At 51.7% G+C, this 57,671-nt stretch carries 42 protein-coding genes and 1 tRNA gene (1 of these 43 running past the window's edge); 24 read left to right on the top strand and 19 right to left on the bottom strand.

From position 1 onward, the window contains the following. Nucleotides 1–1,132, top strand: partial view of a TonB-dependent receptor gene (locus tag Q1K76_RS08245; protein WP_087408450.1) — the 3' portion only. 1,283 nt of this gene lie to the left of the window's left edge; 1,132 of the gene's 2,415 nt are visible here — the last part of the coding sequence; its start codon lies beyond the left edge, outside the window; its stop codon occupies nt 1,130–1,132. A 9-nt stretch (nt 1,133–1,141) separates the two neighbouring features. Here the strand turns inward: Q1K76_RS08245 and Q1K76_RS08240 are convergent, their stop codons facing one another. After that, complete coding sequence (locus Q1K76_RS08240; protein ID WP_298663482.1) at nt 1,142–1,657, bottom strand: DUF308 domain-containing protein; 516 nt, start codon at nt 1,655–1,657, stop codon at nt 1,142–1,144. Between the two features lie 276 nt (nt 1,658–1,933). Between Q1K76_RS08240 and Q1K76_RS08235 the strand changes: the two genes are divergently transcribed. After that, a complete protein-coding gene (locus Q1K76_RS08235; RefSeq protein WP_258327661.1) occupies nt 1,934–2,902 on the top strand; it encodes a diacylglycerol kinase family protein in 969 nt (322 codons plus the stop codon). Between the two features lie 53 nt (nt 2,903–2,955). Here the strand turns inward: Q1K76_RS08235 and Q1K76_RS08230 are convergent, their stop codons facing one another. Next, complete coding sequence (locus Q1K76_RS08230; RefSeq protein WP_300132466.1) at nt 2,956–3,462, bottom strand: metallophosphoesterase family protein; 507 nt, start codon at nt 3,460–3,462, stop codon at nt 2,956–2,958. 88 nt (nt 3,463–3,550) lie between these two features. Here Q1K76_RS08230 and Q1K76_RS08225 point away from each other — a divergent pair. Continuing rightward, nucleotides 3,551–3,623: transfer RNA gene (locus Q1K76_RS08225), tRNA-Gly, on the top strand. A gap of 294 nt (nt 3,624–3,917) precedes the next feature. On the opposite strand, the gene Q1K76_RS08220 is transcribed toward Q1K76_RS08225, so the two are convergent. Further along, entirely contained in the window at nt 3,918–4,868 is a 951-nt protein-coding gene (locus Q1K76_RS08220) for an IS1595 family transposase (RefSeq protein ID WP_300132463.1), read from the bottom strand. 209 nt (nt 4,869–5,077) lie between these two features. On the opposite strand from Q1K76_RS08220, the gene Q1K76_RS08215 reads away from it, so the two are divergent. The 10 genes from Q1K76_RS08215 to Q1K76_RS08170 all read left to right on the top strand — a co-directional run bounded on the left by Q1K76_RS08215 (nt 5,078) and on the right by Q1K76_RS08170 (nt 24,509). Next, a complete protein-coding gene (locus Q1K76_RS08215; protein WP_087424730.1) occupies nt 5,078–5,650 on the top strand; it encodes an RNA polymerase sigma-70 factor in 573 nt (190 codons plus the stop codon). Nucleotides 5,651–5,711: 61 nt separating this feature from the next. After that, a complete protein-coding gene (locus tag Q1K76_RS08210) occupies nt 5,712–6,647 on the top strand; it encodes a FecR family protein (protein WP_300132460.1) in 936 nt (311 codons plus the stop codon). A gap of 134 nt (nt 6,648–6,781) precedes the next feature. Next, nucleotides 6,782–10,228: a TonB-dependent receptor gene (locus Q1K76_RS08205; RefSeq protein WP_300132457.1), complete on the top strand. Its 3,447-nt coding sequence runs from the start codon at nt 6,782–6,784 to the stop codon at nt 10,226–10,228. A 12-nt stretch (nt 10,229–10,240) separates the two neighbouring features. Beyond that, the gene (locus Q1K76_RS08200; protein WP_300132455.1) at nt 10,241–12,016 is read left to right on the top strand and encodes a RagB/SusD family nutrient uptake outer membrane protein; all 1,776 of its coding nucleotides are present in this window, start codon (nt 10,241–10,243) and stop codon (nt 12,014–12,016) included. Between the two features lie 133 nt (nt 12,017–12,149). Continuing rightward, nucleotides 12,150–13,658, top strand: coding sequence for a LamG-like jellyroll fold domain-containing protein (locus Q1K76_RS08195; RefSeq protein WP_300132453.1), 1,509 nt, complete (start codon nt 12,150–12,152; stop codon nt 13,656–13,658). 11 nt (nt 13,659–13,669) lie between these two features. Next, nucleotides 13,670–15,262, top strand: coding sequence for a beta-N-acetylhexosaminidase (locus Q1K76_RS08190; RefSeq protein WP_300132451.1), 1,593 nt, complete (start codon nt 13,670–13,672; stop codon nt 15,260–15,262). A gap of 37 nt (nt 15,263–15,299) precedes the next feature. Then, the gene (locus Q1K76_RS08185) at nt 15,300–16,169 is read left to right on the top strand and encodes a T9SS type A sorting domain-containing protein (protein WP_300132448.1); all 870 of its coding nucleotides are present in this window, start codon (nt 15,300–15,302) and stop codon (nt 16,167–16,169) included. Between the two features lie 53 nt (nt 16,170–16,222). After that, on the top strand, nt 16,223–18,856 hold the full coding sequence (locus Q1K76_RS08180) for a glycoside hydrolase family 2 TIM barrel-domain containing protein (protein WP_300132445.1): 2,634 nt from the start codon (nt 16,223–16,225) through the stop codon (nt 18,854–18,856). A 32-nt stretch (nt 18,857–18,888) separates the two neighbouring features. Then, entirely contained in the window at nt 18,889–22,098 is a 3,210-nt protein-coding gene (locus Q1K76_RS08175; protein WP_300132443.1) for a phosphodiester glycosidase family protein, read from the top strand. Nucleotides 22,099–22,205: 107 nt separating this feature from the next. Beyond that, nucleotides 22,206–24,509 carry an alpha-L-rhamnosidase C-terminal domain-containing protein gene (locus tag Q1K76_RS08170; protein ID WP_300132440.1) on the top strand — a complete coding sequence of 768 codons (2,304 nt, stop codon included), beginning with the start codon at nt 22,206–22,208 and terminating at the stop codon, nt 24,507–24,509. A 100-nt stretch (nt 24,510–24,609) separates the two neighbouring features. On the opposite strand, the gene Q1K76_RS08165 is transcribed toward Q1K76_RS08170, so the two are convergent. Beyond that, complete coding sequence (locus Q1K76_RS08165; RefSeq protein WP_300132437.1) at nt 24,610–26,154, bottom strand: bifunctional GNAT family N-acetyltransferase/carbon-nitrogen hydrolase family protein; 1,545 nt, start codon at nt 26,152–26,154, stop codon at nt 24,610–24,612. A 252-nt stretch (nt 26,155–26,406) separates the two neighbouring features. Between Q1K76_RS08165 and Q1K76_RS08160 the strand changes: the two genes are divergently transcribed. From Q1K76_RS08160 to Q1K76_RS08150, 3 genes are read left to right on the top strand one after another with little or no spacing between them, the layout of a single operon-like run. Next, the gene (locus Q1K76_RS08160) at nt 26,407–27,075 is read left to right on the top strand and encodes a DUF6249 domain-containing protein (protein ID WP_300132434.1); all 669 of its coding nucleotides are present in this window, start codon (nt 26,407–26,409) and stop codon (nt 27,073–27,075) included. 14 nt (nt 27,076–27,089) lie between these two features. Then, nucleotides 27,090–27,635 (top strand): sigma-70 family RNA polymerase sigma factor, encoded by a 546-nt coding sequence (locus Q1K76_RS08155; protein WP_300132431.1) that lies wholly within the window; start codon nt 27,090–27,092, stop codon nt 27,633–27,635. After that, on the top strand, nt 27,619–27,945 hold the full coding sequence (locus Q1K76_RS08150; RefSeq protein ID WP_087408456.1) for a hypothetical protein: 327 nt from the start codon (nt 27,619–27,621) through the stop codon (nt 27,943–27,945). Before Q1K76_RS08155 ends, Q1K76_RS08150 begins: the two co-directional genes overlap by 17 nt. Before the next feature lie 89 nt (nt 27,946–28,034). On the opposite strand, the gene Q1K76_RS08145 is transcribed toward Q1K76_RS08150, so the two are convergent. The 8 genes from Q1K76_RS08145 to Q1K76_RS08110 all read right to left on the bottom strand — a co-directional run bounded on the left by Q1K76_RS08145 (nt 28,035) and on the right by Q1K76_RS08110 (nt 37,401). Beyond that, the gene (locus tag Q1K76_RS08145) at nt 28,035–28,787 is read right to left on the bottom strand and encodes a LytTR family DNA-binding domain-containing protein (RefSeq protein WP_300132428.1); all 753 of its coding nucleotides are present in this window, start codon (nt 28,785–28,787) and stop codon (nt 28,035–28,037) included. Nucleotides 28,788–28,805: 18 nt separating this feature from the next. Beyond that, on the bottom strand, nt 28,806–29,873 hold the full coding sequence (locus Q1K76_RS08140; RefSeq protein ID WP_300132425.1) for a histidine kinase: 1,068 nt from the start codon (nt 29,871–29,873) through the stop codon (nt 28,806–28,808). A gap of 37 nt (nt 29,874–29,910) precedes the next feature. Beyond that, complete coding sequence (locus Q1K76_RS08135) at nt 29,911–31,131, bottom strand: ABC transporter permease (protein ID WP_298663491.1); 1,221 nt, start codon at nt 31,129–31,131, stop codon at nt 29,911–29,913. A gap of 13 nt (nt 31,132–31,144) precedes the next feature. Then, the gene (locus tag Q1K76_RS08130) at nt 31,145–31,891 is read right to left on the bottom strand and encodes an ABC transporter ATP-binding protein (RefSeq protein ID WP_087408460.1); all 747 of its coding nucleotides are present in this window, start codon (nt 31,889–31,891) and stop codon (nt 31,145–31,147) included. A gap of 18 nt (nt 31,892–31,909) precedes the next feature. Next, the gene (locus Q1K76_RS08125) at nt 31,910–33,109 is read right to left on the bottom strand and encodes an efflux RND transporter periplasmic adaptor subunit (RefSeq protein WP_300132421.1); all 1,200 of its coding nucleotides are present in this window, start codon (nt 33,107–33,109) and stop codon (nt 31,910–31,912) included. A 36-nt stretch (nt 33,110–33,145) separates the two neighbouring features. Continuing rightward, complete coding sequence (locus Q1K76_RS08120) at nt 33,146–34,489, bottom strand: TolC family protein (RefSeq protein WP_087408462.1); 1,344 nt, start codon at nt 34,487–34,489, stop codon at nt 33,146–33,148. 221 nt (nt 34,490–34,710) lie between these two features. Continuing rightward, entirely contained in the window at nt 34,711–36,387 is a 1,677-nt protein-coding gene (locus tag Q1K76_RS08115) for a putative transporter (RefSeq protein WP_300132418.1), read from the bottom strand. Nucleotides 36,388–36,672: 285 nt separating this feature from the next. Then, nucleotides 36,673–37,401: an HAD family hydrolase gene (locus Q1K76_RS08110; protein ID WP_087408464.1), complete on the bottom strand. Its 729-nt coding sequence runs from the start codon at nt 37,399–37,401 to the stop codon at nt 36,673–36,675. A gap of 270 nt (nt 37,402–37,671) precedes the next feature. Here Q1K76_RS08110 and Q1K76_RS08105 point away from each other — a divergent pair, with 270 nt between their 5' ends. Further along, nucleotides 37,672–38,331, top strand: coding sequence for an HAD family hydrolase (locus tag Q1K76_RS08105; protein WP_300132415.1), 660 nt, complete (start codon nt 37,672–37,674; stop codon nt 38,329–38,331). Nucleotides 38,332–38,573: 242 nt separating this feature from the next. On the opposite strand, the gene Q1K76_RS08100 is transcribed toward Q1K76_RS08105, so the two are convergent. From Q1K76_RS08100 to Q1K76_RS08070, 7 genes are all read right to left on the bottom strand, one after another. Further along, entirely contained in the window at nt 38,574–39,332 is a 759-nt protein-coding gene (locus Q1K76_RS08100) for a nitroreductase family protein (RefSeq protein WP_087408466.1), read from the bottom strand. Between the two features lie 12 nt (nt 39,333–39,344). Then, nucleotides 39,345–39,755 carry a 2-amino-4-hydroxy-6-hydroxymethyldihydropteridine diphosphokinase gene (gene folK / locus Q1K76_RS08095; RefSeq protein WP_087408467.1) on the bottom strand — a complete coding sequence of 137 codons (411 nt, stop codon included), beginning with the start codon at nt 39,753–39,755 and terminating at the stop codon, nt 39,345–39,347. Continuing rightward, on the bottom strand, nt 39,752–41,881 hold the full coding sequence (locus tag Q1K76_RS08090) for a Tex family protein (RefSeq protein ID WP_300132412.1): 2,130 nt from the start codon (nt 41,879–41,881) through the stop codon (nt 39,752–39,754). The genes folK and Q1K76_RS08090 overlap by 4 nt, the downstream gene beginning before the upstream one ends. Continuing rightward, nucleotides 41,878–43,068 carry a metallophosphoesterase gene (locus Q1K76_RS08085; RefSeq protein ID WP_300132410.1) on the bottom strand — a complete coding sequence of 397 codons (1,191 nt, stop codon included), beginning with the start codon at nt 43,066–43,068 and terminating at the stop codon, nt 41,878–41,880. Before Q1K76_RS08085 ends, Q1K76_RS08090 begins: the two co-directional genes overlap by 4 nt. An 84-nt stretch (nt 43,069–43,152) precedes the next feature. Continuing rightward, the gene (locus tag Q1K76_RS08080; protein WP_300132407.1) at nt 43,153–44,319 is read right to left on the bottom strand and encodes an acyltransferase; all 1,167 of its coding nucleotides are present in this window, start codon (nt 44,317–44,319) and stop codon (nt 43,153–43,155) included. Between the two features lie 73 nt (nt 44,320–44,392). Beyond that, the gene (locus Q1K76_RS08075; protein WP_087408471.1) at nt 44,393–45,454 is read right to left on the bottom strand and encodes an RluA family pseudouridine synthase; all 1,062 of its coding nucleotides are present in this window, start codon (nt 45,452–45,454) and stop codon (nt 44,393–44,395) included. An 18-nt stretch (nt 45,455–45,472) separates the two neighbouring features. Continuing rightward, on the bottom strand, nt 45,473–46,051 hold the full coding sequence (locus Q1K76_RS08070) for a PASTA domain-containing protein (RefSeq protein WP_158096849.1): 579 nt from the start codon (nt 46,049–46,051) through the stop codon (nt 45,473–45,475). A 328-nt stretch (nt 46,052–46,379) separates the two neighbouring features. Between Q1K76_RS08070 and Q1K76_RS08065 the strand changes: the two genes are divergently transcribed. The 7 genes from Q1K76_RS08065 (at nt 46,380) to Q1K76_RS08035 (ending at nt 57,574) form a co-directional block, all read left to right on the top strand. After that, nucleotides 46,380–47,273, top strand: coding sequence for a hypothetical protein (locus Q1K76_RS08065; RefSeq protein ID WP_087408473.1), 894 nt, complete (start codon nt 46,380–46,382; stop codon nt 47,271–47,273). A 218-nt stretch (nt 47,274–47,491) separates the two neighbouring features. Next, nucleotides 47,492–48,946: a TolC family protein gene (locus Q1K76_RS08060; RefSeq protein ID WP_087408474.1), complete on the top strand. Its 1,455-nt coding sequence runs from the start codon at nt 47,492–47,494 to the stop codon at nt 48,944–48,946. Nucleotides 48,947–48,982: 36 nt separating this feature from the next. Continuing rightward, a complete protein-coding gene (locus Q1K76_RS08055; protein WP_300132403.1) occupies nt 48,983–49,984 on the top strand; it encodes an HlyD family secretion protein in 1,002 nt (333 codons plus the stop codon). A gap of 40 nt (nt 49,985–50,024) precedes the next feature. Continuing rightward, nucleotides 50,025–51,206, top strand: a complete 1,182-nt coding sequence (locus Q1K76_RS08050) for an ABC transporter permease (protein ID WP_300132401.1) — start codon at nt 50,025–50,027, stop codon at nt 51,204–51,206. Nucleotides 51,207–51,224: 18 nt separating this feature from the next. After that, nucleotides 51,225–52,445, top strand: coding sequence for an ABC transporter permease (locus Q1K76_RS08045; RefSeq protein WP_289542039.1), 1,221 nt, complete (start codon nt 51,225–51,227; stop codon nt 52,443–52,445). A gap of 165 nt (nt 52,446–52,610) precedes the next feature. After that, nucleotides 52,611–54,662: an endonuclease gene (locus Q1K76_RS08040; protein ID WP_300132399.1), complete on the top strand. Its 2,052-nt coding sequence runs from the start codon at nt 52,611–52,613 to the stop codon at nt 54,660–54,662. Nucleotides 54,663–54,766: 104 nt separating this feature from the next. Then, the gene (locus Q1K76_RS08035) at nt 54,767–57,574 is read left to right on the top strand and encodes an endonuclease (protein ID WP_300132397.1); all 2,808 of its coding nucleotides are present in this window, start codon (nt 54,767–54,769) and stop codon (nt 57,572–57,574) included. The last annotated feature ends 97 nt before the right edge of the window (nt 57,575–57,671 follow it).

The following is a 57,671-nucleotide window of genomic DNA, read 5'->3' as shown; positions in this document are numbered from 1 at the left end:
TACCAAGTTGGGCCAGAACGAGCTGAAGTGGGGATTCACCCACCAGTACGAACAGATTTACGACCGCGTGCGCGAGTGGGAGATGCGCGACTCGGCCGGCTATTCGCTGCCGCATACCGGGCAGTCGGTCGAGATGATTTACAACCTCTTTTCGAAGCAGGACATGGAGAGCCACCGCCTCTCGGCCTATCTGCAGGATACCTATCGGATGCGCACCTTGTGGGGGCGGCTCATCTTCACCGGTGGTGTGCGGGCCTCGTACTGGGGCTTCAACAAGGAGACGCTGGTGAGTCCGCGGGCCTCGATTACCTTCATCCCGGCCGCCAACGAGCAGATTACGGCCCGCCTGGCCGGCGGTCTCTATTACCAGGCCCCCTTCTACAAGGAGTTGCGCGACACGGTGTGCGATGCCTCCAACAATTACGTGGTGCAGTTGAACCGCAACATCAAGTCGCAACGCTCGATACACGTGGTGCTCGGCGGCGACTATTCGTTCCGGGCGTTGGACCGTCCGTTCAAATTCACGGCCGAACTCTACTACAAGAAACTCGATAACCTCATTCCCTACGAAATCGACAACCTGCGGGTGTGGTACAGCGGGCAGAACGAGGCCAAGGGCTACGCCGCCGGTATCGACCTGAAGCTCTTCGGGCAGTTTGTGCCCGGGGTCGACTCGTGGCTCACCTTCTCGCTGATGAAGACGCAGGAGGAAATCGGCGGCATCAAGTTGCCCCGACCTACCGACCAGCGGTACAGCGTGGGGCTCTACTTCCAGGACTATGTGCCCCGCTTCCCCAAATACAAATTCAGCCTGCGGGCTATCCTGGCCGACGGTCTGCCGGTGGGTTCGCCCCGCAAGGGACGTCAGGCGGGCTACTTCAGGGCCCCGGCCTACAAGCGTATCGACATCGGAGCTTCGCGTCTGCTGGTGGGGGGCGAAGACAAACTCCTGCAACGGGGTATCTTCCGCAACCTGAAAAGCGTGTGGATTGGTATCGACGTGTTCAACCTCTTCGACATCAGCAACGTGAACTCCTACTATTGGGTCACCGACATCACCAATGCCCAGTATGCCGTGCCCAACTACCTTACCCGCAGGCAGATAAACCTGCGTCTCTCCATCGACTTTTAATCGACCCGATTACCGCAGGCGAATGTAGTACATCAGGTCGGTGATGCCGTAGAGCAGTGTGGCCGCACCGAAGGTGGCGACAATGATGCGCTCGGTCGCCGAGAAGGGATTGACCAGAATCTCGATGCCGATAAGCAGAACAATCACCGGCAGCAGATAGGAGAGCCACCCCGCCTTGCGCTTGATGGTCTTCTTCAGTGTGAGCAGATAGAGCAACTGGTAAACTCCGATTAAGATGAGTGCACCCCCCAGCACGTAGATGGTCACCCCGATGTACCAACTGGGCACCAGGATGAGCGAACACCCGAACAGCAGCAGGATGGCCGACATCACCGGGAACGGCAGATCCTTCTTGTGGTCGCCGCTCAGCAGATAGAACAGAATGGTGTAGAGACTGGGCACCCCCAAAAGAATACCGATAATGAACAGTATGGTGGGCAGGGCGGCGTTGGGATAGAATATCAACAGCAACCCCACGGCAATAGAGGCGATGATGCGGACGAGCGGATTTTGAAAAGCATTCATAAGACAGGGCTCTGGATTAGTTGTTCTTCATATAATATATAACAACAGCAAAGGTAGCAAGATGTTTGTGAAATGTCGTGATGGTGAAACGCTATTTAACAGCCTTGTATGCAGAAGCCGCGGCCGGAGTGTGTGAATTTGGGAATATTTATTACCTTTGTCCCCGCTGCGGTAAATCGCGGTCGAGCCGGGTCGCTTGGATGCGGCTGTGTCGACATCGATGCAAGAGGCTCCACACGAGAGGTTTACCTCTATTTTCGAAACAAAAAAGATGCTATGTCTGCACCGAAAAAAATCTTAGCCATCATAAATCCCATTTCGGGAACCAAAGATAAAGAGGAATTGCCTGCCTTGATCGACGAGGTGATAGACCCGTCGAAATACAGCGTGGAGTGCCGCTTCACCCAATATGCCGGCCATGCGGCCGAGATGACCCGTCAGGCTGTTGCCGACGGGGTAGATGTGGTGCTCTCGGTCGGGGGCGACGGTACCTGCAACGAGATTGCCCGCGAACTGATAAACACCCCCACGGCGCTGGCCATCGTGCCGGTTGGTTCGGGCAACGGGTTGGCCCGCCACCTGGGCATCTCGATGGATGCCCGCAAGGCGCTCGAGATTGTCAACGACGGCGTGATTGCCGACCTCGACTACTGTACGGCCAACGGCCGCCCCTTCTTCTGCACCTGCGGGGTGGGGTTCGATGCGCTGGTGAGCCTCAAGTTTGCGCAGGGAAAACGCCGGGGTAAGCTGGCCTATGTGGCCAAGGCGCTCACCGAGTACCTCAAGTACAAGTCGGAGACCTACCAGATTGAGATGCCCGACGGTACTGTCACCGAGAAGGCCTTCCTCATTGCCTGCGGCAACGCCTCGCAATATGGCAACAATGCCTATATCGCCCCCCATGCCAGCATGCAGGACGGCAAAATAGACGTCACGGTGCTCATGCCCTTTACCCCCTTCGACACGGCGGGGTTGGCCCTGTTGCTCTTCACCAAGCATATCGATCAGGATGCCAACATCAAGAGCTTTACCACCGAGTCGCTCGTCATCAAGCGCGAGAAACCGGGGGCCATGCACCTCGACGGCGAGCCTGTCGAGATGGGTACCCGCATCGACATCCGCTGCTTCAAAGGAGGTCTGCGCGCCCTCATTCCGGCCGAGGACCCCAAGCGCTCCATCATCGAGCCCTTCGCCTCGGTATTCTGGGAGTTTATCGAGACCGTGCGTCAGGAGTTGAATATCTGATAGGTCGGGTGTTATTCCATTGAAAAGTGATTGTCGAGCGGCCGCAGACCGTGTTAGCCTCCCTGTCGGCGGTCGGCCAGTTCGATGACCTCGAGGTCCTTGATTTCGGCCCCGTCGATGACGAAGCGCACGAGGGTGCGTTTCTTGTGGAATCCGTACAGGCCGGCGGCTCCGGGGTTGATGTGGAGGCATTTCAAGGTTTTGTCGTAGAGTACCTTCAGGATGTGCGAGTGGCCCGAGATGAAGAGTTTGGGCGGATGAATGTAAATCTGGGGTATCACCTCGCGGGCATATTTGCCGGGGTATCCGCCGATGTGGGTCATCCACACGTCCACCCCCTCGATGGTAAACCGCTGGTGTTGCGGGTAGCGCAGGCGCAATTCGTGGCCGTCGATGTTGCCATAGACGGCCCGGAAGGGTTTCATGGCCTCGAAGCGGTCGGCCAGCTCGACCGAGCCGATGTCGCCCGCGTGCCAAATCTCGTCGCACTCGGCAAAATATTTCGCGTAACGGTCGTCCCACCAGGCGTGGGTATCGGATAACAGACCAATCTTTACCATGACTCTTTTCTCAATTTAAGGGTAAAAGTACGGCAATAATTTGTAAAGTCGAAAAAAAACAGCTACATTTGTCCCCACAGAAACAGATGCGGTAGTAGCTCAGTTGGTAGAGCATCAGCTTCCCAAGCTGAGGGTCGCGAGTTCGAGCCTCGTTTGCCGCTCTTTGAGAAGCCGGTTTGCATGCAGCAAGCCGGCTTTTTTTTGTGCTGGTTCATATTGGAGAAGAGGGCCTTCGAGCTTTGAAGAAGGGGTGTAGCACAACGGATAGAACAGATGCTATCTCTCTCGCATTTAATCCTCCGTGGAATTGATATGGGCTTGTGTAATAGTCTGCTACCTGTTATAAATCGGAGACATTACATTTTTATTATATTCTTTATTATACCTTGCAGAGGAAAGATTTTCTTGATAACTTGCACTACATTTTTTTTAAATGAATGTCCGCAAGTTGCCAATCAATAAATTCGATGTTTAAAGTTCGCCCTATACGTACATGCGCAAAGTTCGAGCCTGTCAAAGAGTCTGAAGCCCAAATACCTTCTGTTGAACTTATAACAGAACTCGTTAAGGTAGAGTTGCAGGAACTCTGCTTTTATGTCATGGTACATGTCCAGTATGCTCCTTTTGGCATTGCTGATGGCAATGTGCACCCAAGGCAGAACTTTCCCGACACTCTTTTTGTCATCCGCAACTACGGCATGGTGGGAGGTTGTCACTCCGTCCTTTTCAAGAGCGGCATAACTGCTGAACCCGTCCGTGGTCACATCGGCGTTTCCGTCCGTCCCCGTCTTTATCTTGCCCGTGATGGTGGAAGCCTTAAAATCGCCGATGACCAGCATCTTTATATGCCCGACAGTTTTGGGCGTACTGTACTTTCTGGCAGGAGGCGTAGCGGACCGGCTGCTTTCGGCCATGACAAGGACGGAAGTCTTGCGCTGGCTTCCACGCCCTCGCTTCAGCGGACAGTCCTTCTGGTCTTCAGGAGTTTCGGTGGAAAAGAAGCCCTCGTCCACTTCCATATCCCCATGAAGGGCGTAAAGGCTGTCGCGCCTGCCCATCACATCGCGCAGCTTATGCACCATTTCCCATACGGGCTGGTAACGCTTGCGGCCGAGCTGGCGCTGTATCTCCTTTGCCGATATGGCACGCCTGGTAGCCGTCAGCAGGAACATGGCCGCAAACCAATCACGCACAGGAAGATGGCTGCCTTGCATGACCGTGCCCGAACGAAGCTGCATCTCATGTTTGCAATCCATGCAAGTCCAGGACTTATGGCTCGGATTCCAGCTCAGGCGCAAACCGCCGCACTGGCTGCAGAACAGACCGTGGTGTTCACGGAAACTACGCAATGCAGCCTCGCAGGAGGCCTCGTCTGGGTATTGACGGTAAAAATCAAGCAGGGTCATATCATATACGTTTTTATTGTCCATACATCTCGCATCAAGCATAAAGTGTTCCAATACACGCCTATCGGACATCTTGGCGGTTTAAACTTTGCTAATTTGGGAACATGCGGACATTCATTTTTTTTATTATAGGAATAAAAGACTATTTTAGCACGCTTGAAATATAGAGGCACAGCTTATTTAAAGACATAAATAGTTTGGCGATATCGATGGAATATATAGATAAATCAGAAGCATTGGCATCCTTTAGCGAAGTTTATCAGAAGTATAGAGGACCGTTCACAAGAATGGCTATTTCTTATGTGGGAGATAAGAGTATAGCCGAGGATTTTGTGACCGATTCATTCGTTGCTTATTGGGAGAACAGAAGCCGATTGCCTCAAGGCACCAATATACCGGCCTATATATTGGTATCGCTTAAGAATAAATGTTTGACCTATTTGACCCACCTCCGTAAAGAGCAGGAGATAATCGATTCGATGAAAAGTCAATACCAGTGGGAACTTGATTTTCAAATAGCCTCTTTGGAGGCATGTAATCCCCAGGAGATATTTTCAGAGGAGGTATGGCGGTTGGTAAACGAGGCTATTCGGTCGCTTCCCGATAAGACGAAAGAAATATTTTTGTTGAGTCGTATGGAAAATCTTACCAATCGTGAAATTGCCGAGCAGTTGGATATTTCGATTAAAACCGTAGAGTTTCATATAGGTCGGGCTTTGAAGGTGATGAGAGTTGCCCTGAAAGATTATTTGCCTCTTTTTTTTCTTCTTTTTGTAAAATAATTGGATTTTTCGTTAGGGTACATTTATACTCGTTAGTTATATATGCGTAAAGGGTAAATTTATGGATAGAGATTTGCTATATCGTTTTTTCAATGGGACCGCTTCAGAATCGGAACGGAAGGATATTAGGCAGTGGGCCGATGCAGCTCCCGAGAATATGAAAGAACTGTTGAAAGAACGTAAATTATACACGGCTATCTTATTGACTGGTGAGCGGGAGTCTTTTGCCCTGTCTAAGGAGAAAGAGCCGGTATGGTATAAGCGTTCTTATTTTGTTCGATGGGGGCAGTATGCTGCGGTTTTTCTCTGTGCCGTGTTATTGACCTGGTTGGTTTCGAATCGGGTAGATCGTGCTTCGTCGATGATGCAAGTGGATGTCCCCCTTGGACAATATATCAATCTGACTCTGTCGGATGGAACAAACGTATATTTGAACTCTGGAACAACATTCAAATATCCGACAGCCTTTACCGGGAAAAATCGTGAGGTGGAAATTGATGGAGAGGGATTCTTTCGGGTAACGCATCAAAAGAACGATGTCCCTTTTATAGTTAAGACTTCGAAAGGACAGGTGAAGGTATTGGGTACCCAGTTCAATGTAGAGGCATACAACGATAAAGATCTGTTTGAGACTTCATTACTTGAAGGGAAAGTTGAGGTGACTACGGCATCTGATAAACTTGTATTGAACCCCAATGAAAAAGCCGTTCTTGTTGGTGGAAAATTAAAGAGAGAGACTCTTGATGACGAGAGTAGCTATAGTTGGACAAGCGGGATAATTGACTTTAACAATATTCGCTTTGATGACCTTATGAAAGAGTTTGAGAAGATTTATGGAGTTCATATTATCATTCGTAATCCGCAAATCAAGGACAATCGCTGTTTAGGAAAATTCCGGCGTATAGATGGGCTGGACTATGCATTACAAGTATTGCAGGTAGATATAGATTTTGAATATAGTCACGATTTTGAAACACAAACCTTTTATATTAACTAAAAACACAACACAATACCATGAGAAAGACATAGCCCAGATAAAAAGTAGGGAATATCGAACCGTCGCCAAACAATCGATATTCCCCTTTGGAAAATTAACACAAGAATTGTATTAATCTTAAAACACACAAATGTATGAAAAAGAAATTGATGTTGAGGAATGAACGTTCCTCTAATTCAATATTATTAAGAATTATGAAAATCACATGTACCTTATTTTTTGTGGGCATATTGCAGATTTTTGCTTTCAACGCTTATTCTCAAAATGCTCGTGTTACCATGAATCATGTCAATACACCCCTTCGGGTTATTCTTAACGATATTGAGAAGCAGACCAATTATTTGTTTGTAATTATTAACTCACAAGTCGATACACAGAAGAAATATACGGTACAAGTTAAGTCGGAACCCGTTTCTACTGTATTGAACGCCTTGTTTCAAGGTGAAAATGTGGTTTATCAATTGCAGGGAAATCACATTGTACTTTCGCGTGAGGATAAAAAGCGAGAGCAGAAATCCAAACGTACAGTGACAGGGTATATAAAGGATCATTCGGGCGAACCATTGGTGGGTGCCAGTATTCTGGTAAAAGGGACTCAACAAGGTACAGTGACCGACTTGAATGGCTATTTCAGTCTCGAAGGCGAATATGACGAAAGTACCGTATTGAGTATTCGCTATGTGGGTATGGAGAGTAAGGATGTGGCAATTGCCGATAAAAACAGTCTCGATATCACTCTCGACGATGGTGCACAACAACTGGACGATGTGGTTGTCGTGGGATATGGAACCCAAAAGAAGATAAATTTGAGTGGAGCCGTCGAGGCCGTATCGGGAGCTGTCCTTGAAAACCGCTCGGTCAATAACGTGGGAACCATGTTGCAAGGATTGGTGCCCAACCTGAATATTAGTGTGGATGGCGGTCAGATAAATCAGACTCCGAGTTTCAATATTCGAGGCGTCACAACTATAACCAATGGTGGAGCTCCATTGATTCTTGTCGATGGAATCCCTACCGAAGAGGCCGATTTCTCGCGTATGAACAGTGCCGATATTGAGAGTATATCGGTACTTAAGGATGCCTCTTCAGCTGCTATTTATGGAGCAAGGGCCGCATTCGGTGTAATTCTGGTTACGACGAAAAAAGGAGGAAAAGACGGTAAGGTAAGGTTTACGTTCAACAACACGGTCAACGTGCGTACTCTGGGGCGTATGCCACAGGTTGTAAAAGACCCCTATATACAGGCTTCGTATAAAGATATTATGGGAGCTCCGTGGTACGACCTTTACAGCGAAGAGGAGTTGGAGTATGCCAAGCAACGTTCGCTCGATCCTTCGTTGTCGCCGGTAATGATCGACCCGACTGATCCAAACCGATATACCTATTTGGGCGCTACCGACTGGTTTCACGAACTCTATAATAATACCGGGCTATCTCATTCACACTCCATCGGTATGTCGGGAGCTACCGAGAAAACCTCGTATTATCTGGGTGGAGAGTATTTTGGCGAAAGCGGTATGCTTAAGTATAATACCGATCAGTACAATCGTTATAACTTGAGGAGTAATGTCAGCTATCAGGTGACCGATTGGCTTTCGATTTCAAATAATACATCGATGACTTATTATACCTATAAAGCACCCTCTTCGCTCGATTGCGGTTGGTTGTACAAAGAGATACACAATGCCAATGCCTTGACTATTCCCAAGAATCCCGACGGAAGTTGGACCGAGAGTGGAGCCAAGTATATTGCCGGTACCGAAATGGGCGGCGAAAGCGAATATGAAGAGCTATTGGCTCAGACTCAGATTTCGTTTGATATCCAGCTTATTAAGAACATTTGGTCGGTAAAAGGAGATCTTGCTGTTAAATTTTGGAACAAGCATAAGAACTATTGGGAGTCTGATAAAGATATCGTGTATAGAGATGGGCCCGAGAGTGCACCCAAGGAATTGGGATGGAGCGATTTCGCTCGTACCGAGCATGATAATTCCCGATTTACCCTTTTTAATGTATATACCAACTTCAACAAGAAATTTGGTAAACACGAGTTAGGCGCAACTCTTGGCTTTGAGCAGCAACTCGAAACCGCACAATACTTTACCGGTGAGCGAGATGGCCTTATCAGTAACTCGGCTCCCAGTATTGGTGTGGCATCGGGCGATAATAAAACTTTGACCGATACCCGTTACAGCTGGGCTACGCGGAGTGGCTTTTATCGGTTGAACTATATATTTGACGATAAATATATTTTTGAAGCAAACGGCCGTTACGATGGAACTTCGCGATTCCAAAAGGACCATCGCTTTGGATTTTTCCCTTCATTCTCGGCCGCGTGGGTAATCTCAAACGAGAATTTCTATCAAGGAATAAAAGAGGTGATGAATATGACCAAACTCAGGGCCTCTTATGGTTGGCTGGGTAATCAAAATGTGGGCTATTATGAGTATATTTCAAATATGACCTTCTATGAGTGTAACTACTTGCTCAATGGGAAAAAGCCTATTGGAGTGGGGTCGCCCGATTTGATATCCGATGACTTGACGTGGGAGAAAGTAAATACGATTGATTTCGGTTTGGATCTGGCTTTCTTGAGAAACAGACTTACATTCAGTGGCGATGTATATCGTCGAAATACCAAGGATATGCTCACTCCAGGGAAAACGCTTCCCGGTGTATTGGGTGTTGCGTCGCCTCGTCAGAATGCGGCCGACCTGAAAACCGAGGGATGGGAAATCTCGATTGGTTGGCAAGACCATTTTATGTTGGCATCCAAACCGTTCAAATATTCGGTTAAATTCAATATCTCCGATTCGTATGCCGTGATAACCAAGTTTAACAATGAGACCGGAACGCTTGACGATTATTATCCCGGATGGCGTATCGGTGATATATGGGGATTGACGACCGAAGGTTTCTTCCAAAGTGAGGAGGATATTAAGAATCATGCCGACCAATGGGAGGTTACGGCCTATCCGGGTGACCGGCCTCTTGCTCCCGGCGATTTGAAATACAAGGATTTGAATGGCGATGGATATGTCAATAAAGGCAAATGGACAATCGATGACCATGGTGATTTTTCGATTATCGGGAACACAAGCGATCGCTATTGCTATGGTGCCGATATAAACGCCGAATGGAATGGCTTTGACCTTAGAATCTTGTTGCAAGGTGTAGGGAAAAAGGACTGGTATCCCAATGTGTTTACGTTCTTTGGAATTTATCGAGCTCCGTGGTCAGATGTATATACCAACAATCTTGACCACTGGACTCCCGAGAATCCCGACGGATATTTCCCCCGGTTGAAATCCTATACGGCCGAGGTCGCAGGTGATATGAGTATTGCCCAAACCCGATATTTACAGGATGCCTCTTATATGAGAATCAAGAATATCACCTTTGGATATACTTTGCCACAGTCGCTTACCCGTAAGATTAAAATCGATCAGGTGCGGTTCTATTTTAGTGGAGATAATATAGCTGAGATTACCAAACTTTGCAAGAATGTCGATCCCGAGGGGCTTGGATTGGTACATCCCATGCAACGGGTATTCTCTTTTGGCCTCAATCTTAATTTCTAAAACGTATGAATTATGAAAACGAGAGTATTATATATTGTAATTATAATGATGGGGTTATGTGGTTGTAACGATTCTTTTTTGAATCGTTTGCCCGAAACGTCGTTGGTTACTGAAAATTTCTTCAACTCACCCTCCGATCTGGAGCTTTTTGTCAATAAATTGTACTTAAGTGAATCTCCTAAGTATTGGGATCCGGGAACCGACAATGTTGTCGCTTCGGAAAAGGATGAAATGTTGGATTTGATACATGGCAATATTACACCTGCCACGGTTGGTGGCTGGGATTGGGGCCAGATACGTGAGTTGAACTATTTCCTCGATAATGCCGGTAAAGCGCAGGGTGACCAGGAATTGATAAACCATTATATTGGCATTGTGCGTATGTTGCGTGGTCGCGAATATTATGAAATGGTAAAGCGATATAGTGATGTACCTTGGTATGACCATGCTTTGAAAGATACCGAGGTCGATGAGCTATACAAGCCTCAAGATTCCCGCACCTTTGTCGTTGAGAAAATTATGGAAGATTTGGATTTCGGGTGTAAAAATATTATGACCGACCTTGAGAATAGAACCGTTTACAACCGGTGGTATGCCTATGGCTTGCTGGCCCGTATAGCCTTGCATGAAGGTACGTTCAGAAAGTATCACACCGAACTGGGTTTGGAAAGTACTGCCGATGAGTTCCTTCGCAAAGCGGTTACGGCTTGTGAAGCTATCATGGCAAATACTACCGACTTTGAAATTTATGATGTCGACGGTCCTGATAATTCGTATCGCAACCTGTTTATCAGCAATGATTTGAGCAAGTGTAAGGAGATTATTCTGTTCAAAGATTATGATTATGATGCACAAATCAAGCATTATGCTTCGAATCATGTATTCTCCTATACTACCAATTTGAGTCGGGCTTTGATGGAGAGTTATCTGGTAAAGAAAGAGAATAAGGCTGTTCCGTTCTCTTCGGTAGAAAACTACCAGACTAAGACATTTATCGAAACCTTTGCCGATAGAGACCCCCGATATGCACAGACGTTTATGTATCCCGGTTACATACGACCGGGCGATGTACAACCGTTTGTCCCCAATATGAATTTGGGGGGGTATCCTCAAATCAAGTTTGTATCGAAAGATGCTCAGCAGATTATGCCGGGTACCTCATATAACGATCTTCCCTTGATGCGGCTGGGTGAGATATTGCTTATCTATGCCGAGGCCAAAGCCGAGTTGGGAACACTCAATCAAGAGGATCTCGATAAATCGATTAATAAGTTGAGAGATCGGGTGGGAATGCCTCACATGATCTTGTCGGAGTTGGTGACCGATCCTACTTTGGAACAACAGTATCCCAATGTTTCGGGTGCCATGAAAAACGCAATTCTCGAAGTCCGTCGCGAACGTCGGGTCGAGTTGGCTTGTGAGGGATTTCGTAAAGATGATATTCTGCGGTGGCGTGTAGGGACCCTTCTCGAGATGCCACAAGGGGCCTATATTGCGGCTATTAACGAGGTATTCGATGTGACTGGTGACGGAGTTTCCGATGTGGGCATTTTCTTGAACAGTGCTTCGGTCAAGCCCATTTATAAAAAGAAGATATGCTACTATCTTGAGGATGAAAATGGCGAAAAGACCGGTATTTCTCTCTCGGAAGGTGATCATGGTTATATTATTCTGACAAATGATTTGACCAGTCCCAAGAAATTTATCGAGCCTAAGTATTATTATTTCCCGATACCTCAGGGCGAACGTGTTACCAATCCTAATTTACACGAAACAAATTTCTGGTAATTATCTAATTTCCAATTAAATATAGTCTCCTTCTCATCTTGTGCATGACATAAGATGGAGCCCAGGTTATACCCTGTGTTAGAATAACTTTCGGGTTGTTCAGAGGGAGATTATTGTCTAACAAAGAAAGATTATGAGATATTCTTATTCTATATTAATTCCGTTACTGGTGCTTGTAGCTTGGCCGCTTCAAGCCAAGGAGGTGGTTGTAACATTTGACAATCCGGCTGAGTTTTATGAGAAATATCGGTTTGTCGATGGAATCGAGGGTAAAGCCCTGGATTTGAGTTCCGATGCCTATCATCGCAATCCGGTTACGGTGGGGCAGATTGATTCGCTCGATATGGCAGGCTCTTTTTCTTTGGGAATTTGGGTCAACACAACGAGTCGGGAAACAGGTCTGAAAGCATTGGTAAGTAATAAGCGTTCATGTGAGATGAAAGATGCCGGCATTATGTTGTCGGCTCAGGAAAATGGGTCGTGGTGCGTCTATTTTACCGATGGGACCAATTGGCAATGGGATTATCGTCCTACTGTAGAGCGTCAGCCCATTAATGATGGAAAGTGGCATTTCCTTGCTGTGACTCATAATGCCGATAAAGATGAGATGAAGATGTATTACGACGGGCTAAATGTAGCTACTTATTGCACCAATGGGAATAAGTGCTTGGCGACGGGAAATCCTTTATATATAGGAAATCACATCGACGATCAATGGCACAGTTTCGAGGGCCTTTTAGACCGTTTCTCTTTTATCAATCGGGTGAAGAGCGAAGCTGAAATTGCCGATGAATATGAGCAGTTTACAGGAATCAGGCGAGAGGCTCGGCTACCGTATTTTACTCCTGAGATAAATTTGATGGAGTTTAATATTTTCCATGGAGGTCATGAGTTGGGTGAGCAGGTGGGCGTAAATCGCGTCGTAGAGGTGATTAAAAAGTCTCATGCCGATATCATAGGTATGATTGAAACTTACGGAGCCGGGGCCGAAATAGCCGATGCCCTGGGGTATTATTTCTATTTGCGCAGTTCAAATCTCTCGATTATGAGCAAGTATCCCATAGAACAGACCTGGGATATGTTTCAGCCCTTCAACACGTGTGCTGCAACAATCCGTATCAGCGAGACTCAGGTCATCAATTATGTAAATCTGTGGCTCGATTACCGACCCATCACCGACGAGCAAGTGAGGGCGCGATTGTCGGTCGAGGAGATAGAACAGCAAGAGTTGCCCACGCGTTATCGCGAGTTGACTGCCATATTGGGTGATATGCAACCCTTCTTTGACCAGAAAGGGGTGCCTCTCTTTGTCTCGGGTGACTTTAACAGTGGTTCTCATCTGGATTGGACCGAGGAGGCGAAACATCTGTTCGGTGGCTATGTATTGAAATGGCCTACCAGTGTACTGATGGAGAAGAGAGGTTTTAAGGATTCGTATCGAGAACTCCATCCCAATCCTGTGAAAGATCCTTGCCTTACCTGGTCCACCATGTCGAAACTCGACTTGCAATATCGCATCGACTTTATCTATTATATGGGTGATAAAGTGAAAGCCGTTCGTTCTGAAATGCTTGACAAGCATCCGATACGTTTCCCATCGGATCACGCGGCTATGATAACAACTTTCTCTTTTAAGAAATGAATATGATAGGTATGACAAAATATAAGATTTGGGTGATAATAGCTCTCATTGTTTTTCTGGGAAAATCCCATTCTTTTGCCGGTATATTGCCCTATCCCAATCATATAGAGTGGAAGTCGGGCGAATATCGTATGGGGAGGAAAGCTCATCTGTATTGCGATGCGTGTTTCAAGGAAGAGGTACGGCGAGCAATGGATGGCTTGGACAAGGCGGGTTTGTTGTCATACGACTTTTGTGACAAGTCGGGAGCTGATTTTCGTATCTGTTATACCAGTGAGATAAAGCCCGAAGGATATATGCTGGATATAAATTCTGATGGGATAACCATTTGTGCGTCAACTCAATCGGGCGTGTTCTATGCTATCCAGACCCTTAGGCAGGTAGCTCAGGAAGAGGGGGCTTCAATACTGTTCCCGTGCATGGTTGTCTGTGATTATCCGGCATTTGCCTGGCGGGGTTTCCTGTTGGATGAAGCACGTAACTTCCAGGGAAAGAGTGAGGTAAAGAAGCTTTTGGATGAAATGGCTGCATTGAAGATGAATGTGTTTCAATGGCACTTGACCGATGATCAGGGTTGGCGTATTGAAATTAAGAAATATCCCTTGCTGACCGCAGTGGGTGGACATAGAGATTCTACTCAGCTCGACTGGTATGAGAGTACCGTATATGATGGTACACCCGTGAGTGGATTCTACACGCAAGACGATATTCGTGAGATTGTAGCTTATGCCGCCGATCGCCACATTACGGTGGTTCCCGAGATTGAATTTCCCGGGCACGCATCGGCTGCTATTGCGGCATATCCCTGGCTGGGATGTAGTCAAGACCCGATATCGGTACCTTGTAGTTATGGAGTATTTTCGGCCGTTTTCAATATAGCCGACAGTCGGGTGCAGACTTTCATCCGGGATGTGTTGGACGAAGTTTCGTCTCTTTTCCCTTCGGCGGTTATTCACATTGGAGGTGATGAGGTGAAATATGATGAGTGGCAAAACTCTCAAGCAATACAACAATTGATGGAGAAGGAACAGCTATCGACTCCGGCCGAGTTACAGATCTGGTTTGCCAATCGACTCTCAAGCTATTTGAGTCGAAAAGGAAAAATCATGATGGGGTGGAACGATATCACCGGCGACAAACTTCATGCGTTTCAACCCGATAGCGAGGTGCAAAGTAAACTCGACCCCGCTAATACGATTGTTCAGTTTTGGACAGGGGATCGCTCGATATTGAAGAAAGCCCTCGAGCGGCGTCTTAAAATTGTGAATACTCTGTGCGAATATACCTATTTGAATTATAACTACGATAAGATTGTTCCAGGGTTGGAGTATGGATACAAACCTATTTCGTTGGAGAAGGCCTATGACTTTAATCCGGTTCCCGAGTGGTTGGAGAGTGATCGGGATTTGATATTGGGCCTTTCGTGTGCCATGTGGGGCGAGTGGATTAACCGACCCGAAACGATGTATAAGATGGTCTATCCTCAGATTGCGGCCTATGCCGAAACGGGATGGACTCTACAAGAGAATAAAAATTTCGACAGATTCCAGCGCTCTTTGAGATTCTTCATCGATCGGTGGCAAGCTGCTCGGTATATACAATAATCTAAAATCTATGTTTCACTAAAAAAAATCAGTTATTATGAAAAAGTTAACTTTACTTTTGGCGTGTGTGATTGCTTCGTTGGCACAAGTGTGGTCACAGGTTACTATCTCTTTGGAAAATTTCCATATTCAAAGAGGCTCGGACATTGTAGTCAAATATAGCAATGGGGCTGGTAATCAGAAAGATTATATCGGTATAGCGCCTCTTGGACAGGCAATTACCGGTATTCCAGGTGGATATACGACTACCTATGCCTATCTCGACAATCCAGGTTCGCAAGAGGGTACATGCACCATTCCGGCCAACAACATGGGAGCTACAGGTGATGGCTATTATTGGGCCGTATATCTGTTGGACGACGGGTATAATGCCGCATCGGACTATATACCTTTTTACTATGGCGATGAGGTTCCTCAGAATGAGAGTCCCGTTTTGTCGGTTGATGAGTGTACCCACGATTATACGACGATTACCTTTACCGATAATGAACTTTGGAGAATGCTTATTAAAGAGATAAGTGTCGATGGTGAGGTTTTAAGTCCCGATGATTATGCGGTTGAGGCGGGAGCACTCTATGTATTGAAAGATTTGACTTCGGCCGGCTCGCTCACGATTACGGCTTGGGATCATCCCGATGCAACGGTTCAATTGAATGCTTCGGCGGTTGAGACCGAACTTCTTGTTGATAACATACGATTCCACAACAATCAACTGGTTATTGCTGGTGCACAGTCTTCGATTCAGTCGGTTGCAGTATATGCGTTGACCGGGGCATTGTTACAGACTTATAAGGTGGCTTCGGAAGAGACTACAATTGATTTGAACTATCTGAATAGTGGGGTTTATGTAGTCCTGCTGAAAGGGAATACTACCCCCCAAGCGATTAAGATTATCATAAGACATTAATGTTAACTATATTCTGCCGATAGAAATATCGGCAGAATATAATAATCCCGATTATGAGAAGAACGGTTGTTTCAATCCTGCTAAGTCTTTGTTTCTGCTATACGCTTTGGGGACATTCAGTTCAACCCGAGTTTTCGGTCGCCGGATTTTATCCCCTTGACGGTGTCGGGCGGGAAATCTATTCAATGAATCCATCATGGCTTTTTTACAGAGGTGATATGGTTGGTGCCGAGCAAAAGGAGTTTGATGACTCGAGGTGGACTCTGGTATCGTTGCCCCATAGTATAGATACTTTGCCTACTGAGGCGAGTGGGTGCATCAATTATCAGGGTGTGTGCTGGTATAGAAAACATTTCTCTTCGTCCGACTCATTTGCTGGGAGAAAGCTGTTTCTCTATTTCGAGGCAATTATGGGTGAGGCTCGTGTATGGGTCAACGGCAAATTGTGTGCGACCCATTATGGAGGGTATTTACCTGTAATAGTAGATATTACCGATAAACTGGAGCCCGAGAATGTGATAGCTGTCTATACCGACAACTCGAACTGTCCGCTCTATCCGCCAGGAAAACCTCAGGAGTTTCTCGATTTTACCTATTCGGGCGGGATTTATCGCGATTGTTGGTTGATTGCTCATAACCGGGTGTATATAACCGATGAAAATTATGCTGCAGAAGTAGGTGGGGGAGGACTATTCGTTTCGTACAGTCGGGTTTCCGAGAAGTCGGCCGATGTGAATTTGAAGTTGCAGCTGAGAAATGAGACTTCTCGTATTTTTAGCGGGAAGGTGCTGTTTACGTTGCGAGCTCCGTCGGGTGAAACTGTAGCGCAAAAGAGCTGTCAGGTGCGGCTTTTGTCGGGGCGCTCGGGAAATTGTGAAACATATATCAGGCTCAAGAAACCTTATTTGTGGTCTCCATCGTCTCCATCGTTATATCAATTGTATATCGAAGTCAAAGATGAGAACACGGGGGAAACAATAGATGGCTATCGAAAAAAGATAGGCATACGCAGTATTGAGTTTAAAGGGTCGGATGGCTTGTGGGTAAACGGGAAACCTTATCCTCATCCGCTGATGGGCGTGAATCGGCATCAGGATTTTGCCGTAGTGGGCAATGCCATGACCAATAATCTGCATTGGAGAGATGCCATGAAGATAAAAGCTTTGGGACTGGAGGTCGTGCGTAATGCACATTATCCTCAAGATCCAGCATTTATGGATGCTTGTGACGCTTTGGGCCTTTTTGTCATTGAGAATACTCCAGGATGGCAATTTTGGAACGATGAGCCAGTGTTTCAAGATCGTGTTTTCAGCGACATACGAAATATGATTCGTCGGGATCGAAACAGACCGTCGGTTTTCTTGTGGGAACCTATTTTAAATGAGACTTGGTATCCCGAGTCGTTTGTCGATAGTGTCGTGCAAATCGTTGGCGAGGAGTATCCCTATCACTATTCTCATGTAGTATGTGATTCTGAAGCTCGGGGAGCTTCGAAGTTTTCTGTTCGTTATGCTCATCCGGAAAATGGCGATACCGATATTGCGACAAAGGAGTTTGATAGCCGGGTCGCTTACTTTACCCGAGAGTGGGGTGATAATGTTGATGACTGGAATTCTCATAATTCGACGAGTCGTGTGAGGCGGTCGTGGGGTGAAGTGCCTATGTTGGTACAGGCTATGCACTACGCCTTACCTCCCTATGTATGCACCAGTTATGATGCGTTATGGCGCACCTCCCGTCAGCATGTAGGTGGATGTTTGTGGCATTCGTTCGATCATCAGAGGGGATATCATCCCGATCCTTTTTATGGAGGATTGACCGATGTATTCAGACAACCCAAATATGCATACTACATGTTTATGGCACAACGTCCGATCGATACTTTGGATATTCAGGCCGATAGTGGCCCAATGGTTTATATTGCGCATGAAATGACGCCTTTCTCACCTGCCGATGTGACAGTGTACAGCAATTGTGATGAGGTAAGGCTGACTGTTTTCAAGGGAGGCAATACTTATAGTTATCACAAAAAGCTACAGAGTGAGGGGATGCCTTCACCAATTATCCGGTTTGAAAAGGTTTATCGGTTTATGGATGACAAGGCGCTTTCTCGCCAAAACCGGCACGATGAGGTATTCTTACTGGCCGAGGGCTTTCAGAATGGAGTAAAGGTGGCTGAGCATAAGCGTATGCCGGCCAGGCGTCCGGCTAAAATCGAACTTCGGTTGGATGATGAGCACATTGCTCCGATAGCCGACGGATCTGATTTAGTTACCGTGATAGCTTCGGTGACCGACGAGCAGGGTACGGTTAAACGACTCAACAATTATCACATACGCTTTTCAATCGAAGGAGAGGGTCGGCTGGTTGCCAATGAGGCAACACATACCAATCCTCGAGCCGTAGAGTGGGGAACAGCACCTGTTTTGGTGCGTACAACCCTGCGCCCCGGAAAGGTAAAGGTGCGTGCAGCTGTTGATTCCCCTGGTTTACAGATGCCTCTACAGGGTGAGTTGGAGTTTGAGGTATTGCCGGCGCTCTATGGGGCTATCTATAATGAAGAAGATCGAGCAGGGGTGAGCGAATTGATCTCTACCGGAGATAGTGGTGAGGAGGTTGAGCAACGTAGCCGTCTTAACCAGGAGTTGAAAAGTGTAGAGCTGCAGCAAACAGAATTTGGAGAGTAGATATATAATTAGTAATCAATAAAATAAAATGTATGAAAAAATATTTTTTCTCAATGATTGCCTTAATGGCTTGGATGTACCCCGGTACTGTTATGGCCGATACAGGCGAGGTATGGGTGATGCCTTGTACAGAAATTCTGGATAATTATCAGGACTTCCCGGCCAAGGAATCTAATTTGGTCGTGTTGGGTAAAGGCGAGACCGAGCATGTACAACTTGTCTTATCGACTATACCGAAAGAGAATATTTCTTTTACGTCGTCGTCGGCTCCGGCCGGTATTGATATTAGCTATAGAGTTGTTCGCGAAATCGATACTTTTGACGATGCATTGGTCCCTTTTGATTCTCAGGTAGAAGCGGCAGAGGGTACGACCGTAGTGTGGTTGACGTTTGAGACCGATCGGAATTGCTCGGTAGGGACATATGACTATTCGGTACAAGTCAAGAGTCTGAAAAATAATGTAAAGGTAAATTTCAAGATTCGAGTGGCCGATTATGAGATACCGCTTACCCCGTCAATACCTTCGGAGTTTAGTATCGATTTGGATAATATGCCCGACGGAGGTTCCGACAGGCAAAAGGAACTGTGGACCGAGTTTCTGTTGTCGCGTCGCATAGATCCTTATTATAGTGTAATTGTCGATCGAGGCGCTTGGCGTTGGGAGAATTGTTTCTCGCCTTGGTCCTGGGATGACCCCAGAAGTCAAGCTTTGCTTCAAGACCCGCGTTTCTGTCGTTTTGCGCTTCCTTGTATGCTTGAGGATGAGGAGTTTTTACGCATGTGTAGCGATATGAAGGAGAAAGGAGTTTTTGACCGGTGCTATTTTTATATATGGGATGAGCCTAAGAAAGAGGCTCATTATGCACAAATTGCCGAAGAGTCGTCGCATCTGTTGTCGCTGGAGCCAGGGTCGAAGATGTTGGTTACGGTGTCGAGCTATTTGATTGATGGTGATCACAAATGGAATTACGATTATACATTTGACTTTTTGACACAGTACGTTAAAATTTTACCTGTTGCTGCCGAAGAATACAAAGGTGAAAATGCAAAGGCCGAGGAGTTTAGAAAGATGATTGAGCCTCAGTCAGAGTGGTGGACTTATGTGTGCTGTTATCCCAAAGGCGATCAGCCCAATTTCCTCTTGGAATTAACTCCGTTTCATCATCGAGCCATTATGTGGCGAGTGTGGAAAGAACAGGAGACCGGCTTCTTGTATTGGGGAGTTAATCGTTATCAGTTGAATCCGTTTGCTTTTGATCGTAGTCTCGATGCGGTAGGCGATGGTGCTTTGGTTTTCCCGGGGAGTCTTTTTGGAATAGAGGAGCAGCCTGTCGCTTCGGTTCGCTTGGAGCAATGGAAAGAAGGACAGGAAGATTATGAGCTGTTGAAAATCGTAGAGAAGAAGATTGGCCGAGAGAAAACCGAACGAATATTGAGTCAGGTATATCGTACTCCTACCGACTTTACCAAAAGTTCCGAAGAGATAGAGTCATTTCGTAATAGCTTGATTCAGATTATAGAGAATTATGATCCTTCGACTCAAATCATGATACGGGGTGAGTTGCATGAGGTGGATACCTTGAATGCCTATGTCCCGGGACCGGGTTGTGAATATGCATATATCCGCATCGACGATTTACCTGTTGAGGCCCATGTTTTGAAACTCGATTTGCAAAATCCCTATTCGCAAGTGAAGACATTTTTAGGCAATGATGTTATCGATGGTTTGGAGTGGGTTTCTTCGGCTTGTGATAGATATACCACGGCCGGCTCCGATGCGTATGCCGGTATCAATGGCGATTTCTTTAACATCAGTGGCCACAACGAATATCCACTGGGCGCTCCTCGGGGTGGTTGTGCCTCCGAGGGGGTGATACAGCGAGAACCTCGCAGTATGGCATGGGCTTTTGCCGCGATTGATTATGACAACAAACCGATACTTAACAACATGGAGTTTGAGGGGTCGGTAGTCAGTTTGAAAGCACCTATCGCATCATATAGTTTTAATGATGTGAATATCCCCCGTACCGATTGCTACTCATGCGATATGACTTTTTATAATGAGTTTGCCGGTGGCTATACTCGTATGGATGAGAATGCCGATATTGGTGATAAACTAAAGACCGAGGTGTTCTTCAAATTGTCCGATGGCCAGAGTTGGGGGATAAATTCACCTAAGACTTGTATAGTGACTCGAATTATTCGTGATACACAGGGGCATAATGCATTGGAACCGGGAGAGTCGGCTTTGTCGGGGATTGATGACGCAAAGGCTTTTCTGGACAACTTGACTGTGGGACAGAAATTGAAAATCAATATGTCTATTAAGACAGCCGATGGAGAGGCTCCCCTGATTAAGGAGATGGTGGGTGGTAACTCGTTGTTGATGAAGAATGGGGTAATTATGGATTGTAATTTCAATGACTCGTATAACAATGTGTTATATCCGCGAACTGGAATTGGTTGTTCATCCGACGGTCGTTGGTTATACCTGATTGCTATCGACGGGCGACAGTCTCATTCGAGAGGCGTGTACTCCGATGAGATGTGTGATATTTTGCGGGCCTTGGGGGCCTCGGATGTAATAGGCTTGGACGGAGGCGGTTCTACCGGTATGGTGGTTAATCATGCGGTAGTCAACAAGCCGAGTGATGGACAAGAGCGTGCGGTTACCAATGGCTGGCTTTTGAGAACTACGGCGCCTGCCGATGACAAAATTGCCCGATTGTCCTTTAATTATTGGAATAAAGCGCAAATTGAGGCTCGGGAGATTCCTTTGTCGGTTTTGGGGTATAACCAGTACGATGTCCTTGTGGACTCTGAACTATCTCCGGTTTCTTTGAGTTGTACTCCCGGTCTGGGACATATCGAAGGTGAAACTTTGTTGCTTGATGGCCCTGAGAAGAGTGGAACGGTAACTGCCAAATATGAAGGGTTGACGGTCTCTCGTTACTTGAATTTCGGAGATCCATCGGGAATAGAGTCTATAGCAGAGGTTAACGTTCCATTCAAATTTTATCGTAATCCAGGAACGAACCTCTTCTATATTGAGGCAAGCGGCGATGGGGGTACCCGAATGAGTTACGGCCTGTACGCAACAAGTGGTGGTTGCATACGGCAGGGCGAAGCCGATATCATAGGCTCATATTGTTTCGATTTTTCCGATTTGACCCCTGGCGTCTATCTCTTGAGAATATGCATGGGGAATGACTGTCATACGATTAAATTGATTATTGGGTAATTTGTGTAATGGAGTTTGAAAGCCTTTCGGTTCGGCCTATCGGGCAGAATACAAAGACTTTTGTAACTCCATACATTCATCTTCATTATGCAAATTCAATAATATATATGTTTCGTCAATTTGTTATCCTCATTATGGTTGGTCTATGGTCCGTTTGGGCGCAAGCTGATGTCCCTGCGGCTCATTGGATTACGGCTTTTGAGAACCAGAGTGCCACGAATACATGGCTTTGTTTTCGGCGGGATATTCGACTGGATACTCTCCCTCGGGGAAGTGTGAACCTTAAGATTGCCGCCGACAGCAAATATTGGATGTGGATAAATGGGACATTGGCCGTTTTTGAGGGGGCAGTAAAGCGAGGTCCTACTCCCGAAGATACCTATTATGATACGGTTGATATCTCTTCTTTTCTGCAGGAGGGGAACAATACGATAGCGATTTTGCTGTGGTACTTTGGGAAGGAGGGATTCTCATATCAGCCCAGCGGTAAGGCGGGCCTTTTTGTCGAGAGCCTTTCTCCGACATTCTCCTTATGTAGCGACAAACAGTGGTTGGCAACGGTCCATGCCGGTTATTATACACCGGCTGGACCCCAGCCAAATTTTCGATTGCCCGAGTCCAATATCGGGTATGATGCTCGTCGTTTCTCCGAACGGTGGATTTCAATGCCAGTCGATTCCCTTTCTTCTTGGCCAGCGGCTGTGGAGGTTGGACTATTGGGATGCAAACCTTGGAATAAACTGTACCCTCGAGTAATACCATTGTGGAAAGACTATGGGCTTCGAGCATATGACCGTCAGGAGTGGCATCGGGGCATCGACAGAGATACACTTGTGTGTTATTTACCCTATAACATGCAGGTAACTCCAGCTTTTGAATTGGAGTCACAAGGCGGTGATACAATAGGTATGTGTACCGATAATTATCGAGGAGGAGGCGCGAATAATCTTCGGGCCGAGTATGTGACGAGGAGTGGTGTTCAGCAGTATGAGAGTTTGGGATGGATAAACGGACATGAGGTCTATTATATTTTGCCTAAAGGTGTTACTCTTGCACGGGCTCTGTATCGAGAGAGTTCATATGATACCTCGTTTGCCGGTTCGTTCAGTTGTAACGACGATTTTTATAACCGACTTTGGACAAAGGCACAGCGTACACTTCTGGTGACCATGCGCGATACATACATGGATTGTCCCGATCGGGAGAGGGCACAATGGTGGGGCGACGAGGTCATCGAATCGGGTGAGTCGTTTTATGCCCTTTGTCCTCGGTCGCATTTACTCATCAAGAAAGGCATGTATGAACTGATGCGGTGGCAAAGGCCCGATGGTACGATTTTTTCGCCAGTACCTGCATCGAATTACCAGACGGAGCTCCCGGGACAAATGTTGGCCAGTGTAGGATACTATGGTTTCTGGAACTATTTCCTTCATACGGGCGACACGGCAACCATTGCCGATTTGTATGATGCGGTAAAACGGTATTTGGAGGTCTGGGAATACAATGCAAATGGTACTGTCAAATTCCGTAGTGGCGAATGGACTTGGGGCGATTGGGGAACGAATGTCGATATACAGGGACTATTCAATGCCTGGTATTACTTGGCGTTGGATGGAGTCTCGCGTATGGCCGACCTCCTTGATAAACGGGAGGATGCTATTGAATTGCGTCGCCAAATGGTGTCGCTGAAGGAGTCGTTCAACCGAGTGTTCTGGTGTGGCGATGCATATCGGGCCAATCGGTTGCTCCCCGATCCCGATGATCGGCTTCAGGCATTGGCTGTTGTTTCGGGTTTGGCCGATGAATCGAAATACGATGCTATTCGGGAACTGCTCGGGCGGTATGAATATGCCAGCCCATATATGGAAAAATATGTCTTGGAGGCATTATTTGATATGGGTTGTCCGCACGAAGCCTTGGCCCGGATGAAGAAACGATTTGGCAAGATGGTCGATCATCCTCGTCTCACTACCCTTTTTGAAGGATGGGGTATAGGACCTGAAGGATTTGGCGGCGGTACATATAATCATGCCTGGAGTGGTGGCGGTCTTACTCTTTTGTCTCAAAAGGTGTGTGGAATATCTCCGATAGAAGCGGGCTATAAAGCCTTTCGGGTTACGCCTCAAATGGGACCGCTTGTCCATGCCGAGGCTTCATTATTGAGTGTCCGAGGTCGAATATCGGTTGACTTGACTCGTTCGGGCCATAAACTGGATATGCTCTTAACGGTTCCTGCAGATACTCGGGCCATAATTCCGATAGCAGATAATGTCTGTCGGGTGAAGTTGAATGGACGATTGGTCTTCAAGGATAAGAAGCCATATCCTGGACAGGGGTGTGAATTTAATACTTCGGAAGGAGTTTCTCTTGCCGTGTCGAGCGGTGTGTGGAGAATAGCATTTTCTTATTAAGTCGTGTAGAGTAGGTTTTCAATAGGAGGCCCTATGATTCTTCATCCACAAAGAATCATAGGGCCGTTTGTGTATATAGGCTATATCGGAGATCTTGTGTTTACTCCTGATTTACCTTTTTCATCTTTACCTCGTAGAGGTCGCTGCGGCGGTCTTTGAGGTTGCGCACGCTGCCGTAGGTGTGGAGCTCGTTGAGCAGGTCGAGGTCGACGTCGGAGATGAGAATCATCTCGGTGTTGGTGGTAGCCTCGGCACGGCGTCCGTCGGTGGGGAAGGCGAAGTCGCAGGGGGTGAAGACTCCCGACTGGGCATACTGGATGTCCATGTTGTGTACCTTGGGCAGGTTGCCTACACTACCGGCAATGACTACGAAGCACTCGTTTTCGATGGCTCGGGCCTGGGCACATACGCGCACGCGCGAGTAGGCATTCTGCGTGTCGGTGAGGAAGGGGACGAAGAGTATCTGCATGCCCTCGCCGGCCATGATGCGCGACAGTTCGGGGAATTCGACATCGTAGCAGATGAGCACGCCTATCTTGGCGCAGTCGGTCTCGAAGGTGCGGATGGCTTTGCCGCCGTTCAAGCCCCAGCACTTCATCTCGTCGGGGGTGACGTGCAGCTTTTCGTACATCTCGTAGGTACCGTCGCGACGGCACAGGTAGCCGATGTTGTAGAGCAGTCCGTCCTCTTTGATGAGGGGCATGCTGCCGGTGATGATATTGATGTTGTAGCGGATGGCCAGGTTGATGAACCGCTCGCGTATCTCGTCGGTGTACTGGGCCAGACCGCGGATGGCCTCCGACTCGCTCTCGTCGTTGAAGCGGGCCATGAGGGGGGCGTTGAAGTACTCGGGGAAGAGAACGAAGTCGCTTTGGTAGCTGCTCACCGAATCGACGAAAAACTCGACCTGTTCGAAGAGGTCGTCGAGCGTTTTGTAGCTACGCATCTGCCATTGCACGAGTCCTACCCGCACGGTTGTCTTGGGCGAGATATACTCCTCGGTAGGTTCCTGATAGTAGATGTTGTCCCACTGGAGCAGGCAGGCGAAGTGTTTCGACTCCTCGTCGTTGGGCAGGTAGTTGCGCATCACCTTGCGCACGTGGAAGTCGTTGGAGAGCTGGAAGAGCAGCACCGGGTCGAATATTTCGCGCTTGCGCACCTTGTCGATATACTCTTTGGGGCGCATGTGGTCGGCATATTTGTGGTAGTTGGGCAACCGGCCGCCAAACATGATGGCCTTGAGGTTGAGTTTCTCGCACAGCTCCTTGCGGTATTCATACATACGGCGGGCGAGCCGCAGGCCGCGGTAGTCGGGGTGCACGAATACCTCGATGCCGTAGAGGATGTTACCCTTGCGGGTGTGGGTGTTGAAGGTTTCGTTGCCGGTCACCTGAGCATAGGTGTGGTCGTTTTTCACATCGTTGTAGTTGACGATGATCGAGAGGGCGCATCCCACGATTTTGCCATCGACCACGGTCACGATCTGCCCTTCGGGGAAGATGCGGATGAGTTTGTCTATCTGTTCGGGGGTCCAGAACACGTCGCTGCCGTCGGCATAGACCCGGGTGAACGAGCTGGCCAACTGGTCGTAGTCTTCGCGTTGCAGATTACGAATCTCGACTTTATTGATCTCTTTGGGTTTCATAGCTTCGTTATTTGTTTCGCGGTGCAAAATTACCGCTTTTTTGCGGGCATTGGTTGCTTGTGGCCCTATTTTCTTGGATTATGAGTAAATTTGTTGTGCCTCGGGCGGGGGGCTGATGCCCTGTCGAGAAATTTTTTTGAAAAAAATCGGGAGCGTCTGCAACCTGCGGGGTGGGTGTTTGCGTCTAATGGTTGAATTTCCGGAAAGAGAGATGATTGAAAAACGAAAAACAAATTAAAAACAGATATGAAGATGAAACGATTGGTAATGACAGCGCTCCTTTCACTCGTGTTGTGGACGGGCGCAAGCGTAATGGCACAAAACGGGAATGTGAACCCGACTTCAAAACCGACAGCAGCCGTGGCTACGGCGACAACCGAAAGCGATACTCTTGGCGACATGAACGAGACCGAAGCCTACAAGGTGCGTATGGCCGAGATTGAGCTGGAAAAACAACGGTCTTTGATGCATTATGAGGCCGATGCCGAGGATATTCTCGATGCGATTGTCCCAGTGTTGGGCATAACCGTTCCCTTCCTGTTTGCCTTCCTGGTTATCTTCTTCTTTATCTACTACCGCAACAAGAAGCAGAAGGCCCACTATCAGGTTATCGAGAAGGCCATCGAGGCCGGGCGTGAGTTGCCCGACGGATTTTTCGAGTCGCCCCGGTCGCGACAGGCTCGCCCCGACAAGCTGGTGACCCTCAACCAGGGCTTGGTATTCCTGGGTATCGGTTTGGGCTTTGCCATCTGGAGCATTGTGTTGTGGAGTATCAACGGTACCGAAGAGTTTGGCGATGGCGTGGGAATCTTCCTGTTGGGTCTGGCCGCTATCTTTATTCTGGTGGGTGCGGGCAAACTGATACTCTATCGGGTATCGTCGCGCCCCGATAACGATCACACCGATAATCAACCCGAATAACCGGCCTCGACACGATGGAGAAGACCGAGGATATGATGTGGGTGGCACGTTGCGCCCTGCTGGACGACCGCAAGGCTTTTGCCTCGCTGGTCGATAAATACCAGGGGCGGGTGAAGCGCTTCTTTCTGAGCCTCACCGGTGGCGACGAATCGCTCAGCGATGACCTGGCGCAGGAGACCTTCATCAAGGTCTATTACCACCTGCGCAGCTACAAGGGTCTCTCCTCGTTCTCGACCTGGCTCTTCAGGGTGGCCTACAACCTCTACTACGACGAGTTGCGCAAGCGGGGCGACCGCTACTTCGAGCCTTTGGACGAGGCGGCGACGATACCCCAGTCGCCCGAGCCGGTAGACCGCCGGCTCGACATGACCCAAGCTCTGTCGATACTGCGTCCCGAGGAACGTACGGTCGTTACCCTCTACTTCGTCGAGGATATGGCCATCGCCCGCATCGCCGCGGTGACGGGTATGCCCGAGGGGACCATCAAGTCGTACCTCTCGCGGGCCAAACAAAAATTAGGAGAATATTTAAAGAAAAACGGATATGAAAGAGTGGAATGACGACCAGTGGCGGGAGCTTTTCGACCGACACACTCCCCAACCCCGGCGCGACCGGTGGTTTACCCGCCGGGTGATGAACCGCCTGCCCCGCAAGCGGTGGAGCCTCGAGACGAAAATTTCGCTGGTGGTTCTGGTACTGATATTGCTCATCTGCACGGCCTTGTGTGTAGCTTTTGCCCGCGAGCTGACAGCGAACCCCTGCTGGAACTGTGCCGGTACCTGGGTGATGTATGGAGCCTTGACCGTGGCCTGTATCCTGTTGGGCGCACAGGCGAACTCTTTCTTCCGGTCGATTTACGACGCTTCCTGAAACTGAAATAAATTTAAGTAAACATGCCAAGGAGCAGACGTCCCGTTGCCGGGGTGCCTGCTCCTTGTGTGGTTTATGGCGAGCATCGTTCAACCCTGCGGCTTGCCGGCGATGGGCGAGTGGCGGGCGATGAACTCGGCAAACGACTCCTTGTAGGTGTCGGAGATGGGGATATACTCCTTGCCAAAGACGATGCGGTTGCGGTCGATCATCTTGATTTTGCACCCCTGCACGATGAACGAGCGGTGCACCCGGATGAACTGCCCCTCGGGCAGCATCTCTTCGAGCGACTTGAGGCTCAGCAGCGAGAGGATGGGGTGCGGCTCGCCCTCGAGATAAATCTTTACATAGTCCTTCAGGCCCTCGATGTATAGAATCTTGTCGAGGGGTATCTGCTTGAGCTTGTAGTCGCTCTTGACAAAGATATAGGGGCTTTGTGCCGGTGTGGGTGCAGGGGTGCCTGCGGTACTGTTCCCCTCGGACAACTCGAACCATTGCAGTGTCTTTTGTGCCGCCTTGAGGAAATCGGCATAGGCGATGGGCTTGAGCAGGTAGTCGATGGCGTTGACCTTGTAGCTGTCTACGGCATACTGTCCGAAGGCGGTGGTAAAGACAATGCGACTGCGCCCCTCGATCATGTGCGAGAACTCCATGCCGTCGAGTTCGGGCATCTGTATGTCGAGGAAGATGAGGTCGATGTCGCCCTGCGCAACCCGTTCGACCGCCTGCACTGCCGAGTTGAACGAGGCTTCCAGTTGCAGGAAGGGGGTGCGCTTGACATAACTCTCCAACAGCTCTATGGCCAGGGGTTCGTCGTCGATAATGCAGCATTTCAGTATCATAGTCTCCACGTATTTGGGTTAGTTCAAGTCGATGGTGAGCGACGAGCGGTAGACCCGTGCATCGCTCTCGGCATGCAGCGTGTACTTGCCGGGATAGAGCAGTTCGAGCTGTCGCGAGAGGTTTTTGAGCCCGATGCCCGAGCCGCTTTTGTCGTTCTCGTCTTTGGGGAAGCAGCTGTTCTCGATGCGGCACTCGATGACACCGGGCGAGGGTTCGCTCATGACGATGGTCACAAACGAGGGTTCGGTGGCGCTGGTGCCGTGCTTGAAGGCATTCTCGATGAGGGTGATGAAGAGCAGCGGCGCAATCTGGTATCCGCGGCACAGCCCCCGGGGCATATCTACCTCGACCTTCACGTGGCGGGCTAGCCGCAGCCGCATCAGCTCGATGTAGTTGTGGTTGAACTCCAGCTCTTTCTCCATGGGTACATAGGGTTGGGTATTCTCATAAAGCACGTAACGCAACATCTTGCTCAACTCGAGCACGGCACTCTGCGCCCGGTCGGGGCTGATGGCGATGAGCGAGTAGATGTTGTTGAGGGTATTGAAGAGGAAGTGCGGGTTGAGCTGGTTCTTCAGGTTCTTCAACTCGGCCTCGGTGCGCTCCTGCTCCAGTTGCTTGCGCTCCTTCTCGGTGACAATCCACTTCTGCGTCATCTTGATGGCTACGCTCAATCCCACCATCAGAGCCAGGGTGATGGAATCCTGCCACTGCATGAGCCCCGGCCGTGGAGGACGAGGTCCGCCCGGCCGCCTGAACAGGAACTCGTCGGGGATAATCATGCGGTGTACCAGATAGATGGCCACATTGGCTACCACGATGAGCAGCACGTTGTAGAGGATAAACTGTACCGGCTTTTTACGGAACAGCACCCGGTCGATGAGCCACAGATAGTTAATGTAGAAGATGACCGCGATGCAGATGGGCTGGATATAGAACTTCATGAGGCTGAAGTTGCGTATGCGCCCCATACTCTCGAACCGCTCGATGAAGAGGAGCGGGAAGAGAAAGACGATTGCCCACGCCAGTATGTGGATAAAGACGGGGTTCCATCTGAAGCGGATATGTTGTCGGTCGGGCGCCATAGTACAAAGATAAGGATTTGAAAATAAAAAACGATGATTATTCATAACGAATGGCTTCGATGGGGTCGAGGTTGGCGGCTTTGCGGGCCGGGTACCAGCCGAAGAATATGCCGGTGAAGGTACATACCAGGAAGGAGAGTATCACCGAATAGGCCTGGATGTAGACCGGCCAGTTGAATACGAGGTTGACCACCATCGAGGCTCCTACGCCCAGCAGCACCCCGATGATACCACCCGTTACGCTGATGAGCACCGCCTCGATGAGAAACTGGGCCAGAATGTCGATACCTCGGGCTCCGATCGACATGCGCAACCCTATCTCGCGGGTGCGCTCGGTCACCGATACATACATGATGTTCATGATGCCGATACCACCCACCAGCAGCGAGATACCGGCGATACAGGCGAGCAGGATGGTCATCATGTCGGTAGTCGAGCTCATCATCGAACTCATCTCCTCTTGCGACCGTATTTCGAAGTCGTCGTCTTCGCCCTCCTTGATTTTGTGATTCTTGCGCAGAATCTGGGTAATCTCGTCGATAGCCTGCGGGGTGAGTTCCTCGGTCAGGGCCGAGCAGAAGATGCCTTGCAGGTAGGTGATGGCCAGTACCCGCTTCTGCACCGTGGTGTAGGGGGCCAGCACCATGTCGTCCTGGTCCATGCCCATGCTGTTGTAGCCCTTGGGGGTGAGGGTTCCCACAATCTTGAGCGGTATCTTGTTGAACCGTATCACCTTGCCGATAGGGTTCTCGCCGTTGGGGAAGAGGTTGTCGATGATGGTCTGTCCCACCAGGCAGACTTTGGCCGAGGTGAGCACGTCTTGCGGGGTGAACATGCTGCCCTCGTCGATGGAGAATTTGCGTATCTCGAGGTAGTCTTCGGTCACGCCGTAGATGGTGCTGGGGTAGTTGTTGGCCCCGTAGATGAACTGCCCGCTGCTGCTGACCGAGGGCGAGCAGGCCGACACATATTCGGTGCCGTCGAGAATGTCCTGGTAGTCGTTGAGCTTGAGGGTCTGCATCGACGAGGCATCCTGCCGCACGCCGCCCCGCTCCATGTTGCCGGGGTGAATCATAATCATGTTCGACCCCATTTCGGCAATCTGGGCCCGGATGCTCCGCTTCGACCCTTGCCCGATGGCCAGCATGGTAATCACCGACGCTACGCCGATGATGATGCCCAGCATCGTGAGGAAGCATCGCATCTTATTATTGTTGAGCGCCTTGAGCGCTATCTTGGTGAGATTGGTCAGATTCATAGTCGTTTGTTCCTTAATCGCTTTCTACCGGTAGTTTTTTCAGCATCTCCAGGGCCGAGGCCGGATGGTCGTTGGGGGTGTCGCTGATGATTTTCCCGTCGCGCAGCACGATGTTGCGGCTGCTGTAGGCCGAGAGTTCGGGGTTGTGCGTGACGAAAATGATGGTGCGTCCCCGGTCGTGCAGCTCCTGGAAGAGAACCAGAATCTCGAACGAGGTGCGGGTGTCGAGGTTACCGGTAGCCTCGTCGGCCAGAATGATGACCGGGTCGTTGACTAGCGCCCGGGCAATGGCCACACGTTGCTGCTGTCCGCCCGACATCTGGTTCGACTTGTGGTTTTTCCGTTCGGCCAGTCCCACGGCATCGAGTGCCCTGGAGGCCAGTTCGTGCCGCTCGCGGGCCGAGATGGCCGAGTTGTACATGAGGGGCAGCTCCACGTTTTCGAGGGCGGTCGTCTTGGGCAGCAGGTTGTAAGACTGGAATACGAAACCAATCTTGCGGTTGCGCAGCACCGACCGCTCGTTTTTGCCCATGCTCCGTACCGGGATGCCGTCGAGGTAGTATTCGCCCGAGGTGGGGGTGTCGAGGCAGCCCAGAATGTTGAGCAAGGTCGACTTGCCCGAGCCGCTGGTGCCCATGATGGTCACGAACTCGCCGGCGTTGATGGTGAAGCTCACCCCCCGCAGGGCGTGCACCGTCTCGTTACCCACGATAAAGTTGCGCCGTATGTTCTCCAGACGTATGATCTCTTTTGTTGCCATGCTGTCGGTTTCCTTTCTTTATTTCTTCTTTCCCGGCGGTTTGGGCATGAAGGGGCTCTCCTCCTTGTTTCCCGAGAGCTGAGCGGCCGGCAGGCCGCCGTTGCTCTTGCGGTCGATGGCTACGGTTTCGCCTTCGTTCAGCCCCTCGCAAATCTCTACATTCACGCCGTTGTCCATACCCACTTTTACCTGCCGGGGAGTCCAGGTATTGTTCTCTTGTACCCAAATAGTCTTGAGGCTGTCGTTGCCCGGCTTCTGGGGCTGCGGTTGCGACTCGGCTGCCGGAGCTTGTCCCGAAGGCATATCGGGGACGAAGCGGAGTGCCTTGAGTGGAATGTTGATGACGTTGCGCCGCTCGGCGATGTAGATGGTGACGTTGGCCGTGAGGCCCGGTTTCAGTTTCAAATCGGGGTTGTGGGCCGAGATGACCACCTCGTAGGTAACCACGTTGCTCTCTTCGGTAGCCTCGAGACGCACCTGTGTCACGGTGCCCTCGAAGGTGTCGTTGGGGTAGGCGTCGACGCTAAATTCGACCCGTTGCCCCTCTTTCACGCCACCTATGTCGGCCTCGTCGACATCGGCAATCACCTGCATCTGGGTGAGGTCGGCGGCAATGGTGAAGAGGGTAGGCGTTTCGAATCCGGCGGCAACGGTCTGTCCCTCCTCGACGGCGCGGCTGATGACCACCCCGTCGATGGGCGAGGTAATGGTAGCGTAGGCCAGGTTACGCTTGGCCTTGGCCAGATTGGCCTCGCTGCTCTCGTAGGCACTCTTGGCCTTGGCATAGTTGTAGGTCGACTCCTCGAACTCGGTGTCGCTGATGAGCTGTTTCTCGTGCAACGCCTTGTTGCGCAGGTAGTTCTTCTCTTGATACTCGTACTCGGCCTTGGCACCGTCGTAGGTGGCCTGTTGCGAGGTGAGTTCGCTTTGCAGGGTCACCTTATCCATCTCGGCGATGAGCTGTCCCTTGGTGACAATCGAGTTGTAGTCGGCATACAGTTTGTCGATGATACCCGATACCTGGGTACCCACCTCGACCTTGGTCACCGGCTCGATGGTACCGGTAGCCGTGACGGCCTCCGATACGTCGCTTCGGGTGGCCGTGGCCGTCTCGACGATGTAGCTTGTGCTGTTCGATTTCCGTCCGAAGATAAACCACAGGATTATAATCACTGCGACTATCGACACGGCGAGAATGATGATTTTTTTTCGTTTCATATCGTGATGATCAGTTTATTATTCGAGATTGTCAAATCAATCGAGCGTAAGCGGCTTGTTTTCGTAGTAGTCGAGCAGCTTGAGGTTGAGCAGCGCCATGAAGCGCGATTGCAGCTCCTCTTGCTGGGCCGAGAGCCAGTTGTTTTTGGCGGTGAGCATCTCGACGGTATTTTTCATGCCCAGGTAGAATTGCTCTTCGGTGAGCTCGAACGATGTCTGTGTGGCATTGAGCTGCTCGCGGGCGGCCAGGTATTGCGACTGGGCCGACGAGGCGTCGAGCCAGGCGCTCTCGATTTGGTTGAGCAGATTTTTCTCCTGATTCTTGAGGTCGAGCTCGCTGATTTTCTGCTGTATACGAGCCCGCTCTACGGCCGACTTGTTGGCCCGGCGGCTGTAGATGGGTATCGACAGGGTGAGCCCGATCGACTCGTTGAGACTCTGTTTCAGTTGAGTACCTATACCGCCGTTGTTGTCGGTGTTGTGTCCGGTGCCTATGCCGGCATTGAGCGAGAGGTTGGGGTAGTAGCCGGCCTTGGCGTTGGCTATGTTGAGTTCGGCTACCTCGAGTTCGAGCTTGCCGCTCTGTATCGAGGGGATAAATCCCAGCGCCGTGGCATAGACCGTGCTCTTGTCGGGCAGCGGCACGAGCACCTTGCTCTCGTCGATGGGCGGCAGAGCCAGGTTCATCTCTACGTCGATGTCGAGTTCGAGCAGTTGCTTGAGGTTGAGCCGCAGTTGGTCGCGGTTGGCTTCGGCCGATACCAGTTGGTACTTGTCGTTGCTGTATTGGGCCTCGAGTTGGGCCAGGTCGCTCTTCGAGATAGAGCCGGCGGCCAGCAGTTCGCGCGACCGCTCGACTTGCCTCAGCGATACCTCGACAGTCTGCTTGCAGATATTCACGGCCTCCTCGGCATAGAGAATTTGCAGATAGTCGGTGAGAATCTCGATTTGCAGGTTGTCGAGGCTCTCTTGAAAGGCATATTGCTGTTGCTGCTCTTGCAACTGGTTGCTCTTGATGGTATTGCGGCGCTTCCCGTCGAAGAGGGTCCACGAGGCATTGAGTCCGTAGGTGCCGGTGTAGACGTTTTTGCCGGCCTGGCTGCCGTCGGCCAAGGGGTAGTTGCCGTAGTTGTGCGACGTGGAGAAGTCGAACGAGGGGAAAAGCTGGGCTTTGGCCTCCTTGGTATTGACCGAGCTCTCCTCGATTGACAGTCGGTTCTGTTGCAGCGTGATGCTGTGGTCGTGGGCGTAGTCGAAGCAATCCTGTAATGTCCACACTTCGGGCATCGACTCTTCCTGGCTCACCTGAAGTTCCTGAGCATGCAGCGGCGAGTAGCAGAGAAGCGTTAAAATGCCGGTGGATATTATTAAATTTTTCATAACCGATACGTTAAATTCGAACTCAAATTTAACACTTGGCGAGCCATTAAGAAAAATGTAATAGAGAGAGTTCCCTTTTTTGTGGATAAAGCGGTCTCTTTTATCGATAAAACAGGGGTGTATGGTTATGCGTTTTCCCTTATGGAGAGAGGCTGGTGAAAAAACGAGGGGAACCCGTGTGGATTCCCCTCGTGAAGATAGTTTCGAAAAGGTATGCTTCGTTAATAGAAGAGCAGGATGAGCAACTGCGCCGACAGAACTCGCAGGAACATGGTGAGCGGGTAGACGGTCGAGTAGGCTACCGACGGTGCATCGTTACCCGAAACCTTGTTGGCATAAGCCAAGGCGGGGGGATCGGTGCAGGCTCCCGAGAGCAGACCCATGATAGAGCAGTAGTTGATTTTGTAGTGAGCCCGGGCGATAACGGCAATGACGAGCAGGGGAATGACGGTGATGAGGAATCCCCACCATACCCACACGAGGCCGCCCGACATGATGGTATTGACAAACTCGCCGCCGGCCGAGATGCCCACACTGGCCAGGAAGAGGCAGATGCCTACCTCGCGCAGCATGAGGCTGGCGCCTGTCGAGGTGTAGGTAACCAGGTGTACCTTGTGACCGAAGCGGCCCAGCAGAATGGCAACGACCAGAGGACCACCGGCCAGACCCAGTTTCATCGGCACGCTCATGCCCGGTATGGCGATAGGAATACTACCCAGAATGATACCGAGGAAGATACCCACGAAGAGGGTTACCATGTTGGGCTCGTGCAGACGTTTGGTCGAGTTGCCCAACTTTTCGGCCAGACGGTTGATGTCTTCGATACGGCCTACTACGGTGAGGCGGTCGCCGATTTGCAGCTCCAGATTGGGGTTGGCCAACAGGTCTAAACCGGCACGGTTCACGCGGGTAGCGTTCAGGCGGTATCCCATGCGCAGCCGCAAGCTACCGATTTTGCGCCCGTTGATTTCGGGGCGGGTAACCAGAATACGGCGCGAAACCACCGGTGCCTGAATGGCTTCCCAGTTCATCTCGACGGGGCGTCCGATGAAGGCTTCGAGGGCGCTTTCGTCCTGTAGCGAGAGAACCACCAGCAACAGGTCGCCCTCTTGCAGCAACGTGTCGGAGTTGGGAATCATCACCTCGTCGTTGTGCTTGATACGCGACACCACAAAGTTGCGGTCGATGAGCTTGGCGAGGTCGTCGATCGTTTTACCTACGATGAGTTTGTTTTCTACCTGGTAGGTAACCACGTGGGGCACGAGTTGGCTCGACTGGTTTTCCTCCTCGAGTTGCTTATTTTCCTTGTCGAGCTTCACCTTGAAGATGGCCCGAATCACCAGCATCGAGGCGATGATGCCGATTACACCCAGCGGATAAGCGGCGGCATAGCCCAGGGCAATCTCGGGGACTTCGGTGATAGAACCGTCGAACCGCAGCTGCGACAGGGTTTGTTGTGCGGCACCCAGTCCCGGGGTGTTGGTAACGGCACCCGAGAGAATACCCACCATCATGGGCATGCTCACCTGGTCTTCGTTGAGGAAGTAGATGCCGAGCGCCACAGCAATGTTGAGAACTACAATACCCACGGCCAGCATATTGAGGGTGAGCCCGCCTCGCTTGAACGAGGAGAAGAAACTGGGTCCCACTTGCAGACCGATGGAGTAAATAAAGAGAATTAAACCGAACTCCTGTACGAAGTGGAGTATGTTTTTCTCGGCCGAGAAGCCGAAGTGCCCGGCTATCAGCCCGACGAAGAGAACAAACGTAACTCCCAAAGATACTCCGAAGAACTTCAGTTTGCCCAATGCTACTCCCACCGCAATGACAAAGGCGTATAGGATTACGGTATGGGCTACCGATGCGTCATTAAATAGCAGACTTTGTATCCAATCCATTTTAGACAAACAATACTTTTTATTTTTTGTGCAAAGTTAGCAATATTCTCTATAAACAACTCTTGTCGGTATAGTTTTTCTTGTTGCCGAAAAAGGATATGGCGAAAAAAAAGGTCCTGGACATCGCGCCCTGGACCTTCCATCAAGTCAATACACTTTTTATGCTAAGAGCCTTCCTCGGCTATACTCGCGCACAGCGTTCGGAATATTTAGTTAGATTTGTTTTTCACAACACAGTATTCAATTCAATAGTAAGCAGTTGTTTCCTTTTTTCGTATTCCTACATTATGTATTGCTTTTTGAATATAATAGTGCATTAAGGTCTGTTAAGGAGGTTATATGATAGTTCGATACCCGTTTGGCCGGAGGTACCGGGCGCAGATTCAGCCAAGCCGTTTGGCAGCCGATGCCTTGTGCTGGCAACAGGTCGTTGTTGAGCGAATTGCTCACGCACAGTGTCTCTTCGGGGGCAATGTGCAGGGCATCGACCGAGAGTTTGAAAATGGCTTGGTCGGGCTTGTTGAGGTTGACGGCACTCGATTCGATCACGTCGGTAAAGTAGGGGGTGAGCCCGAAGTCTACCAGCATGGCCGGTAGGTTGCCGTACGACTGTGCTACGATACCCAGTCGATATTGCTTGACCAGTTGTTCGAGAATCAATTCGTTTTGTCTCACGTGCATGATGGCCCGATTGTAGCAGAGGGTAGCCAACTGCTGCGGATACTTGCGGGTGCATACGTTGTCGGATAGCAGTCCTTTGTCGATGAGATATTTGATTTGCAGCGAGAGTTTGATGTAGAGCATCTGATATAGATTGAACCCGGGCTCGATGAGATTACATTCCGAAATCTGGGCTTCGGCATATTCGTGGGCACACAGGTAGTCGCTCTTCGATACCGGAATACCGGTCTCCCGATATTTCCGCCAAATGAGGTCGAACCATTCGCATCCCTCGGTGTCGATTGTACCCGAAAAGTTAAACAGAATGCCCTTTATGTCGTGTGTTTGTTCCATATCCTTTTGTTAGAAAACAGTGCAAAGTTACCTTGTGACAGGCCTCTCCACAAGGTCGTTATGTATATATATTTGTTCTAAAAGTCGTATCTGTGAAAATGTCGGCCGGCCCCGTCTGTTTGCTTGTCGAGGGGCGGCAGTCGGGTATTTGTGCACAAAAAATAGGGCCATGGATTCACGAAGGCTGGGGATGTTGCGACATAAAAATCAAGCGGGCTTGTTTTTCTGCCTTCGACTTTCACTATCTTTGCACGGATAAAAGGAAAAAAGATGAAACAACTGGTTATTTTTGATTTGGATGGGACGTTGTTGAACACGATAGCCGACTTGGCTGCGAGTACCAACTATGCTTTGCGGGGTTGTGGCTACCCCGAACATCGGGTAGAGGAGTATCTCTATTTCGTGGGCAACGGCATCACCAAACTGTTCGAACGTGCCTTGCCCGAAGCGGCTCGCACGGCCGAGAATGTGGCTCACATGCGCACGCTCTTTCTCGAATATTATACCGAACACAATACCGACCACACTCGCCCCTACGACGGTATAGTGCGTCTGCTCGATGAGTTGTCGGGCCAAGGTGTAAAGCTGGCGGTGGCTTCGAACAAATATCAGGCGGGTACCGAGAAGCTGGTTGCCCACTACTTTCCCCGTGTGCCGTTTGTAGCCGTACTGGGACAGCGCGAAGGGGTGCCGACGAAACCGGCTCCCGATATTGTCTACGACATCATGCAGCGTGCCGGGGTGGAGAAGGTCGATACGTTGTATGTAGGCGACTCGGACGTAGACATGTGTACCGCCCGTGCAGCCGGGGTAGAGTCGGCCGGGGTAACCTGGGGATTTCGGGGGCGCGACGAGTTGAGCCGGGCCGGTGCTACCCATCTGGTCGATACGCCCGACGATATTCTGCATCTGTGCGGCATCGGGGTGTGAGCCGTAGAAAAAAAAGTAGCAACCTCGCTTCTCAGCGAAATTGCTACATAACCAAAATATATAGAATAGTTAATCGAAAAAAATAGTCTGTAACATTTACATAGGGCGATTAATTAATTGTGATACAAATGTATGTCCGCAGCCGGGCATATCAAAACCATATCGACAAAAGGCTGAAAAATATCGCCTAACCGCCCCTTTTTCCGTTGGAACATTACCTTGTCGATAACCGAAAATTGTCTCTATTTTTTCGGTACGAAGGGTAATTTGCATCCTTGTTTGTTGAGGTAACCCTCCATGTCGTAGTCGAGAGCGATGCGGTAGTAGTCGAGTATGTGGCCGCACCAGTCGTTTTCGGTGGTAGTGCCGCTGCGGTGGCGGTTATACTCCGATATGGTTTGGTCGTATTGCTCGAGGTCGGCGCTCATGTCGTCGGTGCGATAGTGGTTGTGATGTACCACGAGCGAGAGGGGTTGCTTGGGTTTCAGATCGGGCGATTCGCGGGGAATACCCAGCGTGAGGGCGCAGATGACAAAGGTGCCCTGAGGCAGTTTCAGAATTTCGGCAATCTTCTCGGGATTGGCGGTGCGGGCATATCCCACGCAGCAGCTGCCCAGACCGGCGGCCTGTGCGGCCACTACGGCATTCTGCATGGCCAGGGCGGCGTCGATGATACCCACCATCACCCCGTCGAGCGTGTTTTCGAAGTGGGGGTTGTCTATTCCCTTCTTTTGGGCCAGCACGTCGATTTTGTGGAAATCGGCGCAGAACATCAGCAGCGTGGCGCAGGTTTTGATCTGCTTTTGGTTGGTGATGGCATAGAGCTCCTCCTTGATGGCCTGGTCGTCGATGGCGATGACCGAGAATTGCTGACCGTTGTAACTGGTGGGGGTGTTGGCAATGGCCCGGTAGATAAAGTCGAGAGTCTCGGCCGGTATCTTGTCGTATTCGTAACGGCGTACCGAAGTACGTTTGAGTAAGGTTTCTTCTACTGTTTTCATATCGAATCGTATTTAATGTGAAACAATCGGGTGGGGTTGTTGGTTCTCAACAGGTTGTATCTCGTGCAGTCCGGTCTTGAAGTAGTCGCGCTCGTAGTCTTGCGGGCGCAGGGTCTCGCCGTTCCACACGACGATGTCGATGTCGAGCGGAATCTCGCCGCTCAGTTTCGACTGGGGGGTGCGGCCGTGGGCTCGCTCCATCTCCTTGAGGGTATCGTAGAGCACCGGGTATTCGGCCGCAGTGCGGATGCAGGCCACGGCGTTGAGGTAGTTGGGGTGTCGGGGATTTCCGTAAGGGGCCGTCTCGTAAATCGACGACGACCGGGCCACGATGCCCATGGCCCGCAACTCGGCAAAGGCCTGTTCCATCTGTTCCCGTTTATCGGGCGAATTGGAAGCCAAACTGATTAAAGCGGTATTCATGATACATCTTTTAATGAGAGTTGTATGCGTTTGCGTTCGCGGTCTATCCCGATGACCCGTACCCGCACGGGCTGGTGCATCGATACCACCTCGGCGGGGTTGGCGATGTAGCGGTCGGCCATCTGCGAGATGTGTACCAGGCCGTTCTCCTTGATGCCGATGTCGACAAAGCAGCCGAACTGCGTAATGTTGGTGACGATGCCGTTGAGCACCATGCCCTCTTGCAGGTCGTCGATGCTCTTGACTTTGGCGTCGAACTCCATCATCTCGATATAGCGGCGGGGGTCCCGCCCGGGTTTGTCGAGCTCGGCCATGATGTCGGTGAGGGTGGGCATGCCCACGTCGCCCGCGATGTATCGCTTCAGGTCGAGCTGCTTTTTCAGCTCTTTGTTCTCGATGAGTTCGCCTATGGTGCAGCCCAGGTCGGCGGCCATCTGTTCGACGATGGCGTAGCGCTCGGGGTGAACGGCCGAGTTGTCGAGCGGGTTGGCGGCATGAGGTATGCGCAGGAATCCGGCCGACTGCTCAAAGGCCTTGGCACCCATGCGGGGCACCCGGAGCAGGTCGCTGCGGCTCATAAAGTCGCCGTTGGCTTGGCGGTACTCCACGATATTCTGGGCCAGCTGAGGGCCCAGTCCCGAGATGTAGGTGAGCAGGTGCTTGCTGGCGGTGTTGACGTTGACGCCTACCGAGTTGACGCAATACTCCACCACACGGTCGAGCGACCGCTTCAGCTTCGTCTGATCCACGTCGTGCTGGTATTGCCCCACGCCTATCGACTTGGGGTCAATCTTCACCAGTTCGGCCAGGGGGTCGATGAGCCGCCGGCCTATCGACACGGCACCTCGCACCGTCACGTCCTGGTCGGGGAACTCCTCGCGGGCCACCTTCGAAGCCGAGTAGATGGAGGCACCGCTTTCGCTCACGACAAAGACCTGTATCTTGCGGTCGTAGCGCAGGTTGGTGACAAACTCTTCGGTCTCGCGTCCGGCGGTACCGTTGCCTATGGCGATGGCTTCAATCTTGTAGCTCTCGACCAGTTGGGTGAGTTTGCGGGCCGCCCCTGCGCGGTCCTGCCGGGGCGGGTGGGGATAGATGGTTTCGTTGTGCAGCAGGTTGCCCTGGGCATCGAGGCAGACCACCTTGCAGCCGGTACGGAATCCGGGGTCGATGGCCAATACCCGTTTCTGCCCCAGCGGAGGGGCCAGCAGCAACTGCTTCACGTTCTCGGCAAAGACGGCGATGGCCGCATCGTCGGCCTTCTCTTTGGACGAGGCGGCAAATTCGCTCTCAATCGAGGGTCGCAACAGTCGTTTGTAGCTGTCGGTCACCGCCTCCCCTACGAGGGTAGAGGCTTCGCCTTCGCCCTTGACAAAGAGGCGTTGCAGGCGAGTGAGAGTTTGTTCGTCGTCGGGGGCAATCGATACCCGCAGGATACCCTCCTTTTCGCCGCGGCGCACGGCCAGAATCTTGTGCGAGGCACATCGCCGCAGCGATTCGCTCCAGGCAAAGTAGTCGCGGTATTTATCGCCCTCCGTCTCTTTGCCCTTGACCACTTTGGCCGCGATGACACCGCTCTGCTCGAAGCTGCGGCGCACGGTGTTGCGGGCCCGTTCGTTTTCGGCCACCCATTCGGCCATGATGTCGCAGGCTCCCTTGATGGCGCTTTCGGCGTCGGTCACCTCGGCCGTAATGAATCGCGAGGCGCTGGCCTCGATGCGGTCGTTGCGTTGCGACATGATGATTTTGGCCAGCGGTTCGAGACCGCGTTCGCGGGCAATCTCGGCGCGAGTCCGTCGGCGAGGCTTGTAGGGCAGATATATGTCTTCGAGTTCGGTGGCGTTCCAGCACGAGTCGATGCGCTGGCGCAGCTCGTCGGTGAGTTTGCCCTGCTCGTCGATGGTCGATAGTATCGATTCTTTGCGTTTGGCCAGTTCGCACAGTCGGTCATAATCCTCCTTGATGCGGCCTATCTGCACCTCGTCGAGCGAGCCGGTGGCCTCCTTGCGGTATCGGCTGATGAAGGGGATGGTGGCCCCGCCCTCGAGCAGTTCGATGGTTTTGGCTACCTGGGGTTCGGCGATACCCAGCGACTGGGCCAGGATTTTTGGGAACGTTGTATTCATGGTTCTTTCTTTAGCGTGATGACGGTAATCTCGGGGCGGGCGCCTATGCGCATGGGCAGGAAGACGCACCCCATACCCTCGTTGACGTAGAGTTTGTGTCGTCCGTCGGGAGCGGTGTAGAGACCGCTCCATTCGGGGTACATGGGTTCGGCCAGCGAGTATTCAAAGCCTTTCCACCCCAACTTCAACTGCATGGCGTGGGTATGGCCCGAGAGGGTGAGGTCGATGTTGCTCTGCGGAATCACCTCGTGGCGCCAATGCAGCGGGTTGTGCGAGAGCAGTATCTTGAAGGTCGAGTCGTTCAGCGCGGGGTAGGCTTCGGCCAGCCGTCCGTATTGGGGGAAGGGGGGCATGCCCCAGTTTTCGACCCCGATGAGGGCGATGCTGTCGTTGCCGCGGTGCAGCCATACCGACCGGTTGTTGAGCATGTGCCACCCCATGCGGCCCTCGTCGGCGATGAGCTGTTGCAGGGTTTTCTCCTGTTCGGCAGGCGAGCTCCAGTGATAGTAGTCACCATAGTCGTGGTTGCCCAGTACCGAGTAGACTCCGTCGGTAGCCGAGAGCCGCGAGAGCTCAGGCATGTAGCGGGGCAGTTCGCCGCCCTGCCGGTTCACCAGGTCGCCGGTGAAGACGATGAGGTCGGGGTGCAGGCTGTCGATGTCGGCCACCCATCGGGGCAGGTATCGCCCGGCCGAGCCGAGGGTCTCGATGTGGAGGTCGGAGAATTGTACGATGCGGTATCCGTCGAAGGCTTCGGGCAATCGGTCGAACGTAATGGTACGGTAGTTATATACCGGATGCTGGCGGGCATAGAATGCACCGTAGAGCATGCTGCCCATGACGTAGAACGACAGCGCGAGACCCACGAAGTGGCCCCAGCGTCCCCGCCGTTTGTGCCACAGACGGGGCAGGTAATCGAACAGCGAACAGATGGAGTAGAACCATTTGGGCATGTAGACGAGGAAAAAACCATAGAATATCCACATGGCCACATTGATGTCGATTGTCCCCCTGAATTTGAATTGGAAAAGCACGGCCACGAATACGGCTACGAGCACGATGGCCGTGACAGACCACCAGAGTATCTTGACCCATCGCGATCGGTTTCGCAGGTTTCGCCCGTAGATATAGGCGTCGGTCGTGAGGGCCAGGAGCGGCAGCAGAATGAGAAGAAGAGGTAACCGCATAGATTTTGTTTTGAGTTTGAGAAGAAAAACGATGAGCCGTTTTGTACGGAAACCACTCATCGTTTTGTCTTATACGTTTTTTTGTCAGGCTTCTTGCCCGGTTGCCACCAGTTTGTTTTTCAGCGGGTTGGCATACATCAGCAGAATGCACCGCTCGAGGAACTCCCGATTCTTTTCGTCGTCCGAGTCGGGTATCTTGGCCAGTTGCGAGTGCAGGTAGTTGGTAAAGGTGAGCGACTCTTTGCGAGTGTAGCGGTCGGCAAACCGGTTGGTGCCGTTGAGCATGTCGTAGGCGACGTAGTTGCCGGGGTAAATCATGTAGCCCGAGTGGATGCCCTTGTCGATGATTTTGAGTATCCGGGCCAGAATTTCCGATTTTTCCTCGAGATGCGAGAGCTTGTCGAGCTCGTCGTTGATGCAGGGCGATATTTCGAAATGAACGCGGCCTTTGTAGCCGAGCAGCCCGATTTCCATGCTGTGCAGGTCGTCTTCTTGCGACTTCTTGAAGTCGGGGTTGTCGCGTTTGAGCAGGAACTCTTGGGCCTTGAGGTAGTCGCACGGGTCGTATTCGTAAGAGATGGATACGGGTACGAGGTTTATCTCCTTCAGGTTGTCGATGAGGTTGCCGTTGCCGGCCAATCCCAACATCTTGATGAGCGACTCCTGCGTGCGGTCGTCCGAGTCTTTAGACCGGCCTTCGCGTTGGGCAATCCAGACCGACTCCTTCTTCTGGGTGATGGCAAAGTGGATATACCCCGAGAGTTGCCGGGCCGCTTCGAGCATCTGTCGTACCCCCACGTCGCGTTTCACGATAAAGCTTTTGTTGAGCCGCACCAGGTCGGATATCCAGTCGAAGATGAGCAGATTGTTTCCGATGGCGATTTCGCTGGTGTTGAAGCCATGGCGAATGAGCAGCAGGTTGAGCAACGAGGCATCGAGAATGATGTCGCGGTGGTTCGACATGTAGGTATAGTTCTTGGTCTTTTCGAGCAGGTCGAAGTTCTTCTCGGAGAGACTTTTGGTCGTCTTCTTGGTGAGCACTTCGAGAAAGGCGCGCATGACGAGCAGTTGAAAATCTTTCTTGTTGTCGAGCGAGAGCAGTTGCTGGCACAATACGTCGTAGTTGACATCGCGCAGCACGTAGCGCACGGCGTGTTCGAATTTTGGTTCTTTGACCAAGACTTTCATCTTGTCGTGGAATTCGCGGTCGTAAAACGGCCTGATATCGTCAAATTCTTTTGGGCATTCCATAACTCTTGTTTTTAAGGTATAGAACCGTCTTTTATTGATTGGTAGTTCTTTTTCTCTGGGTTTATAATATCTCCTATATATCTCGATTGGCGGTGTAGTTGCGCCATTTGTCAAACAACTGAGTCATATCCTGAGGAATAGGCGAGTCGAAAAACATCTCTTCTCCTGTGACGGGATGTTTGAAGCCGAGTGTCTTGGCGTGCAGTGCCTGTCGGGGGCAGATGTCGAAACAGTTCTGAACAAACTGTTTGTATTTGGAGAAGGTTGTCCCCTTGAGTATCTGGTCTCCGCCATAGCGCTCGTCGTTGAAAAGCGTGTGGCCTATGTATTTCATGTGTACTCTGATTTGGTGTGTGCGCCCGGTCTCGAGTCGGCATTCGACAATCGAGACATACCCCAGACGCTCCAGGGTTCGGTAATGGGTGACGGCGTGTTTGCCCTGATCGCCGTCGGGGAATACGGTCATTTGCAGCCGGTCCTTGAGGCTGCGGCCTATGTTGCCCTCGATGGTACCCTCGTCCTGTTCCATCAATCCCCACACCAGCGCCACATATTTGCGCTGGGTGGTTTTGTGGAAGAACTGCAGTCCCAGGTTGGTCTTGGCCTCGGGAGTCTTGGCGATGACCAGCAGACCCGAGGTGTCTTTGTCGATGCGGTGTACCAGTCCCAGCCGGGGGTCGTTTACGTCGTAGTTGGGGGTGTTGCGGAAGTAGTAGGCCAGGGCGTTTACCAGCGTACCGCTGTAATTGCCATGCCCGGGATGCACCACCAGTCCGGCCGGCTTGTTCACCACCAGCACGGCATCGTCTTCGTAGACGACGTCGAGGGGAATATCCTGAGGTATGATTTCAAATTCGTAGCGGGGGCGGTCCATGACGACCGAAACGACATCGAGCGGCTTCACCCGGTAGTTCGACTTGACGGGCTTGCCGTTGACCAGTATGCAGCCGGCCTCGGCAGCCTGTTGCACCCGGTTGCGCGACGAGTTTTCGAGGCGGGCCACCAGAAATTTGTCTACCCGCAGCAGGCTCTGCCCCTTGTCGGCAACAAACCGAAAGTGCTCGTAAAGCTCCCGTTCACCCTCTTCGGCAACGATTTTATCGTCGGCTTCTATGTCTTCGTCGCAAAAGTTCATTCTTGTCGCATCGTCTGTTTAGTTAAACCAACTTTCATCGGTCAGCGATTCGGTATCCATGGCTTGTGGAGCCTCTTCGTCGGTGGTCGAGTCGGTGTAGACTTCGGGTACACCGTTACCCACGAGCAGTGTCAATGAGCTGCCGGCGGGTACTTTGTCGCCGGCTTGCAAGGTTTCGCCTTGATATTGTAGCCCCATGACCAAATCGGGGTACTCCGATGGAACCTCCTGGATGCGTACGTCGTTCAGGCCCCGGCTCTCCAGCAGCGAAAGCGCCTGGCGCATCGACATGTCGACCACTTTGGGGCAGGTAATCATGCGCGGGGAGTAGGCGTTTATCGAGATGTAGACGATACGTCCCTCCTTCACTTTGCTGCCGCCGGCCGGAGTCTGCTCTACGACCGTGCCGGGCACGGCTTCGTCGATAAACAGCGAGTCGATGATGTCGTATCTAAAGCCTTCCCGGTCGAGTATGCGCAGGGCATCGGGCAAGGCCATGGCCTTTACGTCGGGCACGAGCACGGCTTTCCCGTGTCGTGTATATAGTTTCAGCCCGTAGAGGGTGATTCCGATTAACAGAAAAAAGACGATAACCATCTGTACTAATGTTTTGATTATCGGGTGCTTTTTGAAAAATTCGATCAATTTTCCCATCATTGCTTAGGCGTATAACTGTTCTAAGGTTTCACAAAGATAGGGAAAATCGTTTGCAATAGGTGTTAACTTAATTATTTTTATGAGAAAAAGATTTTGTGAGCCGGGCTTACTTTCTTTTTGCCGACAGGGTCGCCGCCGTTGCTTATCTACCTGTGGACGCCGCATGAATAGACTATTTTAACATTTATGACTTAAATAATCTGTTACACCTTGGCTGGTTGGCGAGAATGCGTTACTTTTGCAGAAAAATAATAGCTTCTGATAAACTATGAAAAGAAGTAATCTGGTAGTGATTATTATTGCCGTGTTGGCTGTCGCTCTGATAGGGACAGGTATTTTCATCTATATACAGCATAAACAGATGTCCGACTTCAAGGAGCAGGTCGAGATTGACAAGCAGCGTAGCGAACTCGAGAAGGAGTATAGCGACCTGGCTGCCCAGTACGACCAGTTCGAGGGGCAAAAGATGATGTTCAACAACGACTCGCTCATCGAGAAACTCGATGCCGAGAAGGTGAAGGTACAGCGCCTGCTCGAAGAGTTGCGCACGGTGAAAAATACCAGTTCGGCCCGTATCGAGGAGCTGAAGAAAGAGTTGGCTACCCTGCGCGGTATCATGCGCCACTATGTGATGCAGATCGACTCGCTCAACGTCGCCAACAAGCAGCTGCGCGAAGAGAATGCCCAGGTGACCCGCCGCTATCGCGAGGTATCGGCTACGGCCGACCAGCTGAAACAGGAGCGTGAGGAACTCACCGAGAAGGTGACGCTGGCCTCGAAGCTCGATGCCGTGGGCGTGGTGGTTACCCCCATCGACTCGCGGGGCAAGGTGGCCAAGCGCATCAAAAAGACCGACAAGATAAAGATTACCTTCTCCATAGCCAAGAACGTGACGGCCGAGGTGGGCGAGAAGTATATCTATGCCCGCATCGTGAAACCCGACGGCGACGTGCTGGTCAAGGACCGGGCCGACGTCTTCCCCTTCGAAGATCGCGAAATCAACTATTCGTGCCGCAAGCTCATCGAGTTTACCGGCGATGAATTGAACGATGTGACCATGTACTGGGCGGTCGAGGAGTTCCTCTATCCGGGGGAGTATCGGGTCGACATCTTTGCCGACAACTACAAGATAGGCACCCGCTCGTTTACCCTGAAAGAGTGAGTCGGGCACCTTCGTGGCCTGCTGTCGACGGGGTGGGGTGAGACTCTTAAAAAAAAGTAAAAATAGAAAACAAACTCATCAAATATTTGTTTAATGCTAAACTCGGCGTATTTTTGCGGGGTAATGCCGAGGGCATTATTTTTTTAAGATATAAAATTGTTTAGGCAACTATAAGCATGGCAAGTATTAACCCTGCAACGTGTAAAAGGTAAAAAGATATGAGAATCAACCGAACTTTAGGGGCGGGAAGAGTGCTGGTCGCCCTCTTTCTACTCTCTTTCCTGGCCGCTTCGGCGCAACAGCCCGTGTCGCTCGACTCGTGCCGCCGCATGGCTTTGAAGAACAACAAGCAACTGCGCATTGCCGAGGAGAAGGTCAAGGGTGCAGGCTATACCAAGAAGTCGGCTCGGGGAGCCTATTTCCCGGGAATCGATTTCAGCGGTACCTATATGTATAACCAGAAATCCATCTCGCTGCTCGAGGAGGATCAGTATCTGCCCACCAAGAGCTTCGACCTGGCTACTCAGGAGTATAAATATAATGTGGTGACCAACCCGATGACGGGTGAGCCCATCTTGAACAACGGGCAGCCCATTCCCCAGACCGTAGCGCTCATCCCGAAAGAGGCTTTCGAGTTCGATGTACACAATGTCTACGTCGGTCTGGTTACCCTCACGCAGCCCATCTTCATGGGCGGTAAAATCAAGGCGTTGAACGACATCGCCAGCTATGCCGAAAAACTGGCCGTCACGCAGCGCAACACGGCCGAGAAGGAGATTGTCTATCAAACCGACGAGGCCTACTGGCAGGTGGTATCGCTCGTGCATAAAAAGCGGTTGGCCGAGAGCTACACCGCCCTGCTCGACACCCTCAACCGCCACGTGCAGGATATGATCGAGGAGGGGGTAGCTACCCAGTCCGACGGCCTCACGGTAGCCGTGCGGCTCAATGCCGCGCAGATTACGCTGGCCAAAGTCGACAACGGCCTGGCCCTGTCGCGCATGGCGCTGGCCCAGATTTGCGGGTTGCCGGTAAACTCGGTATTTACGCTCGAGGACGAGTCGCTCGAGCGGGTAGAGCCGCAGGAGCAACCGCTCGCCTACGATATGGACGAGGTGTTCAGGAACCGCAACGAGGTTCTCAGTCTCGACTATGCCGCCAAGATTTACGAGAAGAAGAAAAACCTGGCCCTCTCCGACATGTTGCCCAAGCTGGCGCTGGTCGGCACCTACTCATTCTCCAATCCCAACGCCTTCAATGGCTTCAAGAACGAGTTCAACGGCATGTTCAGCGTGGGGGTTATGCTCAACATTCCCATCTTGCACTGGGGGCAGAACTACAACAAGATACGGGCGGCCAAGAGCGAGGCTGTCGTAGCCAAGCTGCAACTGGCCGACACGAAAGAGAAAATCGAGTTGCAGGTCAACCAGGCCGCCTTCAAGGCTTCGGAGGCTTACCGCACCTACCGCATGGCGGTGAAGAATCTCGAGAAAGCCGACGAAAACCTGCGCAATGCCCAGGTGGGTTTTGAAGAGGGTGTGCTTACCACGACCAACGTGCTCGAGGCCCAGACTGCCTGGCTCGAAGCCCAGTCGGAGAAAATCGATGCCGAAATCGACACCCGTTTGTGCGAGGTCTACCTGGCCAAGGCTTTGGGAACCATGAGATATTGAAAAAGAAAATAAAAAAATAGCAAAACAAGATTTACGATGGAAAATCTAAAAGAAAAGAAAGAACGCAGTTTGGTCGTTGGACTCATTGCTTTGATTGTCATTATCGTTGTTTTGGCCTTGATCGGATTGTTCCTGCTCAAACCCGAACCCCAGATTATCCAGGGGCAGGCCGAAGCTACCCAGGTGCGGGTGTCGGGCAAACTGCCCGGGCGCGTGGTCGAGTTTATGGTCGAGGAGGGACAGCATGTGAAGGCCGGCGATACGCTGGTGCACATACACTCGTCGCTCGTCGAGGCCAAGCTCTCGCAAGCCGAGGCCATGGAGTCGGTGGCTCAAGCCCAGAACAAGAAGGTCGACAAGGGTACCCGCATCGAGTTGCTCAACTCGGCCTACGACATGTGGCAGCAGGCTCAAGCCGGTCTTACGATAGCCAAGAAGACCTATGACCGCATGGAGTCGCTGTATAAAAAAGGTGTAGTTTCGGCTCAGAAACGCGACGAGGCCGAAGCCTCGTACAAGGCGATGGTCGCTACCGAGAGTGCCGCCCGCTCGCAATACGAGATGGCCAAGGCCGGAGCACAGGTCGAAGACAAGGCTGCTGCCGCTGCCATGGTTGCTGCCGCCCGGGGCAGTGTGGCCGAAGTGGAGTCGATACTCGACGACTCTTACCTGACGGCTCCCACCGATGGCGAAATCTCCGACATATTCCCCAACGTGGGCGAGCTGGTGAGCCTGGGAGCTCCTATTATGAATGTGTTGAAACTCGACGACATGTGGGTTTCGTTCAACGTGCGCGAAGACCTGCTGAAGGACCTCACGATGGAGGCCGAGGTGCGTGCCGTCATTCCCGCACTCGGCAACAAGGAGGTTACCCTCAAGGTATTCTACATTCGCGACATGGGCTCCTATGCCGTATGGCGGGCCACCAAGGTGACGGGGCAGTACGATGCCAAGACCTTCGAGGTGAAGGCTCGTCCCGTGGAGCCGGTCGAGAACCTGCGTCCGGGCATGTCGGTACTGTTGAAACGCAATAAGTAAGCCGGACTCCGGCACACGTTTAACGTCGGGAGATTGTTATATGACAGAACAAACGGAAAATAGAACAGGCTTGTGGGCAAGCATCGTCAGGGAGATGCGGCAGCTCGTGTCGCGCCCCATCTATGTGCTGTGCATGGTGGTGGCTCCGCTGTTTTGCTGCCTCTTCATGTTCTCCCTGATGCACGAAGGGCTGCCCCACAAGATACCGGTGGCCATTGTCGACCAGGACTACTCCAACTCGTCGCAAGACTTCACCCAGCAGTTGGGTGCTCTGGAGTCGGTCGACGTGCTCTACAAGCTCAACAGCTTTACCGAGGCCCGCGAGTTGATGCAGTCGGGCGACATCTTCGGCTTCCTCATGATTCCCGAGGGGTTCGAGGCCAAGGCTACGGCCGGACGTCAGCCCGAGATTTCGTTCTACACCAACAACGCCTATTACATACCCGCTTCGCTGCTCTACAAGAGTTTCAAGACCATGTCGGTGTTGGCCTCGGGGGCGGTCGTGCGGCAGGTGCTGCTCGCTACCGGGGTAGAGGAGTCGCAGATTATGGCCAAGTTGCAGCCCATTGCCACCGATATGCACGCACTGGGCAACCCGTGGATCAGCTACTCGGTCTACCTCAACAACTCGTTCCTTCCCGGTCTGCTGCAGTTGATGATTCTGCTGGTGACGGTCTTCAGCATCGGGTCCGAAATCAAACGCTCCACCGCTCGCGAGTGGCTGCGCACGGCCGACGACTCGATTATCGTCGCCATTACCGGCAAGTTGGTGCCCCAGACCATCATCTTCTTTGCCATGGGGCTCCTCTATCTGGCCCTGCTGTACGGCTACCTGCACTTCCCCATGCAGGGGAATATCTGGCACATGATTGCAGCCATGTTGCTGCTGGTGGTATCGACCCAGAGCTTTGCCGTCATCATCATGAGCATAGCCCCCTCGTTGCGCATCGGGTTGAGTGCCGCCGGTCTGGTGGGGGTCTTGTCGCTCTCCATTGCCGGCTTCTCGTTCCCGGTACCGGCCATGTATCTGCCTTTCCAGGCCATATCGTATGTGTTGCCCGTGCGCCATTACTTCTTGATTTATGTCGACCAGGCACTCAACGGCATACCGCTCTACTATTCGCGTTGGCACTATGTGGCGCTCATTCTCTTTGCCGTAGCGTCGACCCCGTTGTTGCCCCGGCTCAAAAAGGCCCTCATGCGGCAGGTATATGTACCGTGATGTAAAAAACAGATTGCTATGAAATTTTTCCACTCCATAAGAATAGGATTGGCCGACATCTACTACATCTGGCGGCGGGAGTACCGTGCCGTCTTCCAGGATTTCGGGGTTATCCTCTTTTTCTTTGCCTTGCCCTTTGTCTATCCCATCGTCTATGCTGCGGTTTATAATCCCGAGGTGGTACGCGATGTACCTATGGTGGTGGTCGACAATGCCCGCACCCCGTTGAGTCGGGAGTTGGCTCGCGAGATGGATGCCACGCCGAACGCCCGTATCGTCTCCTACTGTGCCAACATGGATGAGGCCAAGCGCATGATGCACGAGAAGAACTGCTACGGTATCTTGTTTATCCCGAGCGACTTCAGCCAGAAGATCGAACGGGGCGAGCAGAGTGTCGTATCGTTCTATTCCGATATGAGTATCCTGCTCAATTACAAAGGATTCCTCATTGCACTCACCGATGTGACCATGAATCTGGGCGGCCGGTTGCAAACCCAGTCGTTGGGCGGTGCCACGCAAGAGCAGATCAACGTAGCCACTCAGCCCATTCCCTACGTCTCGGTCAACCTCTACAACCCCGAGTCGGGTCTGGCCTCTTTCCTGCTGCCCGCCATCCTGATACTCATCCTGCAGCAGAGTCTTATTTTGGGTATCGGCATGCTGGCCGGGGGAATCTACGAGCACCATCAGCTACACCTCTTTTACAGCGGACGCGAGCACATGCACAACAACGTGCTGCATCTGGTCATAGGCAAAGCCTTGTGCTACTTCAGCCTCTATGTGTTGTGTACGGCCTACATTCTGCACTTCATACCGTGGCTGTTCAAGTTCCCGCAGATAGGCAGTCAGGTCGAAATCTATTCGTTTGCCGTGCCCTTCCTGCTCTCGTCGATATTCTTCGGCATGACCCTCTCGGTCTTTGTGCGTGAGCGCGAGAGCTCGTTCCTGCTCTTTGTCTTCACCTCGGTCATCTTCCTCTTCATTTCGGGTATCACCTGGCCGCGCTACGCCATGCCCGAGTATTGGCAGTGGCTGGGGGCCATCATCCCGTCGACCTGGGGTATCGAGGGCTTTGTGCGCATGAACACGGCCGGGGCCGGTATCTACGATGTGCGGCATGCCTACACGATGCTGTGGATACTTACCGGTGTCTACTTCGTCACCACCTGTCTGGTCTATCGGTATCAGATATGGAAAGACAAGACGCGGGGCCATTCGGGAGTACTCGAATCGGAATAACTCGCTTTGCGAAAGTAACTCCATCACGGCGGGCTGGCTTCTCTGGTAGAAGTCGGCCCGCTGATTTTTTTTATAAAAATGGACGGTTCTTAAGCAGATTTTGATAAATTATCATTACCTTTATCGCCCTTTTCCAAAAACAAGAAAACTTAAATAAAACAATTTATGAATCGTATTTCACACAATCGTTTCGGGCTTGCCTTGGCAGCCTGCCTGTTTTCTCTCTCGTTGTGGGCCGAAGTGCCTGCCGGATATTACGACGATGCCATCGGAAAGAGCGGAGAAGCTTTGCAGAAAAGTTTGTCGGTCATCTTAAATAATGCCTCCAATGTTGGATATGATGGCTTGTGGGAGGTTTACAAAACGACCGACCGCCGACCCGACGGAAAGGTGTGGGATATGTATTCCGATGTAACCGATTTTACTTTTGGAACGGATAAGTGTGGTAATTATTCGAGTGAGGGCGATTGCTACAATCGGGAGCACTCGGTTCCCAAGAGTTGGTTCAACAATGCGTCGCCCATGTATTCCGATGCCTGGCATATCTATCCCACCGACGGCAAGATAAACAGCTATCGCAGCAATAATCCTTTTGGCGAGGTAGGTTCGGATGCTTCGAGTTCAAAAAACGGATTTTCCAAATGGGGTAAGTCAGTTACTCCCGGTTACTCTGGTACCGTGTTCGAACCCAATGATGAATATAAAGGCGATTTTGCCCGCACCTATTTCTATTTTGCTACGCGCTATCAAAACCGTATCAACAACTGGGGCGGTATCTTCGTGTCGTCCTATCCGCATATCGTACAGTGGCAGCTCGACATGCTGCTCCGTTGGAACGAGATGGATCCCGTGAGCCAGAAGGAGATTGACCGCAACGAGGCCGTGTATGCGTCGAAGCAGGGCAACCGCAACCCCTTCATCGACTATCCCGAACTGGTCGATTTGATTTTCGGCGACCGTCGTAACGAGCCTTTCTCGCCTGCGGGTGAGGAGACTCCCTATATCGAGGCTCCTCAAGGAGGATCGACTATCGACCTGGGCATTGCTTCGGTCAATGTATCCGACCCCGTCACCATGCAGATTCAGGTGAAGGGCCGCAATATCGAGGGTGAAGTGTCGCTCGAGATTGGCGGAACCGACAGCGAGTGCTTCTCGGTCAATCCCCGTACCCTCACGGCCGATGCCGTCAACAACGGAGCTACGGTCGAACTCTCTTACCACTCTACGGTAGTAGGTTCGCATCGGGCTACGCTCGACATCACGGGTGGAGGCATCTCGTCGGCTGTGGTAGTCAACCTCACCGGTCAGGCCATCGACGACTTTGTGGCTCTGCCGGCCAAGGAGATAGGCAAGACCTCGTTTGTGGCCGCCTGGACTCCCAAGTCCGAGGCTACCGACTATGAACTGAATGTGTGGTACGACGACTATTCGTCGAGTTCGCCCGAGAAAGAGATATTGAATACCGTATTCTCGTCGAAACCCGATACCTGGACATACGAAGGGTATACGGCTGTCGAGAATGGAATGCTTCGTTTGGGTTCGGGTAGCAAAGATGGCAGTGCCACCTCGCCTGCCATGGATCTCTCGGCTGGTGATGCCTCGATAACGGTAGTAGCCGAGCCTTATCACAACGACCAGTCGGTAATCTATGTTTCGGTCGATGGGCAGGAGATCGGCCAGATTACCCTCGACGGGACTACCACCACGACTATTCCCGTGAAGGAAGGCACTGCCGCTTCGACCATCACCCTGATGGCCGAGAGCGACCACCGGGCCTACCTGCACAGTGTGGTGGTGAAGAGCGGTGGCGGATTTACACCGGTTACTCTCGACGGCTATCCCCGTCGCGTAGGCAATGTGACCGAATATGAGGTGACCGACCTCACCCCGGCCGTACAGTATCACTACACCGTTACCCCCTATGTGGGCGACGAGGCACAGACAATCTCCAACACCGTATCGGTAGCCACGTGGTCGGCTGCCGTCGACGAGGTAGCCAGCGACCATATCCTTATCTATACCTCGGGTACGACGCTGTATATCCTCAATGCCCCCATGAATGCGGTAGCCCAATGGTATACGATGGACGGCCGCTTGTGTGGCTCGCGCGTGCTGCACGGCGAGGAGACCGAATGGGAGCTGCCCGAGGGGCTCTTCATCGTGCGGGTGGTATCGCGTACCATGCAGAGCACGGTGCGGGTACGTAGCGCTCAATAAAAACGAATTGAAACAGGGGAGAGCTTCAAGCTCTCCCGCTTTCCTTAATTTTAATCTTGACAGCCATGAAAAATAGAAAATTTATCCAGATAATTTTAGTGGCAATGGCAATCTTCTCCCTCGGGTCTTACCTGAGGGCCGAGGTGCCTGCCGGCTATTATTATGCCGCCGACGGCAAGAGTGGAGCCGAGTTGAAAACCGCCTTGCACCAGATAGTGAGTGCCATGCACACCCTCGACTATGGCAGTGGCGAGGGGGCTACCTGGGAGGGCTTCTCGCGCACCGACCGCCTCGACGATGGTAGCGTATGGGATCGCTACTCCTCCGAAGTGCGCTATTTCGATGGCTACAAGGCGGTCGACGGCATGCACATCGAGCACTCCTTCCCCAAGAGCTGGTGGGGTGCCTACGAGAATAACGCCTACCGCGACCTGCATCACCTCTATCCGGCCGACGGCTCGGCCAACTCGTCGAAGAACAACCTGCCGCTGGGCGAGGTCACGGGTACCCCGGGCTTCGACAATGGCGTTTCCAAAATCGGTTATAATGGTTTTGGTACCGACTATACCGACCGCTGCTTCGAACCGGCCGACGAGTACAAGGGCGACTTTGCCCGGGCCTATTTTTATGTGGTTACGGCTTACGAAAATCTCTACGATTATTGGCAATCGCCCATGGTCGACAACAACACCTATCCGGTGTGGAAGGATTGGGCCCGCGACCTCTTGCTCGAATGGCACCGGCAGGACCCGCCGAGCGAACGCGAGATGGCTCGCAACGATTCGGTCTACGCCATACAGGGCAACCGCAACCCTTATATCGATTATCCCGATCTGGTCGAATATGTGTGGGGCGACCACATGGGCCAGGCCTACACCTTCCCCGAAGAGACGGCTCCCTTCCTGGCTCTGCCTCGCTATGGCGAGTCGGTCGACATGGGGGTGATTCTGGCGGGCGACAGCCGCTCGGCACAGCTCGAGATTCTGGGTGACAACCTCACCTCGGCATTAAGTATCGCTTGGACTCAAGGCAATATATTCTCCTTGTCGGCCACGACACTTTCGCCGCAACAGGTGAGCGACGGGTATAGCCTCGAAATCGCTTGCGACCGCCCGGCACAGGGCGAATATCGCGACACCTTGACCATCGTGGGTGGAGGTCTCGAGCGGCAATATCGCATCCCCGTGCAACTGATTGTGGTACCCTCGTTCATCGTTACTGGTGCTACCGACATCACGGCATCCGAAGCTACGGTGCAATGGGTCAACTACCCCTCGGCTACCGACTACCGGGTATCGCTCTGGCGGGGCAATACGTCTGCCGGCGATCTCATCATCTCGGCCTATGTCGAGGGCTCGAGCTACAACAAGGCCATCGAACTCTACAACGGCACGGGCGCTCCCGTTGACCTCTCGGCATACAGCCTGCGCATCGAGTCGAACGGCGGCGGCAGTTTCTACAACGATACCCCGCTGGGCAATGCCGTATTGCAGAATGGCGAGACCTGGTTGCTGCTGAACGAGCAGTCGACCGACGCCACGCTCCGCGCCAAGGCTTCGCAGATGATTCCCGGCGGAGAAGATTCGCCGCTCAATTTCAACGGCAACGACGCTGTGGCACTCTGCCGCAACGGCATCATCATCGACGTGGTAGGTTTTGCTGGCGAAATAGCCTATTGGGGACAGGACAAGACCCTCTATCGCCAATCCCGCGTTACGCACCCCTCGGCCGTATACGACCCGAGCGAATGGACCGAAGCACCCAAAGACGACTTTTCGCAACTGGGCAGTTTTGCGATGCAGTTCGATGCGGAGCGCGAGTATATGTATGACGGAGAGTCGGCCGGTCTTGGTCTGGAATATCGTTTCACCGGACTCCGACCGTTGACGCGCTACACCTATCGGGTCGATGCCGTCACCCCCTCCGCTACCGTCGCTGCGGCATACAGCATGCAGTTTGTCACCGATTCGCTCGAGACTCCTCAGCTGCTCGATGCCTCCGAAGTGACCGATACCTCCTTCCGCATCAACTGGGAAGAGGTGCAGGCCGCCGACGACTACGAGGTGCTTTGCTTTACGCAGAGTGGCGAGCAGCACACCGTGACCGAAGGTTTCGACAACGTGGGCTCCAAGGGCGAACCTTTGCCCGACGGCTGGAGCGGCAATGCGAGCGGCAACTACACCTCGGCGGCCAGCAGTGGCCAGTCGGCACCCTCGGTAGCCCTGAAGGCAACGGGCGAATACCTGTGTACCCCCACCTATCCTCAGGGCATCGTCTCCTTCTCGTTCATGTACCGCTTCGCCTCGTCGGGTTCCGGCTCCTATGTGGTGGTCGAGAAACAGGTGGGCGGCAACTGGGCGTCGGTCGATACCCTGCGCTACGTCAATACGTCGAAATATTATCCGAGCTACACCTTCTCGATTGACGAGGGGGTAACGGCCATGAAGATAACCTATGCCCACAAGGCAACCGGCAACGTGGCTATCGACGATGCCACGATTGTCTATGGCGACTATCTCAATACCGTCCACACGCAGGAGCGGATAGGGCAGGTCACCTCGTATGTGGTTCACGATCTCGAGCCGTTGAGCGAGTATCACTATCAGGTGCGGGCTCTTTGCGACGATGTGGTTTCGCCCTGGTCGCCGGTGCAGAGGGTGACGACGGCCGAATTCTCGGGCATGGCCCGACCTCAGGCCGATACCCCGCGAGTCTATGCCGCCGACGGTCGGGTGGTTGTCTCCGGTCTATCGGGCTGTGGGCAGGTTGCCATATACAATCTGTCGGGGCAGCTTCTCTATTCCGGTTCCGTAGATGACCGTGGCGAGATAGTTGTCGGATTGAATCGAGGCATCTATTTGGTGCGCGTGGTCGACTGCAATCAAATATACAATTATAAGGTCGGTTTGTAAAATGCAGACCAATAGGTGATTGATGGCATCCTTGAAAAAAAATTGAAAAAAAGTTGCTGAAAAATTTGGAAGGGAAAAGAAAAAGGGTGTATCTTTG

This window comes from uncultured Barnesiella sp., from assembly GCF_946496565.1.
Classification (GTDB): Bacteria; Bacteroidota; Bacteroidia; order Bacteroidales; family Barnesiellaceae; genus Barnesiella; species Barnesiella merdigallinarum.
The sequence above is the reverse complement of the archived record's forward strand: the minus strand, read 5'-3'. Positions and strand labels throughout refer to the sequence as shown.

Excerpts from the sequence above, each read along its gene's own strand:
- Q1K76_RS08240 (WP_298663482.1), bottom strand. The coding sequence starts at position 1,657 with ATGAATGCTTTTCAAAATCCGCTCGTCCGCATCATCGCCTCTATTGCC.
- Q1K76_RS08235 (WP_258327661.1), top strand. The coding sequence starts at position 1,934 with ATGTCTGCACCGAAAAAAATCTTAGCCATCATAAATCCCATTTCGGGA.
- Q1K76_RS08230 (WP_300132466.1), bottom strand. The coding sequence starts at position 3,462 with ATGGTAAAGATTGGTCTGTTATCCGATACCCACGCCTGGTGGGACGAC.
- Q1K76_RS08220 (WP_300132463.1), bottom strand. The coding sequence starts at position 4,868 with ATGACCCTGCTTGATTTTTACCGTCAATACCCAGACGAGGCCTCCTGC.
- Q1K76_RS08215 (WP_087424730.1), top strand. The coding sequence starts at position 5,078 with ATGGAATATATAGATAAATCAGAAGCATTGGCATCCTTTAGCGAAGTT.
- Q1K76_RS08210 (WP_300132460.1), top strand. The coding sequence starts at position 5,712 with ATGGATAGAGATTTGCTATATCGTTTTTTCAATGGGACCGCTTCAGAA.
- Q1K76_RS08205 (WP_300132457.1), top strand. The coding sequence starts at position 6,782 with ATGAAAAAGAAATTGATGTTGAGGAATGAACGTTCCTCTAATTCAATA.
- Q1K76_RS08200 (WP_300132455.1), top strand. The coding sequence starts at position 10,241 with ATGAAAACGAGAGTATTATATATTGTAATTATAATGATGGGGTTATGT.
- Q1K76_RS08195 (WP_300132453.1), top strand. The coding sequence starts at position 12,150 with ATGAGATATTCTTATTCTATATTAATTCCGTTACTGGTGCTTGTAGCT.
- Q1K76_RS08190 (WP_300132451.1), top strand. The coding sequence starts at position 13,670 with ATGACAAAATATAAGATTTGGGTGATAATAGCTCTCATTGTTTTTCTG.
- Q1K76_RS08185 (WP_300132448.1), top strand. The coding sequence starts at position 15,300 with ATGAAAAAGTTAACTTTACTTTTGGCGTGTGTGATTGCTTCGTTGGCA.
- Q1K76_RS08180 (WP_300132445.1), top strand. The coding sequence starts at position 16,223 with ATGAGAAGAACGGTTGTTTCAATCCTGCTAAGTCTTTGTTTCTGCTAT.
- Q1K76_RS08175 (WP_300132443.1), top strand. The coding sequence starts at position 18,889 with ATGAAAAAATATTTTTTCTCAATGATTGCCTTAATGGCTTGGATGTAC.
- Q1K76_RS08170 (WP_300132440.1), top strand. The coding sequence starts at position 22,206 with ATGTTTCGTCAATTTGTTATCCTCATTATGGTTGGTCTATGGTCCGTT.
- Q1K76_RS08165 (WP_300132437.1), bottom strand. The coding sequence starts at position 26,154 with ATGAAACCCAAAGAGATCAATAAAGTCGAGATTCGTAATCTGCAACGC.
- Q1K76_RS08160 (WP_300132434.1), top strand. The coding sequence starts at position 26,407 with ATGAAACGATTGGTAATGACAGCGCTCCTTTCACTCGTGTTGTGGACG.
- Q1K76_RS08155 (WP_300132431.1), top strand. The coding sequence starts at position 27,090 with ATGGAGAAGACCGAGGATATGATGTGGGTGGCACGTTGCGCCCTGCTG.
- Q1K76_RS08150 (WP_087408456.1), top strand. The coding sequence starts at position 27,619 with ATGAAAGAGTGGAATGACGACCAGTGGCGGGAGCTTTTCGACCGACAC.
- Q1K76_RS08145 (WP_300132428.1), bottom strand. The coding sequence starts at position 28,787 with ATGATACTGAAATGCTGCATTATCGACGACGAACCCCTGGCCATAGAG.
- Q1K76_RS08140 (WP_300132425.1), bottom strand. The coding sequence starts at position 29,873 with ATGGCGCCCGACCGACAACATATCCGCTTCAGATGGAACCCCGTCTTT.
- Q1K76_RS08135 (WP_298663491.1), bottom strand. The coding sequence starts at position 31,131 with ATGAATCTGACCAATCTCACCAAGATAGCGCTCAAGGCGCTCAACAAT.
- Q1K76_RS08130 (WP_087408460.1), bottom strand. The coding sequence starts at position 31,891 with ATGGCAACAAAAGAGATCATACGTCTGGAGAACATACGGCGCAACTTT.
- Q1K76_RS08125 (WP_300132421.1), bottom strand. The coding sequence starts at position 33,109 with ATGAAACGAAAAAAAATCATCATTCTCGCCGTGTCGATAGTCGCAGTG.
- Q1K76_RS08120 (WP_087408462.1), bottom strand. The coding sequence starts at position 34,489 with ATGAAAAATTTAATAATATCCACCGGCATTTTAACGCTTCTCTGCTAC.
- Q1K76_RS08115 (WP_300132418.1), bottom strand. The coding sequence starts at position 36,387 with ATGGATTGGATACAAAGTCTGCTATTTAATGACGCATCGGTAGCCCAT.
- Q1K76_RS08110 (WP_087408464.1), bottom strand. The coding sequence starts at position 37,401 with ATGGAACAAACACACGACATAAAGGGCATTCTGTTTAACTTTTCGGGT.
- Q1K76_RS08105 (WP_300132415.1), top strand. The coding sequence starts at position 37,672 with ATGAAACAACTGGTTATTTTTGATTTGGATGGGACGTTGTTGAACACG.
- Q1K76_RS08100 (WP_087408466.1), bottom strand. The coding sequence starts at position 39,332 with ATGAAAACAGTAGAAGAAACCTTACTCAAACGTACTTCGGTACGCCGT.
- folK (WP_087408467.1), bottom strand. The coding sequence starts at position 39,755 with ATGAATACCGCTTTAATCAGTTTGGCTTCCAATTCGCCCGATAAACGG.
- Q1K76_RS08090 (WP_300132412.1), bottom strand. The coding sequence starts at position 41,881 with ATGAATACAACGTTCCCAAAAATCCTGGCCCAGTCGCTGGGTATCGCC.
- Q1K76_RS08085 (WP_300132410.1), bottom strand. The coding sequence starts at position 43,068 with ATGCGGTTACCTCTTCTTCTCATTCTGCTGCCGCTCCTGGCCCTCACG.
- Q1K76_RS08080 (WP_300132407.1), bottom strand. The coding sequence starts at position 44,319 with ATGGAATGCCCAAAAGAATTTGACGATATCAGGCCGTTTTACGACCGC.
- Q1K76_RS08075 (WP_087408471.1), bottom strand. The coding sequence starts at position 45,454 with ATGAACTTTTGCGACGAAGACATAGAAGCCGACGATAAAATCGTTGCC.
- Q1K76_RS08070 (WP_158096849.1), bottom strand. The coding sequence starts at position 46,051 with ATGGTTATCGTCTTTTTTCTGTTAATCGGAATCACCCTCTACGGGCTG.
- Q1K76_RS08065 (WP_087408473.1), top strand. The coding sequence starts at position 46,380 with ATGAAAAGAAGTAATCTGGTAGTGATTATTATTGCCGTGTTGGCTGTC.
- Q1K76_RS08060 (WP_087408474.1), top strand. The coding sequence starts at position 47,492 with ATGAGAATCAACCGAACTTTAGGGGCGGGAAGAGTGCTGGTCGCCCTC.
- Q1K76_RS08055 (WP_300132403.1), top strand. The coding sequence starts at position 48,983 with ATGGAAAATCTAAAAGAAAAGAAAGAACGCAGTTTGGTCGTTGGACTC.
- Q1K76_RS08050 (WP_300132401.1), top strand. The coding sequence starts at position 50,025 with ATGACAGAACAAACGGAAAATAGAACAGGCTTGTGGGCAAGCATCGTC.
- Q1K76_RS08045 (WP_289542039.1), top strand. The coding sequence starts at position 51,225 with ATGAAATTTTTCCACTCCATAAGAATAGGATTGGCCGACATCTACTAC.
- Q1K76_RS08040 (WP_300132399.1), top strand. The coding sequence starts at position 52,611 with ATGAATCGTATTTCACACAATCGTTTCGGGCTTGCCTTGGCAGCCTGC.
- Q1K76_RS08035 (WP_300132397.1), top strand. The coding sequence starts at position 54,767 with ATGGCAATCTTCTCCCTCGGGTCTTACCTGAGGGCCGAGGTGCCTGCC.